The following is a 55,275-nucleotide window of genomic DNA, read 5'->3' as shown; positions in this document are numbered from 1 at the left end:
ACCGGTCGACCACCACCCCGAAAGAGGCTCCGCAAGGAGCCTTTTTTGTTTGTCGGGCGCATCGCTTGCAACGCTGCACAATCCCACAAGTCCTTCTGTCTGGTTTTCTCATGAACAACACGCACGATCTTCACGACAAACGCCTGGCCGACGCCTGGGCCACGCTCCGCGCACATTCCGACAAGGGCCTCCCGCTCGACCCCGATCCGTCGCGCATCGCCTTCGCCGACCCTGAGTTCTTGCTGCGCCGCGAAACACGCGGCATCCGCATGCAGCTCGAGCTGATGAAGCCCGACCTCGAACAGCGTGAGCACGGCATCGAGAACACGGTGGTGGTCTTCGGCAGCGCCCGCTTTCGCAGCGAGGAAGATGCTGCCGCGCTGATCGTGCAGGCTGAAGCCAAGGGCGACACGGTGGCCGCCGAGCGCTGGCGCCGCCTGGCGCGCAGCTCGCACTACTACGAGAAGGCCCGCGCCTTCGGCAAGCTGGTCGCACAGTACAGCAACGGCAAGGAGCCGCAAGACAAGCTCTTCGTCTGCACCGGCGGCGGCCCCGGCATCATGCAGGCGGCCAATCGCGGCGCACATGAAGGCGGTGGCATTTCGGTCGGCCTTGCGATCGCACTGCCGATGGAAGAAGAAGCCAACCCGTACGTCACGCCGGCGCTGAGCTTCAAGTTCCACTACTTCGCGATTCGCAAGATGCATTTCATGATGCGTGCGAAAGCGCTGGTGGCGTTCCCGGGTGGCTTCGGCACGCTCGACGAACTGTTCGAGGTGATCACGCTGGTGCAGACAAAGAAGTCGAAGCCCGTGCCGATCGTGCTGTTCGGCTCGGACTACTGGAAGAAGCTGATCGACTTCGACTTCCTGGTCGACGAAGGCGTGATCTCGCCCGGCGATGTGAAGCTGTTCGAGTACGTCGATGCGCCGGAAGACGCCTGGAGCGCAATCAAGCGTTTCTACAAGCTCTGAGCCGGATCAGTCGTCGCCGTCGTCCACGTCGGGACGCAGCGCCTGCTCGAAGAATCGCGTGAGCGCGCGGGCACGGCGGCGGCGATCGGCCACCGGGTCCGCAGCCGGCCCCATGGCCACCGCATCGTCGGCCACGCCATGCAGCGCATTGAAGAGGATCACGGCCGTCAGGGTTGCGTCTTCCACTTCCCAGATGCCTGCGGCGTCGCCCTGCTTGAGCAGCCCGACGAGCTGCGTGATGACCGCGTTGTCGTTGCGCATGCGCCGGTCTTCGGGCCGGTACTCGTGGAAGACCACGTCGTGCAAGGCGACGTTGTCGAGGTAGGTTTCCAGCCCCGTCTCGACCCAGGCCTTCAGCCGCGCGCGGTATTTGTCGGCGCGGTGCTTGTCCATCGCGTCCTGCAGGCGGGTGCAGAAGGTGTCGACAAAGCGCTGCTGCAGCGCGCCGAGCATGGCTTCCTTCGAGGGGAAGTACAGATAGAAGGTGCCCTTGGCCACCTGCGCACCGGCGGCGATGTCGTCGATGCTGGTGGTGGCGATGCCCTTCGCGATAAAGAGCCGTTCGGCTGCATCCATCAGCGCGGCCGCGCGTGTCTCGGGGGCCTTGGTGCGGCGGCGCGGCACGGCCTCGCCATCGGGGGAAACAGGGACCATGACCGTGCCGCTCTTCGCCATGGACAACCTCAGGCTGCAGCAGTAGCCGCGCGAGCGGCGCCGATGGCCGAACGCACGGACGCCAGATCGAACGGCAGGCCGCGCGGGACCATCACGCGTTCGCCAAGCCACGCCAACGCATCATCGGAATCGGCGAAGGTGCTGGCGGGCACACCGAAGAGTTTTTCAACATTCATCTTGCGGATTTTCTCGTACTGGTCGGCGGGCACCACGCTCGCCATGCCCATCATATGGCGACGAATGTCGGCGCCCCGCTCCTGCAGCCACTGTTTGGCGCTCTGGGCACTGCCTTCGGGATGGACCAGCGCATCGGCATCGGCGAACACGCGCAGGGACACGAAAGGCTCACCGCGGTCGAGCCAGCGGTTCCAGTCTTCGGTGAAGGCCTGCATGCTTTCGAGCGTCTGCAATCCGGCCGAGACGCTGATGACGAGGGGCCACTGACTGAGTTCGTGATGGATCATGGAAAGCTCCTTGGTAAAAATCGAACGAAGCCGCGCGCTGAAGCGCACCGGCACGGATGCGGCGGGCATGGGAAGACGGGGGGCTCAGGCGCGAACGGGCAAGACCGCAGCGCGTGGCCTGACGCTCAGGAGCAGCCCAGCTGCCAGCAAGCCCGCCAATCCGGCGCAGGCCATCGCAACGTGGAAGCCGCCGGCAAGCGCGCCGGTCACGAGCTCGTGTGCCGTGCCGGCATCGAGCGAAGCCAGCGCGCCCAGGTCATGCCGTGAAATGGCCGCCACTGCCGCCTGTTGTGCATCGCGCAGTCCGGCCTGTTCGAGCGCATCGGCGAGCAGGGAAGTGGCGCGCGTGCTCATCAGTGTGCCGAGCAGCGCAATGCCGATCAGCATGCCGGCCTGGCGCAGCGCATTCATGGTGGCCGAGGCCATGCCCGAGCGCTGCGCGGGCACGGACGCCATCACGGCCGTGCTCGTGGCCGGCACCGCAAGGCCCGCGCCGGCGCCGAGAAACACGAACAGGATCGCCAGCAGCACATAAGGCGTGTCAGCCGAGAACAGGGTCAGCAGCAGCATCGAGGTGCCGATGAGCCCATAGCCCGCCACCATCAGCGTGTGCACTTCATACCGCCGCGCCAGGCGGCCGAATTGCGACGCCACGATGCCGGTTGCGACGAACTGCGGCACCAGCCGCCAGCCCGTGTCGCTGGCCGACCAGCCCTGCACCTGCTGCAGGAACAGCGAGAAGAAGAACAGGCTCGCGTACGTCGAGAACCCGAGCACGAACGACGCGAAGTTGGTGACCGAGAAGCGGGCATCGCGGAACAACGCGAGCGGCAGCAAGGGGCGCTCCACGCGCGCTTCCACCATCAGGAACAGCGCGAGTCCAATGACGGCGGCGACCAGCGCGCTCGCGGCGGGTGTCGAGCCCCAACCGTATTCACCTGCAGCAATCAGGCCATAGGTCAAGGCGCCGAGCCACAGCACGCTGAGCACTTGCCCCACCGGATCGAGCGCCGCGTGTTCGGGGTGCGAGCTTTCCTGGATGCCCCAGAGCCCGAGACCCACGGTCAGCAAGCCGATCGGCAGGTTGATGAGGAAGATGCTCTGCCAGCCGGCGTGGTCCACCAGCAGCCCGCCCAGCATGGGCCCGAGGATCAGCGACAGCGCGGTGAACGACGACCAGCCGCCGATCACCCGTGCCCGGCCCGCGGGCTCCGGAAACGCATGCGCCAGCAGCGACAGCGCGCCCGGAATCATCAAGGCGCCGGCCACGCCCTGTACGGCACGCCCGATCAGCAAGGTGAAAAGGCTGCCAGCCATCGCGCACATCGCGGACCCGATGGTGAACACGACCACGCCCGTCAGCCAGGCGCGCTTGCGGCCATAGCGGTCACCGAGCGGTCCCGCCGAGAGCATGAAGGCCGAGAGACACAGCGCGTAGATGTCGATCACCCACTGCAGCCCGGCCAGGTCGGTGGACAGCGCGCGCTGCAACGTCGGCAGCGCGACGTTGACGATGCTCACATCGAGCGTGGCGATGAAGCTGCCGAGATACACCGCCGCCACGAGCGCGAGGCGACGGCGCGGGTCGACCGCCGCCTGAATGTGGGAGTCCATGGACGCCTTCAAGGTCATTGAGGAAGGCGTCGATACTGACTTCGGGTCAGTTAATTGTCAATCAAATGCGAATTGATCTTGTTTGTCGCATGGATTTCACGCGCTCGTCATGTCAGACCTTCAAACCCCAGGTAGCGCGCGCCCCCAGCGCGAGCACGCCACCCACCACCCAGAACACGCCGGCAATGCCGATCAGCGCGCCGAGCGAGCCGAACAGCATCGGCATCGCGACGCTCGATGCGTTGATGGTCATGAGCCGCAGGCCCAGCGCCTCGCCATGTCGCGTGTGCGGCGTGATCTGGTGAAGCATGCTCATCACCATCGGCTGCACCGCGCCGAGTGCGAAGCCGAGCATCACCGAGCACATGCCCATGGTCCAGGCCGAATCGAGCAGCGGATAGATCGCAAACATCAGCGCGGTGACGATCGTCGAGGTCAGGATCACGCTGCGCTCCGACGCACGCGACGCGATCAAGGGCAGCACCACGCGAATAACCGCCGCCGCGACGGCGAAGGCGCCAAGGATCGAGCCGATCACCGATGCGCTGATGCCCCGCTCGTGCCCCAGCACGGGCAGCACGAAGGCGTGCACGTCCCAGCTCGACGACTGCAGCCAGTTCACGAACAGCAGGCGCCGGAACATCGGCTCGCGCAGCAGGTCCCAGGCACGCGTCTGCACGGCCCCCGCGACGGGCGGAGCGCGCGGCGGCTCATGGGCACCCCGTGCAAGCATCCAGCAGACGAGCGGCAGCGCCGCCATCACCACGAAGCAGATGCGAAAGGCCAGCATGTCCGCCGGCCCACGGCCCGCATGGTCGATCAGCATGCCGGCCAGGAAAGGCCCCACGAAGTTGGCCGCGGCAGGCGCGATGGCGAGCCAGCTGAACACGCGCTTGAGCTGCGTCGGATCATGGGCGGACCGGCCCACATGCCGCTGCAGCGCGATGACGGTCGCGCCCGTGGCGCCACCGGTCAGCAAGGCCGAAAGGCACATCACCGGAAACACGGGGAACGCCGCCACCAGCCCCGCGCCGACCACCGCCGCAATCACCGACAGCCACAGCGGCCGCTTGAATCCGTGCCGGTCGGCGAAGCGCCCCGCGGGCAACGCCAGGAACACCTGGGTCAGCGCGAACAGCGAGATCAACACCCCGACCGCTGCCGCGCTGTAGCCTTGTTGCAGCGCCAGCAGTGGCGTTGCGAGTCGCATGCCCGCCATGGTGGCATGCAGGCAAACCTGGGCGCCGATGACGCGCAGCAGTTCGGAACCTTTCACGGGATATCGTCGCCCTCGCTGTCGGCGGTAGGAGGTAGCAGCACCTGCGCCTGCGCTTCGGGCAATGCTTCGACCTTGCGCAACGCCAGACGCATCTGCTTGGCGCGCGTGTCGGCCTTGTCCAGCGTGTCGGAGGCCTTGGCCACCTGCTCCTTGATGCGCGCAACCCATTCGCCATAGCGCTCGAACTCGGTCTTGACCGCGCCCAGCACCTTCCACACCTCGGAAGCCTGCTGCTCCAGCGCCAGCGTGCGAAAGCCCATGTGCAGGCTGTTGAGCATGGCGAGCAAGGTGGTCGGGCCGGCCAGCGTCACGCGGTGCTGCCGCTGGATCGCCTCCATCAGGCCGGGCCGGCGCAGCACCTCGGCGTAGAGGCTTTCGACGGGCAGGAACAGGATCGCGAAGTCGGTGGTGTGCGGCGCCGCGAGGTAGTTGTCGGCGATGGACTTGGCTTCGGTGCGGATGCGTGCCTCGAGCGCCTTGGCTGCCAGTTCGGCACCCGCGGCATCGGCGCGCTCGTGGGCATCGATCAGGCGCTCGTAGTCGTCGCGCGGAAACTTGGCGTCGATGGGCAGCCACACGGGCGCCCCTTCTTCGCCGCGCCCCGGAAAGCGGATCGCAAAGTCGACACGCTGGCCGCTGCGCGGCTTGGTCTCGATCTGCTTGGCGTACTGGTCGGGCGTGAGCACCTGTTCGAGCAGCGCTTCGAGCTGCACTTCGCCGAACACGCCGCGCGTCTTCACGTTGGTCAGCACGCGCTGCAGGCTGCCGACACCGACAGCCAGCGTCTGCATCTCGCCCAGGCCCTTGTGCACCTGCTCGAGCCGGTCGGCCACCTGCTTGAAGCTCTCGCCAAGGCGCGTCTCCAGCGTGCTCTGCAGCTTCTCGTCGACGGTCTTGCGCATCTCGTCGAGCTTGGCGGCATTGGTCTGCTGCAACTGCGCGAGCTGGGTTTCCATGGTCGCGCGCACTTCGGACAGGCGACGCGCGTTCGACTCACTCAGGCCTTGCAGTTGGGTGTTGAGCGTGTCGGCCAGTGTTTTCTGCAGGGAAGCGAGTTGCAGCGCGAAGGCATCGAGCTGTGCGTTCTGGGTGCGCGTGGCCTCTGCGCCCTGCTGCACCAGCGACTGCTGGAAGGTGGCGAAAGCCTGTGCGGTTTCCTGTCGCGCGCCACGCGAGTTGTCCCCGATTTCGCGGCGCAGTTCGCGCTCGGTGCGCTCGTTGGCCGAGCCCATGGCGGCCAGCACGCGCAGCATGTCGCTGTGGTCGGGCGGGGGCTGTCGGCGTGCGAGCAGCCAGATCACCAGCACGAGCTGGACGGCTGCGAGTGCAGCCAGCAAGAGAAGAATCAGGGAAGAGTCCAAGGTCGCGGTATCGGTGCCTGTTTTACTTGTGAGCTGGCGGCACGGGTGTGACAGGCGTCAGCGGGCCCTTGCCGCCAAAGTACGCAATGAGGTTGTCGGCCGCGAGGTCGGCCATGGCGCGGCGCGTGGGCACGGTGGCACTGGCGATGTGCGGCGTCAGCACGACGTTCGGCACGGTCAGCAGGTCGGGATGGACCTTGGGCTCGCCCTCGAACACGTCGAGGCCCGCTGCGGCAATGCGCTTCTCGCGCAATGCAACAGCCAGTGCCGCGTCGTCGACGATGCCGCCGCGTGCGATGTTGATCAGCGTGGCGGTCGGCTTCATCAGCGCGATCTCGGCCGCGCCGATGGTGTGGTGCGAAGCCGGCGAGTAAGGCACCACCAGAACCACATGGTCGGCCGTCTTGAGCAGCTCGTCCTTGCTCACGTAGCTGGCCTTGCATTCGACCTCCAGCGTCGCATCGAGCCGCGAGCGGTTGTGATAGACCACCTTCATGCCAAAGCCATGCGCACCGCGCTTGGCAATGCCCTGCCCGATGCGGCCCATGCCGATGATGCCGAGCGTCGATCCGTGGATGTCGGAGCCCGCGAACATGTCGAAGCTCCACTTCTGCCACTTGCCCGCGCGCAGGAAATGTTCGCTTTCGGTGATGCGGCGCGCCGTGGCCATCAAGAGCGCGAAGCCGAAGTCGGCCGTGGTCTCGGTCAGCACGTCGGGCGCATTGGTGCCGAGCACGCCATGGGCGGCCATGGCATCGACGTCGAAGTTGTTGTAGCCCACCGCCATGTTGGCGCAGATCTTCAGGTCGGGGCAGGCGTCGAGCACCGCGGCGTCGATGCGCTCGCTGCCGGTGGTGAAGGCGCCCTGCTTGCCTTTCAGCTTGGCGATCAGCTGCTCCTTGCTCCAGCTTTCGTCGGCCTGGTTCGACTCGATCTCGAAGTACTGCGAAAGGCGCTCGATGGTTTCAGGAAAGATCGCGCGTGCGACCAGGATCTTTGGCTTGCTCATGATGTTGTCTGCGCTCAACGGAAGAAGATGAAGGTAGAGATGACGAACAGCGGAACCAGAATGGCCACCGACCACGCCATGTAGCCGAAGAAGCTGGGCATGCGAACGCCGCGGCTTTCCGCAATGGCCTTGACCATGAGGTTGGGCGCGTTGCCGATGTAGGTGTTCGCGCCCATGAACACGGCGCCCGCCGAAATGGCGGCCAGCGTGCTGGCGTAGGTGGTCATCAGCGCGACCGGGTCGCCGCCCGCCGTGTTGAAGAACACCAGGTAGGTCGGCGCGTTGTCGAGGAACGAACTGAGCACGCCGGTGGCCCAGAAGTACATCGCCGGATCGGGCTGGCCGTCGGCACGCGTCACGGCCGAGACGATGGCACCGAACGGCCCCTGCGTGCCGGCCTTGAGCATCGCGATCACCGGGATGATGGTCAGGAAGATACCTGCGAACAGCTTGGCCACCTCGGCCATCGGGCCCCACTCGAACTTGTTGTCCGCGTGCACCTTGGGCGAGGTGAGCTTGAAGGAAATCACCGCGATCAGCGCCAGCCCCACGTCGCGCACCAGCCCCGGCAGGCCGACCTCGGTGCCGAACACGTCGAACTGCACCGGAGACTTCCAGAAACCGCTGAGCAGCACCAGCGCCACCACCGCGCCCAGCAGCCAGAAATTGGCGGCGCCGTCGAAGCCGATACCCGGCGTGTCCGGCGTCGGGTCGACCGGCAGCACGCCGTCCTTGCGGTAGTAGTGGCGGTCGATCGCATAGAACAGCGCCAGCAGCACGGCAAGGATGAAGATCGTTTCGGGCAGGATGTTCTGCACGGTCCAGAAAAAGCTGACGCCCTTCAGGAAGCCGAGGAACAGTGGCGGATCGCCCAACGGGGTGAGAGAGCCGCCGGCATTCGACACGATGAAGATGAAGAACACGATCACGTGCACTTTGTGCGTGCGGTTGTCGTTGGCGCGAATCAGCGGCCGTATCAGCAGCATCGAGGCGCCCGTGGTGCCCATGAAGCTTGCGAGCACCGCACCGATTGCCAGGATCGCCGTATTGAGGCCGGGCGCTCCGTGCAGGTTGCCGCGGATATGGATGCCCCCCGCCACCGTGAACAGCGCCGTCAACAGGATGATGAACGGGATGTACTCGGCCACCAGCGCATGCACGAGCTGCGCACCCGTCAGCCCGAAACCATAGGTTGCCGCAAAAGGAAGCAGGAACGCCAGCGTCCAGGCCGCGGATATCTTGCCGTAGTGGTGATGCCAGAAGGAAGGCGTGAGCAGCGGCAGCAACGCGATCGACAGCAGGATGCCGGCAAAGGGAACACCCCAGAGCGGCGAGAGCTGGGCACCGTCGAAGTCGGCGGCCGAGGCCAGGGCGGGAAAGAGCATGGGCAGCACCGCGGCTGCTGTGAGTCGGAGGGTTTTGTTCATGGGTGCCGTACCGTACCAGACCGAGGTCAGGCGGCCGGCTGCTCGATCTCGAACACCTGGCGCAGGTAGGCCAGGTATTTTTCGTCGTCGCACATGTTCTTGGACGGCGTGTCCGACAGCTTGGCCACCGGCTGGTCGTTGCAGTGGATCATCTTGATGACGATCTGCAGCGGCTCGTAACCCAGGTCATTGGTGAGGTTGGTGCCGATGCCGAAGGCCAGCTGGCAACGGCCACGGAACTGCTGGTACAGCTCGATGGTGCGCGGCACTGTCAGGCCGTCGCTGAAGATCAGTGTCTTGGTGAGCGGATCGACCCGGTTGGCGATGTAGTGCGCCAGCATGCGTTCGCCCCACTGGAAAGGGTCGCCGCTGTCGTGGCGGGCACCGTCGAAGAGCTTGCAGAAGTACAGGTCGAAGTCGCGCAGGAAAGCATTCATGCCGTACACGTCGGACAGCGCGATGCCCAGGTCGCCGCGGTACTCGCGCGCCCAGCTCTCGAAGCCGAAGATCTGGCTGTCGCGCAGCCGCGGGCCCAGCGCCTGGCAAGCCTGCAGGTATTCGTGCGCCATGGTGCCCAGCGGGATCAGGCCCAGCTTCATGGCGTACAGCACGTTGCTGGTGCCAGCGAGCTGCGGCAGCCGCGCGCCGGGCACGGCATGCGCAGGCGGCGAGGTCACGGCGCCCAACCGGGCATTCAGGGTGCGCAGGACCTCTTCATGCCAGTCCTTGGAGAAGCGGCGGCGCGTGCCGTAGTCGGCGATCTTCAGGTCGGACAGGCCGGAGTCCTGCAACTGCGCGATCTTGGTTTCGAGACGGCGACGGCCTTCCTCGACATCGGGCTTCTTCTGCGTATTGCGGAAGTACACCTCGTTGACGATCGCCAGCACCGGGATCTCGAACAGGATGGTGTGCAGCCACGGCCCCTTGATGCGGATTTCAAGTTCGCCCGAGGGCTGGGGAATGACGTTGATGTACTTCTCGTTGAGCCGGAAGAGCCCGAGGAAGTCGACGAAGTCGCTCTTGATGAAGCGCATGGACCGCAGGTAGGCCAGCTCGGCATCGCGGAACTGCAGCGAACACAGGCTGCGGAGCTCGTCGCGGATCTGGCCCGCGAACTGCGCCAGGTCGACGCCGGGGTTGCGGCACTTGAAGCGGTACTCGACCCGGGCGCCCGGGAAGTGATGCAGAACGACCTGCATCATCGTGAACTTGTAGAGGTCGGTGTCGAGCAGGCTGTGAATGATCATGGTGCTGTACGCGATGCGGTGCGGTGTCTCAAACTTTCGGCGTCGCATCGATTATCACGGGGCGCGTCGGCCTGTGCCTACGGGGCCTGCCCAGCACGTCCTACCGTGAGGGTGAATTCATGCGGCGACATTGATTTCACGGCGGCACACACAGCCCGCCGAATCAACTTCTCAAAGGAGATTCGCATGAACAAGGACACCATTGAAGGCAACTGGAAGCAGCTCAAGGGCAAGGTCAAGGAGCAATGGGGCAAGCTGACGGATGACGACTTCGACGTCATCGCCGGCAAGCGCGACCAGCTGCTCGGCCGCATCCAGGAACGCCACGGCATCAGCCGCGACGAAGCCGAAAAGCAGGTCAAGGACTGGGAAGGCCGCGACGGCCGCACGCCCGACGCACTCTGGTTCGAAAAGTCCTGATTCAGGCCGGTCACCTCGACCGCCTCGTACCCCCAATTTCAATCACCTCGAAGGAAAAACTCCAATGAAAAAACATCTGCTCATGCTCGCCCTCGCCTCCACCTGTTTCGTTGCCACGCAAGCCAGCGCGATGACCAAGGACGAATACAAGGTCGCCAAGGAAAAGATCGAAGCCGACTACAAGGTCGCGAAGGCGCAGTGCGACACGCTGAAAGACAACGCCAAGGACGTCTGCCAGAAGGACGCCAAGGGCAAGGAAGACGTCGCCAAGGCAGAGCTGGAGCAGCAATACCAGCCGAGCGACAGCCACGCCCGCAAGGTGGCTGAAGAAAAAGTGAAGGCCACTTATGAAGTCGCGAAGGAAAAGTGCGACGACCAGACCGGCGCTGCCAAGGACGCTTGCGTGAAGCAGGCCAAGGCCGATGAAGCGCAAGGCAAGGCCGACATCAAGGCCATGAAGAAGTAATCCTCTCGGCTTGGCCGATGACAAAAGACAGCGGCGCCCTCGGGCGCCGTTTTTATTGGGTCAGACCTTCAAGGAGTCGATGACTTGCTGCAAGGCCTCGGGCAGTTGCACCGGCCGCTGCGTGACGCGGTCCACATAGACATGCACGAAGTGGCCCTGTGCGGCCGCAGTTTCGGCGCCCTCTGCAAATAGCGCGATTTCATAGCGCACGCTCGACCGGCCAGCCTGGGCCACCCGGATGCCCGCTTCCACCGTCTGCGGGAACGTGATCGGCGCGAAGTAGTTGCACTGCGTCTCGACCACGAAGCCGATGGCCTGGCCTTGGTGGATGTCGAGCGCGCCGCGCTCGATCAGCAGCGCATTCACCGCCGTGTCGAACCAGCTGTAGTAGACGACGTTGTTGACGTGGCCGTACATGTCGTTGTCGGCCCAGCGCGTCGGGATGCTGCGGAACGCGCGGTAGCTGTTTCGGTGGTGCGGCGTGGGTTTGGTGGCGGTGCTCATCGCGCGGCATTTTGCCAGCGGCGCCAATACTCGAAGGCCACCTTGAAGGTGCCGACCTGTACTTGCACGGTCTCGGCGATGTCGCTGGCGTAGCCGCCGGCCATGGCAAAGGCGAGCGGCAGGCGGCGCTGCCAGGCCCAGTCGAACACGCGACGGTCGCGCGCCTCCAGGCCGTCGAAGCTCAGCTTGAGGCGGCCCAGGCGGTCGCGCTCGAAGGGGTCGGCGCCTGCGAGGTAGATCACGAGGCCGGGGGAAAAGCGGCGATCCAGTTCGTCGAGGGCGTGTTCCAGCGCGCAGAGGTAGTCGGCGTCACCGCAGCCGTCGGGCAACTCGACATCGAGGTCGCTCGCCTCCTTGCGGAAGGGGAAGTTCTTCTGTCCGTGCATCGACAGCGTGAACACGCTGGGGTCATCGCGAAAGATGCTGGCCGTGCCGTTGCCCTGGTGTACGTCGAGGTCGATCACGGCGACCTTGAGCTGCTGGCCCATGCGGCCGTGCTCCGCCTGCATCAGGCGCGCGGCCACCGCGGCGTCGTTGAAGACGCAGAATCCGCTGCCCTTGTCGGCGTAGGCGTGATGGGTGCCGCCCGCCATGTTGGCGGACACGCCGCCAGAGAAGGCGGCCCTGCAGGCCGCGATGGTGGCGCCGGTGGAGCGGCGCGAGCGCTCGACCATCGCCTCGCTCCAGGGAAAGCCTATTTCACGCATCGCCTGCGGGCTCACGCTGCCGTCGCTGATAGCCGCGATCCATTGGGACGTGTGCACCAGTGCGAGTTCGCCATCGGTGGCTCGCGGCGCCTGGTCCATATCGACGGCCGGCAGCTGTTCGAGCAGGCGATCGCGCAGCAAGGCGTAGCGCGACATGGGAAAGCGGTGCCCGGGTGGCAGGGGCAACACGAACTGGCCGGAATAGAAGGCACGCATGCCCGCATTCTGCGATGCGGGTCCGATTTAGAAGGCGGCCTCTAGATTGCTGCAGGGCAGCAAAAACCCCTTGATCGCAAAACTGAGCTGCCTATACTTGAGGCCATGCTGCACCGCAACATGAACGACGAGGCAGCGCAACGTGAACCGACCGCTCAATCATCCCTTCTGGAGATCTCACATGGCCCTGACCGCTGACCAAATCCTCGCCGCTCAAAAAGCAAACCTCGAAACCCTGTTCGGCCTGACCACCAAGGCTTTCGAAGGCGTCGAGAAGCTTGTCGAACTGAACGTGACCGCTTCCAAGGCCGCTCTGTCTGAAGCCGCCGGCACCGCCCAGGCAGCCCTGAGCGTCAAGGACGCACAAGAACTGCTGACGCTGCAAGCCAGCCTGTTCCAGCCCCTGGCCGAAAAGACCGCTGCCTACAGCCGTCACCTGTACGACATCGCCCAAGGCACCAGCGCCGAGTTCTCCAAGGCCTTCGAAGCCAAGGCCGCTGAAGCCCAACAAGCCTTCGTCGGCCTCGTCGACAGCGCTTCCAAGAACGCACCCGCCGGTTCGGAAACCGCCGTTGCCGTTCTGAAGAGCGCCGTGGCTGCCGCCAACAACGCTTTCGAATCGGTTCAAAAGGCCGTCAAGCAAGCGTCGGATGTCGCCGAAGCCAACTTCAATGCCGTGTCGACGCAAGCCGTTGCCGCCGCAAAGACCGCGACCGCTTCGCGCAAGCGCTAAGCTGCCGACCACCACCAGTTGTCTCCTTGGGTCCTCACGGATCCAATTCAGGGCCTCGTCTTCGGACGAGGCCTTTTTTTGTCCAAAATCCGTCTTCGATAATGCGTGTCTCATCTCAGGAGACTTTCAATGCAGATCGACGGCAAGGTTTTTATCGTGACCGGTGGCGCTTCGGGCCTCGGCGAAGGCGCGGCGCGCATGCTGGCTGCGAACGGCGGCAAGGTGGTGATCGCCGACATGCAGGCTGAAAAGGGCGAAGCCGTCGCACGCGACATTGGCGGCGTGTTCGTCAAGTGCGACGTGAGCCAGGAGGCCGACGGCCAAGCGGCTGTTGCCGCCGCGCAAAAGCTCGGCAAGCTGGCCGGCCTGATCAACTGCGCCGGCATCGCCCCGGCCGAAAAGACCGTGGGCAAGAACGGCCCGCACGCACTGGCCGTGTTCAGCAAGACCGTCACGGTCAACCTGATCGGCAGCTTCAACATGATCCGTCTGGCGGCCGACGCGATGAGCAAGAACGAGCCTGAAGCCACCGGCGAACGCGGCGTGCTGATCTCGACCGCCTCGGTCGCGGCCTACGACGGCCAGATCGGCCAGGCCGCCTACAGCGCCTCAAAGGGCGGCGTGGTCGGCATGACGCTGCCCATTGCCCGCGACCTCGCGCGCAACGGCATCCGCAACATGACCATCGCGCCCGGCATCTTCGGCACGCCCATGCTGTTCGGCATGCCGCAGGAAGTGCAGGACGCGCTGGCCGCCAGCGTGCCCTTCCCGTCGCGCCTGGGCACGCCCGAGGACTACGCCAAGCTCGCCAAGCACATCATCGAGAACGACATGCTCAACGGCGAAGTCATCCGCCTTGACGGAGCGATCCGACTGCCTCCCCGTTGACAGCGGGTTGCTGCGGCGGCTTCGTGCTGCCGGTGCGGTCCAGGCGCTCGTACTGTGCGATCACCTGGGCCCCCAGCAGCACGAGCGTGGCCGCGATTTCCAGGCTCAGCAGCACCACAATGGCCGTGGTGAGCGAGCCATAGACCACGTTGACCTGCGACAGCGTCGAGAAATACCAGATCAGCACGCGCCGCGTGGCCTCCCACAGCAGCGCGGCCGTGATGCCACCCAACAGCGCGTGGCGCAGCGACATCCGGCCGGCGGGCATCACGAGGTAGAGCGAGGTCAGCATGAAAATCTCGCCGCCCAGCCCCAGCAGGTAGAGCAGCAGGCCCGAAACGCCCGACAGCGACCAGCTGCGGCCCAGCAGGTCGACACTCTCCCGCCCCACCAGTTGCAGCGCGCCCGACACCAGCGTGACCAGCAACAGCCCCACGCACAGGCACAGGATGTAGATGTAGGGCATGGCCACCGACACCAGGAAGTGGCGCTTGTGATCGGCCTTGCGGTGATGAAAGATCACCGCCATCGCGCTTTCGAGCACGCTGAAGGCCAGCGAGCTGAAAAAGATCATCGTCACCAGCAGCACCGGCCCCAGCACGTCGCGGTGGTCCAGAAAGCTCGACAACTCGGCCACGATGGCCTTCGACTGCCCCGGCAGCAGCCACTCGAGATACCGGCCAATGGTGCGCAGCAGCTCGGCCTGTTCGATGACGTGCGACAGCGCGATCACACTCACGATCAGCAGCGGCACGATGGACAGCAAGGCGTAGTACGCCACCGCGCCCGCGAGCAGCAGCCCCTGGTTGGCGCGAAATTCCTTGAGCGCATCCCAGACAAATCGGAGCGGGTGGCGCAGCATCGGCGCGGCGTGTTGCAGGGGTTTGGGCGTCTTCATTCGTGGATTCCGGTCGCGGTCAGTATGCCGTCGGCCCGCAGGCGTTCAGCAGCATGCGTATGATTTGCCGCTCTTCGCCTACATGACCATCCCCGCTTCATTCATCCAGGAACTCATCGCGCGCGCCGATGTGGTCGAAATCGTCGGCCGCTATGTGCAGCTCAAGAAGGCCGGCGCCAACTTCATGGGCCTGTGCCCGTTCCACGGCGAGAAATCGCCCTCCTTCTCCGTCAGCCCGACGAAACAGTTCTATCACTGCTTCGGGTGCGGGGTGCATGGCAACGCCATCGGCTTTCTGATGGAACACGCGGGCATGGGCTTCGTCGAGGCGGTGCACGACCTTGCCGGCCAGTACGGTCTTCAAGTGCCAGAAGATGACGCTTCGCCCGCCGAGCGCGCCCGCGCCGCCAGCCAGCGCCAGAAGCAAGCCACGCTGAGCGACGTGCTCGAAAAGGCGGGCGACGCCTATCGCAAGCATCTGCGGCAGGCGCCCGGTGCCATCGAATACCTGAAGGGCCGAGGTGTTTCGGGCGAAGTGGCCAAGCAGTTCGGCATCGGCTATGCGCCGGCCGGCTGGCGCGCGCTGGCCAGCGTGTTCCCCGACTACGACGATCCGCTGCTCGCCGAAAGCGGGCTGGTGATCGTCAACAACGAGGAAGGCCAGCTCAGCGAGAGCGAGGCCAAGCGCTACGACCGCTTCCGCGACCGCGTGATGTTCCCCATCCGCAACGTCAAGGGCGAATGCATCGGCTTCGGCGGACGCGTGCTCGGCGACGAGAAGCCCAAATACCTGAATTCGCCCGAAACGCCCGTGTTCAGCAAGGGGCGGGAGCTCTACGGCCTGTACGAAGCCCGTTCTGCTTTCCGCGACCGCGGCTATGCACTGGTGACCGAGGGCTACATGGACGTGGTCGCCCTCGCCCAGCTCGGCTTTCCGAACGCGGTGGCCACGCTCGGCACGGCCTGCACGACGGAGCACGTGCAAAAGCTCTTCCGCTTCACCGAATCGGTGGTGTTCAGCTTCGACGGCGATGCCGCCGGCCGGCGTGCCGCGCGCAAGGCGCTCGATGGCGCCCTGCCCTATGCCACCGACGTGCGCAGCATCAAGTTTCTGTTCCTGCCGGCCGAGCACGACCCCGACAGCTTCATCCGCGAACACGGTGCAGAGGCCTTCGCACGCTTCGTGACCGAGGCCACGCCGCTGTCGCGCTTCATGCTCGAAGCCGCCCGCGAAGGCTGCGACCTGACCTCCGCCGAGGGCCGCGCGCACATGACCAGCAACGTGCGCCCGCTCTGGGGCGCCATGCCCGACGGCGCGCTCAAGCGCCAGTTGCTGAGCGAGATCGCGACCATGGTGCAACTCGATGCGCCGGCGCTGTCGGAGCTATGGGCCTCCACGCCCGGTCCGCGCAAGGCGGCCGCACCTGCACAACAGCAGCCGCGCCACAGCGAACCCGGCCATGGTGGGGGCGACGACTACTACCCGGACATGCCGCCGCCGCAAGATTACGAGCCGCAGCGCTATGAAAGTAATAGCGCACCACGCAAGTTCGTCAAAGGCAAGGGCAAGCGCTGGGGCGGAAAGTTCGAAGAACCCATCGAACCGCTGCGCGGCCGTGGCAAGCCGCCGAGCCGGCCCGACGTGGCGGTGCGGCTGCTGCTGTCGAACATGGCGCAGTGGGACGCGCTGTCGCACGAACTCCATCTGATGTTGTGCGACCTGCCCGGGTCGCACGGCGCACTGTTCACGTGGCTCGACAGCCAGTTGCACGAGCATGGCGTCCAGCCTTGGGCGGCGCTGCGCGAAGGCATGCGCGGGCTGGATTTCGAGGCATTGGCCGAGCGGCTGATGAACATCTCCGAAGCTGGCCCCGTTCCCGAAGGCGAGGAAGAGCAGCACTTGGCCGACGCCGCCAAGGAACTCACCAGCGTGCTCGACTTCATGCTGGACGACCGCCTCAAGGCCCAGCAAAGCGAGGCCATCGCCGCCGTCGGCAAGGACCCCAAGGCCCTGGAACGCTACAAGGCGCTCGAGGCGCGGCGGCTCGAATTGCGCAACCGCCTGCGGCCGTCCGGTACAGAAACTGCTTGAAATTTCCGCAACACGCTATAATGTAGGGCTTTGCAACTGGCGAAATCCAGGCAAGAGCGACAGCAGCACCTCCGGGCCGACCCCTAGCGCAACGCACTCCAACGGTAAATTCCTGCGGAAAGGGTCAATAACCGCAAGGACTGCATACCAAATGTTCGCCCGACATCTTGCCTGTTGAGGAATTACTTCCTCTTTCCCAATTGTTTTGTCCGTGCCTGTGCACGGGCTGTGGTGGCGTTGTCCAAAGGATGACGCGCCTGTGATCCCGCTTGTTCTTTCTTGCCGTAACGAGGTCGTATGCCCAGTTCAAAGAAGCCTGCCATTTCACTTGCCAAAAGCGTCGCCACCAAGCCCGCAACAGAAAAACCGTTGAAAGCCGGCGCGAAGCCAGCAAATAAGACGGGTGCCGCCGCGTCCAAACCGGCAGCCGTAACGAAAGTGAAAACCGTGCCCACGAAATCGACCTCTCTCGACGATCCCAAAAAAGCTGCCGCCAAGACGGTTGCTGCCGTCCCCGCCGCCAAGAAAGTCGGCCGCCCGCCCAAGGCCGCCGGCGCAGCCGCGCCCGCCACCGGTGCCAAGCGCGGCCGCAAGCCCAAGGCCGGCAATGACGCTCCCGAGAGCGACGTCGATCTGTCGGACATCGAAGAAGACCTGGCCGGCGACGAGCCGGCGGTCGCCACGACCACCGAAGAGAAGGTCAAGCCGCTGCGCATGAAGATCAGCAAGGCGAAGGAACGCGCCTTGATGAAGGAGTTCGGCCTCGACGAGACCGTGCTCTCCGAAGAAGACCTGGCCAAGCGCCGCTCGCGCCTGAAGACGCTGATCACGCTGGGCAAGACCCGTGGCTACCTCACGCACGGCGAAATTTCCGACCACTTGCCCGACAAGCTGGTCGACGCCGAGACCATGGAAGTCGTGGTCACCATGCTCAACGACATGGGCGTGGCGGTGTACGAGCAGACGCCCGACGCCGAAACCCTGTTGCTGAACAACACCGCGCCCACCGCCACCACGGTGGAAGAAGCCGAGGAAGAAGCCGAAGCGGCCCTGTCCACGGTGGACAGCGAATTCGGCCGCACCACCGACCCGGTCCGCATGTACATGCGCGAAATGGGCACGGTCGAGCTGCTGACGCGCGAAGGCGAAATTGAAATCGCCAAGCGCATCGAAGGCGGCCTGATGGCCATGATGGAAGCCATCTCGGCTTCCCCCGCCACCATCGCCGCGATCCTCGAAATGGCCGCAACGATTCGTGAAGGCAAGGTTGTCATCTCGACCATCGTCGACGGCTTCTCGAACCCCAACGAGGCCGACGACTACGTGGCCGAAGAAGACTTCGACGAATTCGACGAAGAAGACGACGACGACGGCAAGGGCGGCTCCAAGGCGCTCACCAAGAAGCTCGAAGAACTCAAGCGCGAAGCGCTCGATCGTTTCGACCGCATCGCCGGCATGTTCGAGAAGATCCACAAGATCTACGAGAAGGAAGGCTACGGCACACCGGCGTACGCCAAGGCCCAGCAGGCCGTGTCCGACGAGCTGATGACCATCCGCTTCACGGCCAAGACCATCGAGAAGCTGTGCGACCTGGTGCGCACGCAGGTCGACGACGTGCGCAAGAAGGAACGCGAACTGCGCCGCATCATCGTGGACAAGTGCGGCTTCCCGCAGGACGAGTTCATCCGCGACTTCAGCGGCTACGACAAGAACGGCAACCGTATCGCGTCGAACCTGCTGAACCTGAAGTGGGTCGAGAAGCAGGCCGCCGCCGGCAAGCCCTGGAGCGCCGTGCTCGCCCGCAACATTCCGCCGGTGCAGGAACTGCAGCAACGCCTGACCGACATCCAGTCGCGCGTGGTGGTGCCGCTCACGCAGCTCAAGGACATCAACAAGCGCATGAACGAAGGCGAATCGTCTTCGCGTGACGCCAAGAAGGAAATGATCGAGGCCAACCTGCGCCTCGTGATCTCCATCGCCAAGAAGTACACCAACCGCGGCCTGCAGTTCCTGGACTTGATCCAGGAAGGCAACATCGGCCTGATGAAGGCGGTCGACAAGTTCGAATACCGCCGCGGCTACAAGTTCTCGACCTACGCCACGTGGTGGATCCGCCAGGCCATCACCCGCTCGATCGCCGACCAGGCCCGCACCATCCGTATCCCGGTGCACATGATCGAGACGATCAACAAGATGAACCGCATTTCGCGCCAGCATCTGCAGGAGTTCGGCTTCGAGCCCGACGCCGGCATCCTGGCCGCGAAGATGGAGATTCCTGAAGACAAGATCCGCAAGATCATGAAGATCGCGAAAGAGCCGATCTCCATGGAAACGCCGATCGGCGACGACGACGATTCGCACCTGGGCGACTTCATCGAGGACAGCAGCAACACGGCGCCTATCGAAGCCGCGATGCAGGCTGGCCTGCGCGACGTGGTCAAGGACATCCTGGACTCGCTCACGCCGCGCGAAGCCAAGGTGCTGCGCATGCGCTTCGGCATCGAAATGTCGACCGACCACACGCTGGAAGAAGTCGGCAAGCAGTTCGACGTGACCCGCGAACGCATCCGCCAGATCGAAGCGAAGGCACTGCGCAAACTCAAGCATCCGTCGCGTTCGGACAAACTGCGCAGCTTTATTGATACGCTCTAAGCCGGTCTCCCGGTATTTCTCTGACGAGGAGGCGCCCGCAAGGGCGCTTTCTTTTTGGGCCTCGACGATAAAAACAATGGAGCACACGACCTCATGAATCCCGATGCAGACAAGCTCTGGCAAGCCCCGCGCTGGGCCCTTGCCGTGTTGCTGGCGGTGCTGGGCATGCTCGGGCCCTTCTCCATCGACACCTACATCCCGGCGTTCTCGGGCATCGCGCGCTCCATCGGCGCGACGCCGGCCGAGATGCAGCAGACGCTCTCGGCCTACCTGTTCGGCTTCGCGTTCATGAACCTGTTCCACGGTGCGCTGTCGGACAGCTTCGGCCGCCGGCCGGTGGTGCTGTGGGGGCTGGCGGTGTTCACGCTGGCCTCGCTGGGCTGCGCGCTGTCGCAGAACATCACGCAACTGGTGTTGTTCCGTGGCCTGCAGGGCCTGTCGACCGGCGCCGGCATCGTGGTTTCGCGCGCGGTCATCCGCGACATGTTCCCGCCGGCCGAAGCGCAACGCGTGATGAGCCAGGTCACGATCTACTTCGGGGTGGCGCCTGCCATCGCGCCCATCGTGGGCGGCTTCCTGTTCGTGCATGCGGGCTGGCATGCGATTTTCTGGTTCCTGGTGGCGGTGGGCGTGGTGCTGTTCGTTGCCAACTACAAGCTGCTGCCCGAAACGCTGCACAAGGACCATCGCCAGCCGTTCCAGGTGCGCCACCTGATGCGCGGCTACCGTGAGCTGTGCTCCGACCCGCGTTTCCTGCTGCTGGCTTTCGCCAGCGGCGTGCCCTTCAACGGCATGTTCCTCTACGTGCTGGCGGCACCGGCCTTCCTGGGCGACCACCTCGCGCTGCAGCCGCAGCAGTTCTTCTGGTTCTTCCTGCTGACCATCGGCGGCATCATGCTCGGCGCGCGCGCCAGCGGGCGCATGGCCGGCAAGGTGGCGCCGAAGCGGCAGATACGCGACGGTTTTCTCATCATGCTGGTGACCTCGGTGGTCAACGTGGTGGCCAACACCTTCTTCCAGGCGCATGTGGCGTGGGCGCTGTGGCCGCTCGCGGTGTTCGCCTTCGGCTGGGCACTGATGGTGCCGGTGGTCACGCTGCTGGTGCTCGACCTGCACCCCGAGCGGCGCGGCATGGCCTCGTCGCTGCAGGCCGTGATCGGCTCCACCGCCAACGGCGTGGTGGCCGGCGCGATCGCGCCGCTGGTGATGCACTCGACGCTCGCGCTCGCGCTCACTTCCACGCTGATGCTGGTCATCGGCCTGGTCGCCTGGGTCTGGCTGCATGACCGCTGGCCCGACATCGGGCGCGGGGTGGCCACCGAAGGCTGAGGCACCGAAAGACAAAGGGTCGTTCGATGCGCCTGGCTTCTTCGCTCCTGACCTATGCGCGCGCCTGGCTGCCGGGCCGCACGACCGTCGATGCCCGCGAGCGCCTGCGTGCCGTGGGTGGCGCAGCACTCGGACTGCTGGTCACCGCGCTGCTGTGCCGCTGGATGGCCGGCGCGCTGGGCCACAACGCCATCTGGCTGATCGCACCGCTGGGCGCCAGCGCTGTGCTGGTGTTCGCGGTGCCTGCCAGCCCGCTGGCCCAGCCCTGGTCGGTCATCGGTGGCAACACGCTGTCGGCGCTGGTCGGCATTGCCTGCGCGAACTGGATTCCCGATCCGGCCTGGGCTGCCGCCGTTGCGGTCGGCGGCGCCATCGGCCTGATGTTCGCGGCGCGCTGCCTGCACCCGCCCGGCGGCGCGGCCGCGTTGCTCGCGGTGCTGACGCACACGACACACTTCTCGTCGGCGCTGTTCCCCTTCCTCACGAACTCGGTGTTGCTGGTGCTCGTGGGCGTGGCCTACAACTCGCTCACCGGCCGGCGCTATCCGCATGTGCAAGTGGCGCGCCCACCGGCCGCCGACGCCCGCTTCAGCCAGGCCGACATCGACGCGGTGCTGAGCCGCTACAACCAGGTGCTGGACATCAGCCGCGACGACCTCGAATCGCTGATCCAGCAGACCGAGCTGGAGTCGTACAAGCGGCGCCTGGGCACGCTGCATTGCGCCGACATCATGTCGGGCCAGCCCGTTTCGGTGGAGTTCGGCACGCCGCTGCAGGAAGCGTGGGCGCTGATGCACGCGCGCCGCATCAAGGCCCTGCCGGTGACCGACTGCACGCGCCGCGTGGTCGGCATCGTCACGCAGGCCGACTTCTTCCGCCAGCTCGACCTGCAGCACCACGAAGGCATTGCGGGCCGACTGCGCGATCTGATTCGCGCCACCCGCACCGTGGTCTCGAACAAGCCCGAGGTGGTCGGCCAGATCATGACGCGCCAGGTGCGCGTGGCCAGCGCCGACCGACCTGTGGTCGAGCTGGTGCCGCTGTTCTCCGAAGGCGGCCATCACCATATCCCCATCATCGACAGTGAGAAGCGGCTCACCGGCATGATCACGCAGTCGGATTTCGTGCGCGCCCTCTACCGTGCCGTGCGGCCGGAGATGTGAAACTTTTCAAGGAGCGCTCATGGCGTGGGTTGTCTTGTTCTTCGCGGGCCTGCTCGAAATCGGCTGGGCCATCGGCCTCAAGTACACCGAAGGGTTCACCAAACTCTGGCCATCGGTCGGCACCGCCATCTCGATGGTGCTCAGCGTGATCCTGCTGGGCTGGGCGATGCGCTCGCTGCCCGTGGGCACGGCCTACGCGGTGTGGACCGGCATCGGTGCCGTGGGCACGGTGATCCTGGGCATCGTGCTGTTTCACGAGCCGGCCAACGCGGCGCGGCTGGTCTGCGTGGGACTCATCGTCGCGGGCATCCTGGGACTCAAGCTCACGAGCCAGGGCTGAGCCCTCGCATCACTCCAGGACCACGTTCGCCTTCTTCACCAGCGCCGCATAGCGTGCTGCCTCGCTGCGAAAGTAGCTGACCGCCTGCCCGGGTGACGTGGGCTTGATGATGTTGCCCTGCTTGTCCATGGCCTCGCGCACGTCGGCACTGGTGAAGGCCGCGACCACCGCGTCGTGGACGCGCTGCACATCGGCCGCCTGCATCTTCGGCGGCCCGATCACCGCGAACCAGCCTTCGATGCTGTAGTTCGGCAAGCCTTGCTCGGCGATGGTCGGAATGTCGGGTGCCGCAGGCGAGCGCGCCGGCCCGCACAGGCCGATGGCGCGCAGCGCACCGCTCCTGATGTGCTGCTGCACGGCCGGCAGCGCGACCACGCCGATCTCGACCTGCCCCGCGATCATGTCGGTCACCATCGGACCGGTGCCCTTGTAGGGAATGTGCCGCGCCTTCACACCGGCTTCGTCCATGAACATCTCGCCCGCCAGGTGGATGATCGTGCCGTTGCCCGACGAGGCGTAGTTGTAGCCCTCGGGCTTCGCGCGCAGCAACGCGACCAGCTCCTTCACATTCTTCGCGGGCAGCTTCGGGTTCACCACCAGCACCAGCGGCGTCGCGCCCACCACGCTGATCGGCGTGACGTCGTTGATCGCGTCGAAGGGCATCTTCTTGAACACTGCCGGGTTGATGACGTGGTTGTTCGACACCATGCCCAGCGTGAGCCCGTCGGGCGCGGCCTTGACGATGGCCGCGGCGCCGGTGATGCCGCCCGCGCCCGGCAGGTTCTCGATCACCACTGGCTGGCCGAAGGCCTTGCCGAGCGCGACCGATGCGGCGCGCACAATGGTATCGACGCCCGAGCCGGCGCTGATCGGCAGGATGAATCGGATGGGTTTGTCGGAGCCCTGCGCGAGCGCGGGACATGCCGCCAGCGCGGCGGCGGCGGCGCCGAAGCCCAGGGCGGTGCGGCGGTTCATCGTGGGAAGAATCCGGGTCATTGTGTTGTCTCTCTTTATGGTTTTGAAGAATCTCTGCGCTCAGCCCACGGCCGCATCGGCGTGCAGCGCGTTCACCTGCTCGTCGGCATAGCCAAGCTCGGCCAGCAGTTCGCGGGTGTGCTCACCCAGCGTCGGTGGATTCAGGCGCACGCCCAGGCGCTGCCCGTCGAGCGTGATCGGGAACAGGGTTGTCTGCGCCATCTGGCCGGCGCGCTCGCCGTCCGGCAGGCGGATGTCCGCCAGCCCGCCGGTGGCCTTCAGGTGTGGATCGTCGTAGAGGTCTTCGGGCCGGGTGATCGGCGCGAAGGGCAAGCCGTGCGCCTCGAAGATGGCGGACAGCTCCGCCGCCGAGCGGTCGGCGAGCCGCAGCCGCAGGTCCGCCAGCAGCGTGGGCCGCAGGCGCACCCGGTCGTTGTTGGTGCCCAGGGCGGCATCGGTCTTCAGGTCGTTGAAACCCATTGCGTCGCAGAACACCTTCCACTGCGCGTCGCTCACCGCGGCCAGGAAGATCTGCTCGCCGTCTTTCACGGTGAACACGTCGTACAGCGCCCAGGCCGAGATGCGTTCGGGCATCGGTGCCGCCGCCTGCCCGGTGATGGCGTACTGCATCATGTGCTGGCCGACCAGGAACACGTTGTTCTCGAACAGCGCCGACTGAACCTCCTGCCCCTTGCCCGTCTCGCCGCGCTGCATCAGCGCGGCGATGGCACCGATGGCGCCGAACATGCCGCCCATGATGTCGTTCACGCTCGTGCCCGCGCGCAGCGGATCGCCTGGGCGGCCGGTCATGTAGGCGAGCCCGCCCATCATCTGCACCACCTCGTCGAGCGCGGTGCGGTGCTCATAGGGGCCGGGCAGGAAGCCCGTATGGTTCACGTACACCAGGCGCGGGTTGAGCCTGCCGAGTGCGGCGTAGCCCAGGCCGTACTTGTCCATGGTCCCGGGTCGGAAGTTCTGCGCCACCACATCGGCGGTGGCGCACAGGCGCAGTGCCGCTTCGAGCCCCCGCGGGTTGCGCAGGTCGAGCGCAATGCTCTTCTTGTTGCGGTTGAACATCGGAAAGAAACCCGCGCCCGCGCCCAGCAGGTGCCGCGTGCGGTCGCCCTCGATCGGCTCGACCTTGATGACTTCAGCCCCCAGGTCCGCGAGCACCATGCCGCAGGTCGGGCCCATGACCATGTGAGTGAACTCGATGACACGGATGCCGGCGAGCGGCAGGCGCCTTTCTTCGGTGGACGCCGCGCTCATGCCACCACTCCAGTCGTGGGCACGAAGGTCTTCGGGAAGCCCGCTCGCCACACGGTGCCCTGCAGGGTCTCGCCGTCCAGCCAACCGGCCACGCGCTGGCGCAGTTCGAGCAGCCCGGGCAAATCGACGCCGGTCGCGACGCCCATGCTTTCGAGCATGAAGACCAGGTCTTCCGTGTCGACATTGCCGCTGGCTCCGGGGGCATGCGGGCAGCCGCCGATGCCCGCCAGGCAGGCGTCGAAGCGCGCGATGCCGACCTCCAGCGCGGCATAGACATTGGCGAGGCCCAGCCCGCGCGTGTCGTGGAAGTGGCCGCACCAGAGGCGGTCGCCCGCGATGCGCAACGCGCGCTCGAACAGGCTGCGAACCATCGCGGGATCTGCATAGCCGACGGTGTCGGCAAGGCTGACGCGATCGGCCCCCGCATCGAGCAAGGCCTGCATCAGCCGCAACGCCTCGCCCGGCGCGACATGGCCCTGGATCGTGCAGCCGAAGGCAGTGCCGACACCGCCTTCGATCAGCGTCTTCGAGCCGGCCGCGTCGCGCGCAGCCCGGATGCGGCCGACCTCGGCCACCACCTCGTCGGGCGTCTTGCGCAGGTTGGCAAGGCTGTGCGCGTGGCTGGCCGACAGGGGCACGACCATCAAGTCGGCCTCGCCGTCGATCGCCCGCAGCGCGCCCTTCAGGTTGGGCACCAGCACCGACGCGAAAAGACCTGGCAGCGTCTTCGCATACGCCAGCAGTTCGGCGGTGTCCGCCAGTTGCGGCAGCAGGCGCGCCGGCACGAAGGAGCCGACCTCGATCTCGCGCTGGCCCGCCGCGTGCGCGTCGCGGATCCATTCGAGCTTGTGCGCTGTGGGCAGGGTCCGCGCGATGCTCTGGAGGCCATCGCGCAGCCCCACTTCGCGGACGACCGCGCGGAGCGGCAGGAAGGCGTGAATCAAGACTTTGTCTCCGTCGTGAGGGGTACGGCGCCGATATTAGAAGTTCCGATTCGACCTAGAAGGTACATTTCGGAAGCCATTTGCTTCCCAAACGGAACATCATGCGAGACCTCGACCTGACCACCCTGCGCCTGTTCGTCTCCGTCTGCGAAACCCGCAGCATCGCGCGGGCCGGCGAACAGGCCAGCATCGTGGGCTCGGCGATCAGCAAGCGCCTCGCCCAGCTCGAAGACACCGTCGGCACGCCGCTCCTGCTGCGCAAGCGCCGCGGCGTGATGCCGACGCCAGCCGGCGAGACGCTGCTGGAACACGCACGCGCGATGCTCGGCAGCGCGAACCGCATCGAGCGCGACATGGCCTCCTATGCCGGCGGCGCGCGCGGGCATGTGCGCATCCTGGCTTCGGCCTCCGTCATGGCCGAATCGCTGGCCGAGGACGTGGCCGACTTCCTGAAGAACCCTGCGCACCGCGACATCCGCGTCGACATGGAAGAGCGCGTCAGCCCCGAGATCGTGCGCGGCATCCGCGAGGGCAGCGCCTCCATCGGCCTGTGCTGGGACGCCGCCGACCTGGAAGGGCTGGAGCGGCGCGACTACCGCTCGGACCACCTGGCCATCGTCTCGCACCCGACGCACCCCGTGGCCCGCCACGCGCAGGTGCGCTTCGAGGAAGTGCTCGGCCACGAGTTCGTCGGCATGCCCGCGCTGAGCGCCGTGCAGCTGATGCTGGCACGCGAGGCGGCCGTCGCGGGCAAGCCGCTGGTGTACCGCGTGCTGGTGTCCAACTTCGACGCGGCGCTGCGCGTGGTGCGCGCCGGGCTCGCGATCAGCGTGGTGCCTGCGGAAGTTGCACGGCCCTTTACCGATGCCTTCGGGCTGCGATTGATGCCATTGACCGACGCCTGGGCGCGCCGGCGATTTGCGATCTGCTTTCGCGGCGAAGCGACGCTGTCGCCGTCGGCGCAGTTGCTGGTGGCACACCTCGAGCGCTGCGCCACGGACCGGCTTGCAGAGGGGCCGCATCGCACGTGATTCGACCGAAAACAGAAACGATCCATTGCATCAGAGGTGGTTTTTGTTTCGTTTCAGGAAATCTAACATTCGGTCTGTTCGTGCTGTCACGCATTCCATCCTTCAACGAAAGCCCGCCATGTTCCGCAGAGCCCTGATTTCCGCCGCCGCCCTCGCCACCACGCTGAGCCTCGCCCCCTTGGCCGTTCAGGCTGCCCAGGCCACCGAACCGCTCAAGCTCGACGTGTACAACCCTGGCGCCAAGTCGATGTTCCCGGTGTCGTCCGAGCTGGTCACCGGCCAGACCGACGCGGTGCTGATCGACGCGCAGTTCCAGCGCAACGACGCCGAGGCGCTGGTGCAGAAGATCAAGGCCAGCGGCAAGAAGCTGACCACGGTCTACATCAGCCACAGCGACCCTGATTACTACTTCGGCCTCGACGTGATCCAGGCCGCCTTCCCCGACGCGAAGATCGTCGCCACGCCGCAAACCGTGGCCGCCATCCAGGCCTCGAAAGACGGCAAGCTCGCACACTGGGGCCCGATCCTCAAGGACAACGCGCCCAAGGCGCTGGTCGTGCCGCAGCCGCTGGCCGGCGACAGCCTGACGCTCGAAGGCCGCAAGATCCAGATCGTCGGACTCGACAGCCCCACGCCCGAGCGCACCTTCGCGTGGATTCCGTCGATCAAGGCCGTGGTCGGCGGCATCCCCGTGTCGGCCAACATCCATGTGTGGGTGGCCGACACGCAAACGCCCGAATCGCGCCGCGACTGGATCAAGACGCTGGGCCGCATCGAAGCCCTGCACCCCAAGACCGTGGTGCCCGGCCACTATCTGCCGAACGCCAACGGCTCGGCGCCGTACACGGTCGCATCGGTGAAGTTCACGCGCGACTACCTGAAGGCCTTCGAGGTGGAAGCGCACAAGGCCAAGGACTCGGCCGCGCTCATCGCCGCGATGAAGAAGCGCTACCCGAAGCTGGAAGACGCCTCGTCGCTCGAGTTGGGCGCCAAGGTCATCAAGGGAGAAATGAAGTGGCCGCAGTGAACGACACCGCGAACGCGGTCACGCTGCACTACATCTTCGATCCGCTGTGCGGCTGGTGCTATGCGGCCGCGCCGCTGGTCGAAGCGGCACGCGGCGTGCCGGGCCTGAAGGTCGCGTTCCACGGCGGCGGCATGATGACCGGCGCCAACCGCCGCGCGATCACGCCGCAGTGGCGCGAATACGTGATGCCGCACGACCGCCGCATCGCCGAAATGACGGGCCAGCCCTTCGGCGAAGGCTACTTCGAGGGGCTGCTGCGCGACACGGGCGCGGTGATGGACTCCGAACCGCCGACCACCGCCATCCTCGCGGCGGAGACGCTGCGTGCGGGCGGTGGCCTGGACATGGCGCATCGCCTGCAGCGCGCGCACTATGTCGAAGGTCGCCGCATCGCCGATGCGGATGTGATCGTGGCACTGGCCGTCGAACTCGGCTTCGATGCCGAGGCCTTCGCTGCTTCGTTCAAGCAACTATCGGGCGAAGCGACCACAAAGCACATCGCCGAAAGCCGCCAGTTCCTGCAACGCGCGGGCGGCCAGGGCTTCCCGACCTTCGTGCTGACGCAGGCCGACGGCAATGCGGGGCGCGTCGACATCGGCCCCTGGCTGGGCCGGGCGGAGGAATGGAAGGCGAAGTTGGCCGAGTTCGTCGGGCCATCGCAGGCGGTGGCCACGGCAAGCGCCGATGCAACGCCGCCGATGTGCGGCCCCGACGGCTGCGCGATCTGAAGGCTTCTTCCTAGCGCGCCACGCCCAGCAGTCGGTCGAGCACCTCGGGCTGCGTGCGCAGCACCGCCGCCTTGTCGGTGTGCACGATGGTCCCGTGGTCCAGCACCACCGCTTCGTCGGAGATCGCAAGAATCGCCTGCGGGTGCTGCTCCACGATGATCGCGGCCAGCCCTTCGTCCTGCGTGATGCGGCGGATGGCGCGCAGCAGCTCTTCCACGATGATCGGCGCCAGCCCTTCGAGCGGTTCGTCGAGCAGCAGCAGCTTCGGATTCAGCACCAGCGCGCGGCCCACGGCCAGCATCTGCTGTTCGCCGCCCGAGAGCTGCGTGCCCAGGTTGGTCTTGCGTTCGGCCAGGCGCGGGAACATCTCGTAGACGCGCTGCGGATTCCACTTTCCTGGCCGCTCCACCGCCGTCAGGTTCTCGTGCACCGTGAGCGACTTGAAGATGTTGCGCTCCTGCGGCACCCAGCCGATGCCGGCCGTGGCGCGCTGGTGCGGCGCCAGCTTGTGCAAGGCCTGCCCACCGAGCGAGATGGTTCCGCCGTGCTGGCGCGTGGCGCCCGCCAGCGTGTTGATCAACGTGGTCTTGCCGGTGCCGTTGCGGCCCAGCAGCGCCAGCGTCTGGCCTTCGCCGAGCGTGAAGGCCACGTCGTGCAGCACCACGGCTTCGCCGTAGCCGGCGCTCAGGTTCTCGATGCGCAGCAGTTCAGACATGGGCGTTTTCTCCGTGGCCCAGATAGACCTCTTTGACCTTCGGATCGTTGGCGATGGTTTCGGGGTCGCCCTCGGTCAGCAGCGTGCCGTTGACCAGCACCGTCATTCGCGTGGCGAAACTGAATACCAGGTCCATGTCGTGTTCGATCAGCAGCACCGACACGTCGGCCGGCAATGCGGCCACGGTCTGCAGCAGCTCTTCGCGCTCGCCGGCCGGCACACCCGCAACAGGTTCGTCGAGCAGCAGCACGCGCGGCTCGCAGGCCAATGCAATCGCGATCTCGAGCAGCCGACGCTTGCCGTAGGCCAGATGCTTGACCTGCTGCTTCGCCACATCGCTCAGATGGAACTGTTCGAGCAGCTGCGTCGCACGCTCGGCCACTGCCGTGCTGGCGCCGAGCGGCCGCCACCATTGCGCACCGATGCCCTGGTGTTGCGACACCACGAGCGCCAGCGTTTCCAGCGGCGTCATCGAGTCGAACAACTGGTTGATCTGGAAGGTGCGCACCAGCCCGCGCGCCACACGCTTGTGCGGCGCCAGGTTCGTGATGTCCTCGCCGAGCAGCGTGATGCGGCCTTCGCTCGGCGTGAGCACGCCGGTCAGCTGGTTGATGAGCGTGGTCTTGCCCGCGCCGTTGGGACCGATCAGCGCATGGCGTGCGCCGCGCTTGAGGTCCATCGTCACGTTGTTGGTGGCCGTGATGCCGCCGAAGCGCATCACCAGCCCGTGGGTCGAGAGAACGGTGTCGGTCATGCCGCACCGCCCTTCTTCTTGCCGGCACCGAACCATGTCCAGGGCTTGAACAGCCGTTCGCGCCCCACGAGCACCAGCAGCACCAGGATCAGGCCGATCCAGAACATCCAGTACTGTGGCGTCACGGCCGACAGCCAGGTCTGCAGCAGCTTGAACACGATGGCACCGGCCACGCCGCCATAGAGCCAGCCCACGCCACCGATCACCAGCATCAGCAGCACGTCGGCCGAGCGGTCGAAGGCCAGCACGTCGAGCGAGGCGAAGCCGGTGGTCTGCGCCAGCAGCGCACCCGCGGCACCGGCCACGCCGGCCGCGATGGTGTAGACCGTCGCGAGCCGCGACACCACCGGAATGCCGATGGCCATGGCGCGCAGGCGGTTGTCGCGAATCGCCTTGAGCGTGGCACCGAACGGCGAATGCACCAGCCGGCGCATCAGCAGGAACAGCACCAGCATCACGGCCAGCGAATACCAGGCGGCCGTGCGGCCGTAGAGGTCGAAGTCGAACAGGCCGAGCACCGGCCCCATCACCACGCCCTGCAGGCCATCGGCACCGCCGGTGAGCCAGTCGAGCTTGTTGGCGAGTTCAAGCAGCAGCAGTGCGGTGCCGAGCGTGACCATCAGCCGCGTGAGGTCGCTGCCGCGCAGGATCGTCACGCTGGCAATCAGGCCCAGCACAGCCGAGAGCACCGTCGCCACCACCAGGCCCACGGTCGGGTCGGGCATGACGAGCTTGGCGAACAGCGCCGCCGCGTACGCGCCGAAACCGAAGAAGGCGGCGTGGCCCAGCGACACGATGCCGGTGTAGCCAAGGATCAGGTCGAGCGACATCGCGAACAGCGCGACGATGGCGATTTCATTGACCAGCAGCGAATGCGAAGGCATGACGAGCGGCAGCGCGAAGGCTGCGGCCCAGACCACGAATTCGAGCGGGCGCCAGCGCGCCTTGCGCAGGAGGGCCGACTGGAAGTCGGCAGCGGAAGGTGCGCTCATCAGCGGCCTCCTTTGCGCGTGAACAGACCTTGCGGCCGCCACATCAGGATCAGGATCATCAGCAGGTAAACCGTGAAGGCGCCCATCTTCGGAATGAAATACTTGCCCGCCACGTCGGCAATGCCGAGCAGCAGCGCGGCCGCGAGCGGCCCGGTGATCGACGAAGTGCCGCCGACCGAGACCACGATCAGGAAATAGATCATGTACTTGAGCGGGAAGGTCGGGTCGAGCCCGAGAATTTCCGCGCCCAGCGCACCGCCCAGGCCCGCGAGGCCCGAGCCCACGGCGAAGGTCAGCAGGAAAACGATGTTGACGTTGATGCCCAGGCCTGCCGCCACGCGCGGATCGTCGACCGCAGCGCGCAGCCTGCTGCCAAAGCGGGTCTTCGACAGGATGAGCTGCAACACCACCGTGAGCACCGCGCACACGCCGATGATGAACAGGCGGTAGTGCCCCATGCCCAGCATGAAAGCGCCGTCGCCGAACTCGCTGCGCCCACGCAGCCATTCAGGCAACTGCACGTTCTGCTGCGACGAACCCACGAAGTAGTCGATGGCGGCCACCGCCATGAAAGCAAGGCCGATGGAAAAGAGCACCTGGTCCAGATGCGACTTGCCGTACATCGGCCGGTAGAGCGTGCGTTCGAGCAGCGCCCCGGCCAATCCGACGACGATGAACGCGAGTGGCAGGCAGGCCAGGAACGGCAGGCCCAGCTTCTGCATCGCGAACACCGTGAGATAGCCGCCAGCCATGGCGAAGGCGCCGTGTGCGAGGTTGATGAAGTTCATCAACCCGAGCGTCACGGCGAGCCCCACGGCGAGCACGAAGAGCAGCATGCCGTAGGCGATGCCGTCGAAAAGAATGGTCAACATATCAGTGGTTCGTCAGGCTGCTGCATGGGTCGTTTGGAGTGCTGCTGTTCGGGGCGAGTGCGAATGACACCAGGAGCTCCCCTCCGCGAATGTCCCCCGCTTCGCTCCTCCTTTATTTCGCTGCGGGGAGCACCTGGTGTCATTCGCACATGGACGCGCCGCTGGTGTATCGCCGATCAACCACCGCTCTGTCCAACGCTCGCGCTGATACGGGGCTCTTTTTCGCGAAATAAAGGAGGAGCGAAGCGGGGGACATTCGCGAAAAAGAGCACCGTGTCGGCGGGAGCGTCGCCCTGAACAACAGCGCCCTGAACAAGAGCCCCTCAGAAACAAAGAGCGCAGCCTTACTTCGTCTTGCCCGGGTCCTTCACGCTCTTGATCACATCGAACTCGACGTTGTAGAGCTGCCCGTCCTTCTTCTCCACCTTGCGCAGGTACACGTCCTGCACGATGTCGCGCGTCTGCGCATCGATCAGCACCTGGCCGCGCGGGCTCTCGAAGACCTGGCCCTTCATGGCCGCCAGCAGCGCATCGCCGCCGCCCTGGCCCTTGGTGGTCTTGAGCGCTTCGTAGATCACGCGCATGCCGTCATAGCCACCCACGGCCATGAAGTTGGGGCGCATCTTCGGGTTGGCCTTCTGGAAGGCCTCGACGAATTTCTTGTTCATCGCCGACGGATGTGCGGCCGAGTAGTGATGCGAGGTCACCACACCCAGCGCGCCGTCACCCATGTCGTTGAGTTGATCGTCATCGGTTACGTCGCCGGTGGCGATCAGCTTGATGCCGGCCTTGTCCATGCCGCGCTCCAGAAACTGCTTCATCACGGCCGCACCCGCGCCCGAAGGCACGAAGACGAACAGCGCGTCGGGCTTGGCGTCGCGCACCTTCTGCAGGAACGGCGCGAAGTCGGGGTTGCGCAGCGGCACGCGCAGCTTCTCGATCACCTTGCCGCCGTTCAGGATGAAGCGCTCGCTGAAGAACTTCTCGGCGTCGTTGCCGGGGCCGTAGTCGGCCACCAGCGTCACCACCGTCTTCACGCCGTTCTTGGGTGCCCAGTCGCCCATGGCAACCGACACCTGCGGCAGCGTGAAGCTCGAACGGATGATGTAGGGCGATGCCTCGGTGATGCTCGACGTGGCGGCAGCCATCACGACTTCGGGCGTCTTCGATTGGGTGGCGATGGGCGCCACGGCGAGCGCCAGGGGCGTCAGACCGAAGCCGGCCAGCACGTTGACCTTGTCGTTCACCACCAACTCTTGCGCCAGTCGCTTGGTCACGTCGGGCAGGCCGGTGTCGTCCTTGACGATCAGCTCGACCTTCTTGCCGGCGACGGTGTCGCCGTTCTGGGCCATGTACAGGCGCGCGGCGGCTTCGATCTGGCGGCCGGTGGAGGCCGACTGCCCCGTCATCGGCAGGATCAGGCCGATCTTGAACTTGTTGTCCTGGGCATGGGCCAGGGACATGGAAAGCGCAAGCGCCGAGAGGGCTGCGGTCTGGATGAGATGGCGCCTTTGCATGGAAATCTCCTTATTGGGGCGGGAAACGGAACCGGGGCTATTTTCAACACTTTGCAACATTCGGCGGAGCAGGCAATCACCTACCCAGCCCCTGCCGCGAGGCTTTGTTGCGCGATCAACAAATGAACTGCGCGATCATCGCGCAACGCTGTCTTTGTCTTGAAAGAATCAGCTGTCGGCGCGGTACGCGGAGTCCAGCGTGAGCGTACCCACTGCGCGTGACACACAGGCGCAGATGCGGGTGGTCGCCTCTTTTTCGTGCGCGCTGAGGAACACGTCGCGGTGGTCGATCTCGCCGTCGACCGCGATCACGTCCATGGCGCACAGGCCGCATTCGCCGCGCTTGCAGTCCCACAGCGTCTGCACACCGGCCGCGTCGAGCGCTTCGAGCAGGGTGCAGTCGGCCGGCACGGTGATCGACAGGTCGTGCCGGGGAATGCGCACCTGGAACGCTTGCGTCGCCAGGCGACCGCTGCTGCCGAAGGTCTCGAAGCGCAGGTCCGCAATGGGCCGGCCCGCGGCATGCCAGGCGCGCTTGACGGCTTCGAGCATGGGCACCGGGCCGCAGGTGTAGAGCTGGCCGCCGGGCGGCAGCGCGGCGATGGCGGCGGCAAAGTCGATGGGGGCTGAGCCCTCATGCGCCGCCACGCCCTCGCCCAGTGCTTCGCGCAGGTGATCGAGATAGCCGAACTCGCCGGCATGGCGCGCGCCGTAGAGCATCCGCACCGGCACGCCGCTGCGCCGCGCATGGGCACCGAGGCGCTGCGCCATCAGCACCAGCGGTGTGATGCCGATGCCGCCCGCCACCAGCAGGTAGCCGGGGGCCGACAGGTCGAGCGCGAAGTGGTTCTGCGGTGCGCTCACCTGCAGGCGGTCGCCCACGGCCAGCCGCCACATGGCGAGCGAACCGCCACGGCCGTCGTCGAGCCGCTTGACGGCGATGCGCCAGCACTGACCGTCGCCCTCGCCGACCAGCGAATACGAGCGGGTCTGCACGCGGCCCTGCGCCGTCATCACCTGCACCTGCAGGTGGGCGCCGGGCTCGTAGGTCGAGGCAAAGCCCGCATCGGGCCGCAGCTCGAACTCGCGCACGGTGGGCGTGACATCGCGCAGCGCAACGACCTGCGCCTGCATCCATTGAAGATCGCTTTTCATCGGGGGAACACCCACAAACAGGGAAAGGAAGACGGTCGATCAGCCGCGCCGGCGGATCAGTTGCACGCCGGGCAGCGGGCGCTGCTCGGCGGTGGGCGTGCCATGCAGCGCTTCGCGCAGGTTGCGCCGCGCGATGCGGCTGTGCTCGCGCATCAGCGCCTCGGCGCGCGAGCCTTCGCCGGACTCGATGGCGTCGAGCACCTGCACGTGCTGGTCTTGCGCGATCACGAGCATGTCGCGCGCGGCCGGCGAATTGGCCTGCACGATCACGAAGCCCGAGGGCGAGGCGAACGGCAGGTTGATCACGCGATCCAACTGCTGCGCGATGACGGGGCTGCCTGCCATTTCGCAGAGCAGCGCATGAAAGCGCTCGTTGTGCGTCACGTAGCGCGAGAAGGCCGCGTCGTCGAGCGCGGGCTCGCGCAGCAACTCGTCGATGCGCGTGAGGCAGGCGCGCGCTTCGCGCAACACCACGGGCGCCGCGCCGCGCTCTGCCGCGAGCCGTGCGACCAGGCCTTCGAGCGTGCCGCGCAGCTCGATGGCGTCGGCCACGTCGCGCTCGGAAAAAGTGCGAACGGCATAGCCGCCGTTGGGCAGCGCTTCGAGCAGGCCTTCCTGTTCGAGCCGCATCAGCGCGGTGCGCACCGGCGTGCGCGACACGCCGAGTTGCTCGGAGATGGCGACCTCGGCAATGCGCGCGCCACCGGGCAGGTCGCCCGCAAGGATCATTTCGCGCAACCGCAGCTGGGCCTTCACGGCCTGCGAGCTGCCGCTGTCGCCGGGCTCGACGGGGGAGACGGCGGCGGCCTTCATGCCGTTTGCGACTCGACAGGACGAATCGGAATCGTGGCGCGCTCGGGCTTTTCCTTCTCGACCATGCGGTCGATCAGCCGGCGCGCCCACATCGAACCGGCGTCGATGTTGAGGTTGTAGAACTGGTGGTCGGGATGCTCGTCCATCGCCTTCTGCTGGGCTTCGAGCACGATTTCGTCCTCGCGAAAGATGCCGGCCACGCCCTCGCGCAGCTCGTGCGTGAGGCGCTGCTCTCCGATGCAGTAGTTGCGCGCGAAGGCCCAGAAGTAGAGGCAGGTCTTGTCGGTCTCCGGCGTGATGGTGTTGAGCACATAGCCGTTGACGCCCTTGCTGCGGTCGCCCGGATCGCCGTCCTTCGGCACCGCACCGCTGCCCGCCTCGGCCACGCCGACATCGATGTTCACGGTGCACGGGCCTTCGAAGCGAATGATCTGCCAGCGGTCGACCTTGCCGGTGTAGCCGCGCGCATGGCGGATCTGTCCGCCCCAAAACGGCGGTGCATCGATGCTCTCCATCCAGCGCGTGACAGTGGCCGAACGGTCGCCGTGCGTCGCGACGAAAGGCGCCTCGGCCACTTCGCGATTGCCGATCGACGAGCCGTGCACGAAGGTCTCGTGCGTCAGGTCCATGAGGTTGTCGACCACGAGGCGGTAGTCGCAGTTGACGCGGATCATCTTGCCGTCGCCGGCCCAGGCGGGGTCGTCGTTCCAGTGCATGTCGGGCACCAGCGCCGGGTCGGCCTTGGCTGGGTCGCCGGGCCAGATCCAGACGAAGCGGTGCTTTTCGACCACGGGAAAGCTGCGCACGCAGGCCGAGGGGTTGAGCGTTTCCTGGCTCGGCATGTGGATGCAGCGCCCCTGGCTGTTGTAGACGAGGCCGTGGTAGCCGCAGACCAGCTCGTCGCCTTCGAGGCGGCCCAGCGACAACGGCATCAGCCGGTGCCAGCAGGCGTCTTCGAGCACGGCGACTTGCCCGTCGGTGCGGCGGAACAGCACCACTTTCTGGTTGCAGATCGTGCGTGGCAGCAGGGCATGACGCACTTCGACGTCGTAGGCGGCGGCGTACCAGGCGTTCAGTGGAAAGGCGGTCGTGGGCGTTTTCATGAATACCCAATGTATACAGAAAATAGAAAAATTCCAGCTTAAATCGCCAATTCAAGGGTAAATACCCAGATCACTGTATACAAACAAGTCAACTCCGAAGGCTTTACGATTTGCCGTTCGTTCCCCAGCCACGACGGAGTTCATCCATGTCCCAGCACGCCGCCCTGCCCGCCCGTTACGACCACGTGGGCAGTTTCCTGCGCCCCAAATACCTGCTCGAAGCGCGCGAGCAGAAGGCCAAGGGCGAGATCACGCCCGAGCAACTGCGCAAGGTCGAAGACCAGGCCATCACCGAGATCGTCAAGTTCCAGGAAGACATCGGCCTCAAGAGCATCACCGACGGCGAATTCCGCCGCACCTACTTCCACATCGATTTCCTCGACCAGCTCGGCGGCGTGAAAACCGACATTCCGGTCACCATCCGCCGGCCCGACGGCACCGAGGAACTCGCACCGCCCGCGATGCGCGTGATCGACAAGGTGCGCCACGTCAAGGACATCCAGCTCGCCGACTTCCAGTACCTCAAGAGCCAGGTCTCGGCCGGCCGCACGCCGAAGGTGACGATTCCCTCGCCGACGATGCTGCACTTCCGTGGTGGCCGCGCCGGCATCAGCAAGGACGCGTATCCCGAGCTCGACCCGGTGTTCTACGACGACGTGGCCAAGGCCTACGGCGACGAACTGCGCTCGCTGGCCGCCGCCGGTTGCACCTACGTGCAGATGGACGACACCAACCTTGCCTACCTGTGCGACGAGCACATGCGCGAAGCCGCCCGCAAGCGCGGCGACGATCCGAACGAACTGCCGCACCGCTACGCCGCCTTCATCAACAAGGTGGTGGCGCAGAAGCCGCCGGGCATGCTGCTGGCCATGCACCTGTGCCGTGGCAACTTCAAGAGCACGCACGCCGCTGCCGGCAACTACGAGCCCGTGGCCGAGGCGCTGCTGAAAGAGATGGACCTCGACGCCTACTTCATGGAATACGACGACGCCCGCTCGGGCGACTTCAAGCCGTTGCGCTTCCTGCCCAAGGGCAAGACCGTGGTGCTGGGCCTCGTGACCACCAAGTTCGGCCAGATGGAAGACAAGGACGAACTCAAGCGCCGCATCGAGGACGCCGCCAAGTACGTGCCGCTCGAACAGCTCGCGCTGTCGCCGCAGTGCGGCTTCTCGAGCACCGTGCACGGCAACAACATCGCTGTGGAAGCGCAGCGCAACAAGCTGCGGCTGGTGGTCGAGACCGCACAGGAGGTCTGGGGCTCGACCTGAGGCGCCGTTTCTGGTGAAGTCGGGGGCATGACGACTCACATCTATTCCGGCCCCCTCAGCATGTTCGGCGCCAAGGTCGAGATCGCGGCGCGCGAAAAGGGCGTGGCCTTCGAACTGGTCATGGTGCCCTTCATCAAGGACGACGCCTACGAGCCCAAGCACCCCGAGGTGCTTCGGGTCAACCCCGTCAAGCAGCAGGTGCCCGTGCTGGTCGACGACGAGGTGGCGCTGTTCGATTCGACCCAGATCTTCGAGTACCTCGAAGACCGCTACCCCAGCCCAGCGCTGTGGCCCGAAGGCATTGCCGAACGGGCACGCGCGCGGCAACTGGAGCAGAAGTCCGACGAAGTTTTCTTTCCGAACGTCATCAAGCTGTTCGACCTGCAGGAGGCCATGCAGAGCCCTCCCGCAATCGCGGCCTGCGCCGGCTGCGCGCGCTTCTACGAAGAGATGGAAAGCCTGCTGGCCACGCGCGATTACCTCGCGGGCCCCTACTCCTTCGCCGACATCGCGCTCTACATGGCCCACGTGTTCGCCGACCGCAAGGGCGCGGGCATGACCGACGCCACCCCGCGCCTCGTGGCCTGGCGCGACCGCGTGGGCGACCGGGCGGCAGTGCGCGCGGTGGTCGATCCGATGATGCAGTTCCTGGCCTCGCAAGGGCGAGGCGTGCCGGCCTTCCTGCAACGCTGACCAAGCATCGGCGCGGCACTGAGGCATCATGGGCCCCATGCCGAATACAAGGTTCGACTGGCTGCCCTCTCCGTCGCAGCACTTCCTCATCGTCACTTTTGCGCTGCTGGTCTACGTACTGACCACGCGCGCACGTCGCGAGCAGCGCGCCCCCACCACGGCCATTGCTTGGGTCATGGGGCTGGTGCTGCTGCCCTATTTCATCCTGCCGATGTACCTGCTGTTCGGCCAGCGCAAGCTGCGCCCGGCGGGCTCGCCACGGCCGCCGCGCTCGGTGCCGCCGGGGCACTGGGCGGCCGACCTGATCGAGAGCTTCGGCCTGGCGCCGCCGGGGCGCTGCGCGATCCGCATGCATGCCGACGGCGAGGCCGCGCGCGAGGCGCTGTGGCAGGTGATCGACGGCGCGCGCGAGCGCATCGACGTGTGCACTTTCATCATCGGCGACGATGAACTCGGCCATGCGGTGATCGCGCGGCTGGCGCAACGGGCGCGCGAAGGCATCAAGGTGCGCGTGCTGCTCGACGGCTTCGGTGCGCTGTCGCTGCCGCGCCATCACTTCGACCTGCTGCGCGCAGCGGGCGGCGAGGTGGCCGTGTTCCGCCCCTTCTTCAGCCTGCGCCGCATCGGCCCGCGCAACCTGCGCAACCACCGCAAGTTCACCATTGCAGACGATGCCTGGCTTTGGTCGGGCGGGCGCAACCTGGCGGGCGAATACTTCACCGGCAATACCAAGCACCCCGAAGCCTGGCGCGACCTGTCCTTCGACCTGCACGGCAGCGTGGCCGCCGCAGCCTCGCGTCAGTTCGACCATGACTGGACCTCCGTGCGCCCGCGCAAGGCCCGCGCGATCACGGCCGAAGACGTGCCCGAGGGCTCGGGCACCGCCATGGCCCAGTTCCTGCCGAGTGGCCCCGACCAGACCGAGGACACCGCGCATGCGCTGCTGATCGACGCCTGCTTTCGCGCCGAGCACCGCCTGCTGGCGATCACGCCCTATTTCGTGCCTGGCGACGGCCTGCGTGATGCGCTGCGGCTGGCCGCGCGGCGCGGTGTGCAGGTGACCATCGCAATGCCCGCACGATCGAACCACCGCCTGGCCGACTTCGTGCGCGCACGCGCCATGCGCGACCTGGCGCGCGCCGGTGTGAGCTTTCGCATGCTGCCCTACATGGCGCACGCCAAGGCCGTGGTGGTCGACGACGAGCTGGCCATGTGCGGATCGATCAACCTCGACCTGCGCAGCCTGCTGCTGAACCACGAGGCGAATGTGGTGTTCTACGGGCAGGCCGACATCGAATGGCTGGCCGAGTGGATAGAGACCACCGCCTCGGCCGGTGAGCCCTACCGCGCGCGGCGCCCGGGGCTGGTGCGCGATGTGGCCGAAGGGCTGCTGCTCACCGTCGCGTTCCAGCTCTAGGCGCTGCTGCTGCACGCTCCTTGCCCACCTGCAAGGGCATCCGATGCTCCTTGGCGTGACAAACTGCCCAAATAATAGGCAACCACTACAGCGGGGCAAGCCCCCTTCCTACGGGGCTCAAAATTAAAATTGAGGCCTTACTGGTTATCGCAACTTCGCGTTGAGGAATGAGCGGTCCGCCCTTCCTCCCATAGATTTGTAACCAGCCCCCGCACTTCGGAAGCATCGGCGCCCTTCAGGGCGTTTCGCCTTCGGCGACTTCGATGCGATGCAAAAGCGCGACCAGCAAAGGTGGTCTCGGGCGGGGTTGGCGTGCTTCCTGCAACCCGGGCTCATCGGGTCGCTTGAAGCAATTCCCCTTTGATTTTTGCCGAGTCCCCTTGAGGGGAAAAACCGATGCGATCCGTTTATTCGCTGCTGGCGCGTGCGCGCCGGCTGGGCGCAGCCATGTCTTTTCTGGCCTGCGCCATGTTGTTGCTTTCGCTGTGCGCCCCCGCCCGGGCCGCCATGGACGAGGTCGGCCGTGCAACGCCCAGCGTTCACCGCCTGAAGTTCTTCGTCGATCCGCAACTGGTGGCCGACATCGGCGCACCCGAAGCGGGACGCCGGCTTGCGCAGTACGTGGCCGATATCAACACTGTGTTCACGCGCGAGACCGTGCGCAGCTTCGTCTTCGACCCCGCGAAAGACCTTCGCATCGTCGCGCCGGCTTCGGCACCGCAGTGCGGCTTCAACGGCGTGGCCGAGCGCGAGATCGTGCTGTGCGTGTCGAAGTCGCAGCAAGGCTACAGCCATGGCGGCCTGACCACGAGCACGACCTTCCCGCCCAAGGGCGTGACCTGGAACCTCAACTGGACCACCATCCACGATCCGCTGCGCCTGTCGCGCGCGATCACCCCGAGCGCGCCCGAGTCCACCGAGAAGGACTACCTGGGCCGCCAGCTCAAGACCCTGCTGCATGAACTCGAACACGTCTTCGGCGCGGGCTCCGGCGAGTACTACAACGCCACCGCGGTGACCGACACCACCGGCATCGCGCCGACAACCAACCTGGAACTGGCGAACCCGACCGACCGCTACTGGTGGCCGCGCCAGCACTGGCGGCTCGACCCGCTGCTGGGCACCGTGTTCGAGCAACGCTTCGACCCCGCCGCCAACCGTGTCGCCACGCTGGAGATGATCCGCTTCACCGAAGGCACCAAGGCCAACATCAACACCGACTGGAGCGACTGGCCCCGGCTCGGCACCTCGAAGTACATGGCCGCGACCACCGCCACGCAGGTGCGCGTGACCGACAGCACGACCGGCGCCGCACTGGCCGGTGCGCAGGTCTCGGTCTGGCGCGAAGCCGGCGCGCACAAGCCGCTGGAACTGCTGGTGCAGGGCGCGACGGACGCCAACGGCCGCTTCGCCTTCGACTGGCACTGCGGCTTCAGTTGCTTCGCCGTCGGCAAGACGAATCTTCTGGTGAAGGCACAGTCACCCGACCGCGCGCCGGGCGCGACCTGGTTCACGATCTTCGACGCCTTCGAGCAGAAGGCGGTGCAGGGCCAGGCCACGTTCACCATCGACCTGCCGCTCGGCATTCCCGACACCTACAAGCCGACCGTGTCGCTGGCCGCCCCGGCCATGGCCACGGTGGGCCAGCCGACGACCATCGCGCCGGTGGCGGTAGACAACGTCGGCGTCTTCGGCGTCAAGGTGGTCGGCGCCGACAGCCTGCCGATCTGCACCTTCACCGCGCCGCCGTACACCTGCACCTGGACGCCGACGACAGCGGGCACGCAGACGATCCGCGTGATCGCGCTCGATGCGGCGGGCAATTCTTCCGTCGCCTCCGCCAACGTGATCGTCAATCCGCCGGCCGACACCGTGGCACCTGTCGTGACGCTCACCGTGCCGCAGTCCGTCGCAACCGGCATGGCGACACGGCTCTCTGCCAACGCAACCGACAACGTGAGCGTTGCCGAGCTGAAGTTCATCGTCGACGGGCAGGTCGTGTGCAAGCTGCAGGCCACGCCTTACGTCTGCGCCTGGACTCCCGCGAAGCCCGGCGCCGCAAACATCGAGGTGCGTGCGACCGATGCGGCAGGCAACGTTGCTGCCGCCTCTGTCACTTTGCGTGTTGAAGGTCTGAAGGCTGAAGACCTGTAGCGCGGCCTGCTCAGAAGCGCGTACGTTCGGGGCGCGTGCGAATGACACCGGGAGCTCCCCTGTGCGAATGTCCCCCGCTTCGCTCCTCCTTTATTTCGCTGCGGGGAGCACCCGGTGTCATTCGCACTGGGGCACGCTGCTGGTGATCCTGCGATCAACCACCGCTTTGTCCAACGCTCACGTCGATACGGGGCTGTTTTTAGCTAAATAAAGGAGGAGCGAAGCGGGGGACATTCGCGAAAAAGAGCACCGTGTCGGCGTGAGCGTCGCCCTGAACAGCAGCGCCCCGAGAAGCGCACCAACACGCTCAAAGCACGTTGGTGAAGCTCGCGTTGCCCAGCCCCGTGCCGATGGTCAGCACGCCCCAATGCTGCACGTCGCGCATGAAGGGCAGCTCGCTCAGGCCCTGCACCACCGCGTCGTTGTGCATCAGCACCAGCGTCGGGCCCGAGCCCATCATCGGCATGCGGCGCCACAGCGCGCTGGGCAAGTGGAAGGCATGGCTCTCCCAGTCACCCGGCAGGTTCTGCGCACCGCGCGCGATCGAGCCGTCCTGGCGAATCAGGCCCGGGCAACCGATGCCGATGAAGGGCGCGAGCCGGATTTTCTTGCGCTCGCTGTAGACCACCATGTCTTCGAGCATGTCTGCGATGTGCTCGACCATGTCGCTACGGTTCGGGCCCTCGTCGGCGTGGCGCCATTTCTCGCGGCGCACCACCTTGGCCAGCGAGAAGTCGGGCGCCTTGCGATGCCGTGTCTTGACGATGCCGCAGCGCACGTTGGTGCCGCCGATGTCCACCGCAAGGATCGCGTCGTGCTTCTTCAGCATGGCGGGCGGCGTGAGATGCACCCAGCCGATCAGGCCGCCGTCGTCCACGTTGTGCGAGAGCCGCCCGAGCTGCACGTGCACACCCATGTCTTCGAGGATCGCACCCGCCTGCAGGATCGCGCGCTCGCCCACGTCGCTCTCGGGAAAGCCACCGCCGACCACGATGCGCTGCACCTTCTGCCACGAAGGCTGGCGCATGAAGCGCTGGATCACGAAGGCCAGCTCCTCGGCGAACTCCTCGATGGCGCCGTGCATCACGTCGGCGGCTTCGGAGGCCTTCTTCTCCTGCAGCGCGCGGTCGAGTTCCTTCTTGCTGAGATCGCGCGAATGCGAGCGGCCCAACGGGTCCTTGCCGTTCTTGCGGCGGCGCTTGCGCCAGCGTTCAAGCAGTTCCCTGAAGGCCGTCTGGCTGGCCTGGTCGCCGACAAAGCCGTCCTTGTCCCGCAACTGCAGGCTGTAGCCGTCGACCAGCAGGCCTGGCAGTTCGCGCAGGCCGTGGACCTCGGGGCCTGGCAGATCGCTCTTTTGTGGTTTGGGTGATCGGGTCTTGGTCTTGGTGGGCTTGGACTTCATGGCAATCGACTATGGGCCGACGCGCGGTCCCGCCGCATCGGCTCCGCGCACCACGGCGTGTAGGAGGCGAACGGGTACTCCACGCGAAGAGATGTCTATACACTGGCCCGGATGCTCCTGCACCGCCGCCTCTGGCGCACAGCCCTGTTGCTCTCCATTGCCTGGCTTGCGGCCGTCTCGCCTGCGCAGGCCGCCGACGAGACGCTGCGTGTCGGCTCCAAGCGCTTCACCGAGTCGTACATCCTCGCCGAGCTGTTGGCACAGACCGCCGCGCCGCACACCGCATCACCGCCCGTGGTGCGGCAAGGGCTGGGCAACACGGCCATCGTCTACGAGGCACTGCGCTCGGGCGCCATCGACCTCTATGCCGAATACACCGGCACCATCGCGCTCGAAATTCTCAAAGGCTCGCCGGCAGAAACGCGCGAGGCGATGAATGCCGCACTCGCACCGATGGGCCTGGGCGTGGCCATTCCGCTCGGTTTCAACGACGGCTATGCGCTGGCGGTGCGGGCGGCCGATGCCGACCGGTTCGGCCTGCGCACGCTGAGCGACCTGGCGAAGCACCCCGAACTCAAGCTCGGCCTGTCGAACGAATTCCTCGGCCGCGCCGATGGCTGGAAAGGGCTGGCTTCGCGCTACGGCTTCACGCAGACACCGACAGGCCTCGACCACGGGCTGGCCTACGAGGCCGTGGCGGCGAAGCAGATCGATGCCATCGACATCTACACGACCGACGCCAAGATCGACCACCTCGGCCTGCGCGTGCTGGAAGACGACAGGAAGTACTTTCCGCGCTACGACGCCGTGGTGCTCTACAAGCTCGACCTGCCGACGCGACTGCCCAAGGCGTGGGCCGCACTGCAAACACTGGAAGGCAAGGTCGACGAGCACGCCATGATCGCGATGAATGCGCGCGCCGAACTGCAGAGCGTGCCCTTCGACGTGATTGCGCGCGACTTCATCGCAAGCGCCGGCAAGGACGGCAAGGTGCAGCCGCCGCAAGAGGCCAAGCGAGGTTTCACCGCCAAGCTGTTCGGCCCCGACCTCTGGCAGCTTGCGCGCCAGCACCTGTTGCTGGTGGCGGTATCGGTGGGCGTGGCCATCCTGATCGGCGTGCCGCTCGCGATCCTGGTGTTTCCGCATCTGCGGCTGCGCGCGCTGGTGCTGGGCTTTGCGGGGATTCTGCAGACCGTGCCGTCGCTGGCGCTGCTGGCCGTGCTGATCTCGATGCTCGGTGCCATCGGCGCGCTGCCGGCACTGATCGCGCTCACGCTCTATTCGCTGCTGCCGATCATGCGCAACACGGTGACGGGCCTGAGCGAAGTGCCGAACGGCCTGCGGCTGGCCGGCACCGCGCTCGGCATGACGCCGCCGCAGAGCTTGCAACTGGTGCTGCTGCCGCTGGCGCTGCCCACGCTGCTGGCGGGTGTGCGAACGGCCACGGCCATTGCCATCGGCACTGCGACCATCGCCGCCTTTATCGGTGCTGGCGGCTTCGGCGAGCGCATCGTGACGGGGCTGGCGCTCAACGACCGCGAGTTGCTGCTGGCCGGCGCGCTGCCGGCCGCTGCGATGGCGCTGATCAGCGAAGGCATCTTCGAGCTGATCGAACTCGTGATGCGCCGCCGCCGGCGCGCACCACCGAGTTCGCTGCCGCTGGTCTGAAGATCAGGCCAGCGTGTAGGCCGTCTTCACCGTGGTGAAGAACTCCTGCGCGTACTTGCCCTGCTCGCGCGGGCCGTAGCTGCTGCCCTTGCGGCCACCGAACGGCACGTGGTAGTCCACACCCGCCGTCGGCAGGTTGACCATCACCATGCCGGCCTGGCTGTGGCGCTTGAAGTGCGTGGCGTACTTCAGCGAGGTGGTGGCGATGCCGGCCGAGAGACCGAACTCGGTGTCGTTCGCCGTGGCCAGCGCTTCTTCGTAGTTCTTCACGCGGATCACGCTCGCGACCGGGCCGAAGATTTCTTCCTTGTTGATGCGCATGGCGGCGGCCGATTCGCTGAACAGCGCGGGCGACATGTAGTAGCCGTCGGTCTCCAGCTTCAGGCGTTCGCCGCCGGCCGCGAGCGTTGCGCCCTCGCCCTTGCCGATGGCGATGTACTCCATGTCCTGGTCAAGCTGCGACTTGGACGAGACCGGGCCCACATCGGTGCCTTGCGTGAGCGCATCGCCCACCTTGATCTTCGCCATGCGCACCTTCATCGCCTCGATGAACTTCGGGTAGATGCCTTCGGTCACGATGAGCCGGCTGGACGCGGTGCAACGCTGGCCGGTCGAATAGAAGGCGCTCTGTACGCTCAGCTCCACGGCTTGCGCGAGGTCGGCGTCGTCCAGGATCACCTGCGGGTTCTTGCCACCCATTTCGAGCTGCACCTTCTTGTGGTTGGTGACGCACTGGATCGCGATGTTGCGGCCCACGCCCACCGAACCGGTGAAGCTGATCGCATGGATGCCCGGGTGCTTGACCAGCGCTTCGCCGATCACGCTGCCACGGCCCATCACGAGGTTGAACACGCCCGCCGGAATGCCTGAGCGGCTGATGATCTCGCTCAGCGCCCAGGCGCTGCCCGGCACGAGGTCGGCGGGCTTGAGCACCACGCAGTTGCCGAAGGCCAGGGCGGGCGCGATCTTCCACGCGGGAATGGCAATGGGAAAGTTCCACGGCGTGATGAGACCGACCACGCCGACCGGCTCTCGCGTGATCTCGACGCCGATGTTGGGGCGCACCGAAGGCAGCAGCTCGCCCGACAGGCGCAGGCATTCGCCGGCGAAGAACTTGAAGATCTGGCCCGCGCGCGTGGCTTCGCCGATGCCTTCGGCCTTGGTCTTGCCTTCTTCGCGTGCCAGCAGCGTGCCCAGCTCTTCCTTGCGCGCAAGGATCTCGGTGCCGATCTTGTCGAGCGCGTCGGAGCGCGCCTGGATGCTGCCCGTGGCCCAGGCCGGGAAGGCTGCGGTGGCAGCTGCCACGGCGGCGTCGACGTGGGCTGCATCGCCCTGCGTGTACTGGCCCAGCACGTCGGCCAGGTTGCTGGGGTTGACGTTGGGACTGTAGCTTGCGCCGGCACGCCATTCGCCGGCGATGAGGTTGTCGAAGTTCTGCATTGCGTCGTTTCCTTCAGCGCACCATGCACGGGCGCTTGTTGTCGAAAGTCCAGTTGGGAATCAGATATTGCATCGCTTGCGCATCGTTGCGCGCACCGAGGCCATGTTTCAGGTAAAGCTGGTGCGCCTTCTCGACTTCGTCCATGTCGAGTTCGATGCCCAGGCCGCCGCGCGTCGGCACCTTCACGAAGCCGCCCTCGATCTGCAGTGGCGACTTGGTCAGGCGCTGGCCATCCTGCCAGATCCAGTGCGTGTCGATGGCCGTGACCTTGCCGGGTGCGGCAGCGGCCACGTGTGTGAACATCGCCAGCGACACATCGAAGTGGTTGTTGGAATGCGAGCCCCAGGTCAGGCCCCAGGCCTGGCACAACTGCGCCACACGCACGGAGCCCTGCATGGTCCAGAAGTGCGGGTCGGCCAGCGGAATGTCAACCGACTGCAGCGAGAGGCTGTGCACCATCTCGCGCCAGTCGGTGGCGACCATGTTGGTTGCCGTCGGCAAGCCGGTGGCACGGCGGAACTCCGCCATCACCTCGCGGCCGGAGAACACGCCTTCGGCGCCGCACGGGTCTTCGGCATAGGCCATCACGCCATGCAGGTCACGGCACAGGCGAATCGCGTCCTGCAGCAGCCAGCCGCCATTCGGATCGAGCGTGACGCGCGCTTGCGGAAAGCGTTCGTGCAACGCACGGATCGCCTCGACTTCTTCTTCGCCGCGCAGCACGCCGCCCTTGAGCTTGAAGTCGGTGAAGCCGTAGCGCGCGTGCGTGGCTTCGGCCAGGCGCACGATGGATTCGGGCGTCATCGCTTCTTCGTGGCGCAGGCGGAACCAGTCGTTGTCGGCGCCGGGGTCGGTCTGGTACGGCAGGTCGGTCTTCTTGCGATCACCCACATAGAACAGATAGCCGAGCATCTGCACCGCATCGCGCTGCTGGCCTTCGCCGAGCAATGCTGCCACGGGCACTTCGAGGAACTGGCCCAGCAGGTCGAGCAGCGCGGCCTCGACGGCTGTGACCGCGTGGATGGTCACGCGCAGGTCGAAGGTCTGCTGGCCGCGGCCGCCGCTGTCGCGGCCGGCGAAGGCGCTGCGCAGGCTGTTGAGCACCGCGTTGTGGCGGCCGATGGGCTGGCCCACGATGAGGTCGCGCGCATCCTCGAGCGTCTGGCGGATCTTCTCGCCGCCCGGCACCTCGCCGACGCCGGTGTGGCCGGCGCTGTCGGTCAGGATCAGCAGGTTGCGCGTGAAGAAGGGGCCATGGGCGCCGCTGAGGTTCATCAGCATGCTGTCGTGGCCCGCGACGGGCACGACGCGCATGCCGGTGACGACGGGCGCGCCCGACACGACGTTGGAAACGGATTCAGGACTTGTCATCTTCGGGCTCGGTGCTTCAGTCTGCAGTGATGTGACGGGTGTCGATGAGCGTCTTCCATCGCGTCCATTCGCGCAACTGGAAGGCAGTGAAATCTTCTGGCGTGCTGGCGACGATTTCAAGGCCCTGGTCGAGCATGCGCTTTTTCGTCTCGGGGTCCTGCATGGCGGCCATCGTCGCGTCGCTCAGCTTCTTCTTCAGTGCGGGCGGCAGTCCCTTGGGCGCGGCCATGCCTTGCCACGAGTAGACCTCGGCGCCCTTCACGCCGGCCTCGGCCAGCGTGGGCACGTCAGGCAGTACGGGCGAGCGCTTGTCGCCTGTGACCGCGATGGCGCGCAGCTTGCCCGCGCGGATGTGCGGCAGCACCGCATTCACGTTCTGGAACGAGAAATCGACCTGGTTGCCCAGCAGGTCGTTGACTGCCGGCGCGCCGCCCTTGTAGGGCACGTGCACGCCTTCGGTCTTGGTCTGCTGCCAGAAGAGTTCGGCCGAGAGATGGTCGGACGAGCCATTGCCCGAACTCGCGAACGAGACCTTGCCCGGCGCCTTGCGCAGCAGCGCGAGCACGTCGGCCACCGTGTGCTCGGGCCGCGCGACATTGGCAACGAGCACGTTGGGCGCCTGCACGGGCACGCTGATGTAGTCGAAGTCTTTCGTCGCGTCGTAGGGCACGCTCTTTTGCAGGTGTGGCGTGACGACGAAAGCGCCGAGCGACGACACGAGCAGCGTGTAGCCATCGGGCGCTGCGCGCTTGACGAAGCCGGTGCCGATGGTGCCGGTGGCACCCGGACGGTTGTCGACGACGAAGCTGCCGCCGAGCCTGGTCTGCAGTTGCAGCGCCAGTGCGCGCGCCACCATGTCGGTGGAGCCGCCGGCAGGAAACGGCACGATGATGGTCACCGGCTTTTGCTGCGGCCATGCATCGGCCTGCGCCGACGCATGCAGAGGCAGCAGCGCGGTGGCGGCGAGCACAAGGCCCGCCGCAAGCGTTTGTCTTCTGTTCATCATTCGCGTGTCCGCTCAGGACGCGACGCGGACGGCCTGGCGGGCCAGCAGCTTCCAGTCGCCGCCCTGCTTCTGCCAGACACCGAGGATCTTCAGGCTGACCTTGCCCGGCTTGCCCGAGTCGTTGGTGTCGGCCGTGAGCGTGTGCCGCACGATGGCCGTGCGGCTGTCGACCACCTTGATCGTCTGCTCGGTGATGGCGATGCTGACGAAGTCGGACTTGCCATCCATCAGGTCGCTGATGAAGCTGGTCTTGGTGTCGACCTTGCCGCCCGAATGACCGTAGCTCAGGTCGTCGGCCACCAGCGCGCCGAGCGCGGCGGCGGTCGGGTCGATCATTGCGACGCGCAGGCGCTCGGCGGCCGCGGCCACCTCGGGTTGCGCCGAAGCGGAACTGCCCGCAGGCATCATCGCGCAGCCCGAGAACATGGCGGCCGCAGCGGCGACCAGGAAGAACTTCTTGAAGGACATGACGTGTTGTCTCCGTCGTTTTTGTTGTGGTGGCGCAAGCGCGCTTACTGTGGGCCCAGTGCGTCGATCAGCGCCTTGAGCTGTTCCATCTCGGCGGGCTTCAGGTCGGTCAGCGGTGCGCGCACCGGGCCGGCGTCGTGGCCGACGATCTTCGCGCCCGCCTTGACGATGCTCACGGCATAGCCGGGCACGCGGTTGCGCAGTTCGAGGTAAGGCATGAAGAAGTTCTTCAGCAGGCGGTGCTGCGTGGGCAGGTCGTCGTTGGCGACCGCGTGATAGAAATCCATCGCCGTCTTAGGGATGAAGTTGAAGACAGCCGACGAATACACCGGCGTGCCCATGGCCTTGTAGGCCGCGGCATAGACCTCGGCCGTGGGCAGGCCGCCCAGGTAGGCGAATCGCTCGCCCATGCGCTGGTAGATCGCGACCATGGCTTCGATGTCGCCCACGCCGTCCTTGAAGCCGACGAGGTTCGGGTTGCGCTCGGCCAGGCCGGCGAGCGTGTCGGGCTTGAGGCGACTCGATGCGCGGTTGTAGACGATCACGCCGAACTTCACGCTCTTGCACACAGCCTCGACATGCGCAGCAAGGCCTTCCTGGCCGGCTTCGGTGAGGTAGTGCGGCAGCAGCAGGATGCCGTGCGCGCCGGCCTTTTCCGCCGCTTGCGCGCACTGGATGGCAAAGCGCGTCGGGCCACCGGCGCCGGCAATGATCGGCACCACGCCCCGGCAGGTGTCGACCGCCGTCTGGATGATGCCGGGGTACTCCTCGCCGGTCAGCGAGAAGAACTCGCCCGTGCCGCCAGCCGCGAACAGCGCACTTGCACCATAGGGAGCGAGCCATTCGAGCCGCTGCTGGTAGCCCTTCTTGTTGAAGTCGCCGTTGCTGTCGAAGTCGGTCAGCGGAAACGAGAGCAGGCCGGAGCCCATGATGGTCTTGAGTTCTTGCGGGTTCATCGGGAAGAGTCCAGTGAAGATTAGGAAAGGAAGAAAGGGTTGGCGGCCGGTCAGTCGAGCCTGACGTTGGCCTCTTTGATGACTTGCGCCCAGCGCGCGCGCTCCTTGGCGAAGAACTGGTCCTGCTCGGGCGCGGTCATGGTCACGACTTCGGCGCCCTGCCCCGCGAGGCGGGCCCGGATGTCGGGCGTGCGGATGATGCGGGTCAGCTCGCGGTTGAGCCGCGCAATCACCGCGTCGGGTGTGCCGCGCGCCGCGACCACGCCCTGCCAGGTGCCCGACTCGTAGCCGGGCACGCCTTGCTCTGCGATGGTCGGCACGTTGCCGATCAGCGGCATGCGCGTGGCCTTGGACACGGCGATCAGCTTGAGCTTGCCGGCCTGCACCTGCGGGTAGGTCGCGAGCATGCCGTTCATGAGCACCTGCGTCTGGCCCGAGACGGTGTCGAGCACGGCCTGCACGCCGCCCTTGTAGGGCACGTATTCCCACTTGGCGCCGACCTTGCGCTGCAGCTCGATGCCGGCGAGGTGCGCGGTGCTGCCGCTGGCCGTGACGGCAAAGTTCAGATCGCTCTTCTTCGACAGGTCGACGAGTTCCTTGAGCGTGCTCGCCTGCACCGAGGGGTGCACCACCAGCAGGTGCGGCGAGTAGGCCAGCATGGCCACGCTGCGCAGGTCCTTCGACGGATCGAAAGGCAGCTTCGGGTACAGCGACGGGCTGATGGCCAGCGCGCCGAGGTCGCACAGCATGACGGTGTAGCCGTCGGCCGGCGCCTTGGCCAGCAGGTCGGCGCCGAGGTTGCCGTTGGCGCCGGCGCGGTTGTCGATGATCACCGACTGGCCCAGCGCCTCCGACAAGGGCTGGCTGATGGAGCGCGCAATGATGTCGGACGATCCGCCCGGCGGGTACGGAACGATGAGCCTGAGCGGCTTGAACGGCCAAGTGCCGCCGCTGCCCTGCGCGAATGCACGCACGGGCAAGGTTGCGGCCAGCGTCGTGGCCAGTGCGGCGCCGAGTGCGCCGCGTCGGTTGATGGTCATGCTTGCTGCCTCCTGTTGTTCGATCTGCCTCATGGCTTCGCCCGGATGTCCGGACAAGAGATCAGTCATCGTACAACTAGAGAGACAAGTTGTCCAGCATGCCTGGACAAAAAACTCAGCGGGAGGGGGAGTTGTCGGACGAAGCAGTGCCTGCTGCTGCAGGCATGCCCACGGAAGCTTCGGCCTTCGCCTTTTGCTGCGCAGCCTCCTGTGCCATGCGCAGCCGTTCGCGGCTGTTGGTCAGGTGGATGCGCATGGCGGCACGGGCTGACTCGGGGTCGCGGCGCGCAATGGCCGCATAGATCTCTTCGTGCTCGCGGTTGACGCGGCTCAGGTACGGCGCGCCACCGCCCTCGTGGGTGCGAATGGCACTGATGCGCGTGCGCGGAATGATCGTGGTGCCCAGGTGCCGCATGATGTCCGCGAAGTACGGGTTGCCGGTCGACTGGGCGATCTGCAGGTGAAAGCGGAAGTCGGGCGCCACCGTGTCGCCGGCCACCGTCACGTTGTGCTCGAAGTCGTCGAGCGCCTGGCGCATGGCCACCAACTGCTCGTCGGTGCGCCGGCTGGCGGCGAGCCCGGCCGACTCGGTCTCCAGGCTGATGCGCAGCTCCAGCACCGCCAATACATCGACCGAAGCAGCGATTTCACCCGGATCGAGGCGAAACACCCCGCCCGGCCGCGGCTGCAGCACGAAGGTGCCCACGCCGTGCAGCGTCTCGACCAGCCCGCCGGCCTGCAGCTTCGACAGCGCCTCGCGCACCACGGTGCGGCTCACGCCATAGGCTTGCATGATGGCCGACTCGGTCGGCAGCTTGTCGCCGGGGCGCAGCGACTGGCTGCGGATCTTCTCGCCCAGGTCGTCCACCAGCCCGTGCGCCAGGCCGCGCGCACGCGGGCGCGGGCGCCCCACGAAGGCGGCGCCGGCCGCCGCCGGAGCGGCGGAAGCGGCCGTTTCTGCCGCTTCATCTGACATCAAGGGATTACCCGCAGTCGACTGAACCATGGCCACGATGATAATCTCCAATTAGTTGTACGACAACCGATAACTTATCACTCTGACCTCTTTCGAAGCCGTTTCGCACGCCTCGTCGGGGCTTTTGCGGTCTCTACGGCATTCACATGAAGTATTCGCTCGACTTCGCTCCGCTGGCATCGTACTGGCCCGTTTTCATCAACGGCGCCTGGCTGACGCTCAAGATGACCGCGCTTGCGGTTGTGGTTGGCGTTTGCATCGGCACGCTGGTCGCCTTTGCCAAGCGCAGCAAGATCAAGCCGCTCTCGCGTGCCTGCACCATCTACATCGAGATCGTGCGCAACACGCCTTTCCTGGTGCAGATCTTCCTCCTGTACTTCGGCTTGGCCAGTTTCGGCGTGCGCATGCCGACCTTCGCGACCGCCGTGCTGGCGATGGTGATCAACATCGCGGCCTATGCCGCGGAGATCATCCGCGCCGGACTTGAGGCGGTGCCGCGCGGGCAGATCGAGGCGGCCGAATGCCTGGGTCTTTCGAAGTGGCGCATCGGCTGGCACGTGATGCTGCAGCCGTCGATCGAGAAGGTGTACCCCGCCCTCACGAGCCAGTTCCTGCTGATGATGCAAGCCTCGGCCATGGCTTCGCAGATCTCGGCCGAAGAACTCACGGCCATTGCGAACACCGTGCAGTCGGACACCTTCCGCTCGCTGGAGACCTACATCGTGGTCGCGGCGCTGTACCTCGTGCTGTCGCTCTTCATCAAGCTCGTGACCTGGGCGCTGGGCGAGTACCTGTTCCGCCGCCGCCGCGTGGTGCGCCGCGCCGCCGCGCAGGCCGGCAAGGCACAGCCGGCAGCGCCAGCAGCAGCCGTCGCCATCCACGGAGGCGCTGCATGAGCCTCGGCCATTTCACCTTCACGCACCTGATTTACCTGGTGCAGGCTATCGGCTGGACGCTGGTGCTCTCGGCCATCGCCTTCGCGCTCGGTGCTGTCGGCGGCTTCGGCCTGATGCTCGCGCGCATCTCGCCGCGCGGCTGGCTGCGCTGGTTCGCGGTGGTCTACATCGAATGCATCCAGGGCATTCCGCTGCTGATCCTGCTGTTCATCGTGTACTTCGGCCTGTCGGTGTACGGGCTCTCGCTGCCCTCGCTGGTGGCGGCCGGCCTGGCGATGATGATTTACGTGAGCGCCTACCTCGGCGACATCTGGCGCGGCTGCATCGAAGCCATGCCCAAGCCGCAGTGGGAAGCCTCCGAATGCCTGGCCCTCTCGCGCTGGCAGACGCTGCGCCTCGTGATCATTCCGCAGGCGGTGCGCCTGTCGCTGCCGCCCACGGTCGGCTTCCTGGTGCAGATCATCAAGATGACTTCGCTGGCCTCGGTGATCGGCTTCGTCGAGCTCACGCGCGCCGGCCAGATCATCAACAACACCATCTTCCAGCCCTTCCTGGTTTTCTTCCTGGTCGGCGCTTTCTATTTCGCCCTGTGCTATCCGCTGTCGCGCTGGAGCGAAGCGATGGAGAAGAAACTCAATGTCGCCAATCGTTAAGCTGGACCACGTCTACAAGAGCTTCGGTTCAAACCAGGTCTTGAAGGGCGTTTCGTTCGAGGTCGCCAAGGGCGAGATGATCGCAATCATCGGCGCCAGCGGCTCGGGCAAGAGCACGGCGCTGCGCTGCATCGACCGGCTCGAAGTGATCGACAAGGGCACCATCGAGGTCTGCGGCATCCGCGTCGACAGCCCGAACGTCGACCTGAAGAAGCTGCGGCTCGAAGTGGGCATCGTGTTCCAGAGCTACAACCTGTTCCCTCACCTCACGGTGCAGGAAAACATCATGCTGGCGCTGCGCCACGTGAAGAAGCAGTCGCGCGGCGAAGCGCACGACGTCGCCCTGCGCGTGCTCGACCAGGTGGGCCTGAAGGAAAAGGCCGGCGCCTACCCCGAACAACTCTCCGGCGGCCAGCAGCAGCGCGTGGCCATCGCGCGCTCGCTCGCGATGTCGCCCAAGGTCATGCTGTTCGACGAGGTCACCTCCGCGCTCGACCCGCAACTCACCGGCGAAGTGCTGCGCGTGATGGAAGACCTTGCGGCCGGCGGCATGACCATGCTGCTCGTCACGCACGAGATGGCCTTCGCCAAGCGCCTGGCCGACCGGATCATCTACATGCACCAGGGCACCGTCTGGGAGACCGGCCCCGGCGACATGCTCGACGCGCCCAAGACGCAGGAGCTGCGCACCTTCCTGAACAACGGGCTGTAAGCAGGCAGCCCGGGCATTTCATTCACTCCCATACCAGAAACACCAGGAGATATTCATGAAACTCGGCACCACCTTCACCCGCACGTGCATTGCGCTGGCCCTCGTGGCCGGTGTCGCGCAGGCCGCCATGGCCGACCAGCTCGACGACATCAAGAAGGCCGGCAAGGTGCGCGTGGCCATCGCCATGGGCACGCCGCTGTTCAGCTTTGCCGATGCCAACCTGCAGCCCACCGGCTCCGACGTGGACACCGCCACGCAGCTCGCGAAAGACCTGGGCGTGAAGCTGGAGATCGTGTCGATCACCAACGCCGCGCGCGTGCCCACGCTGCAGGCCCAGCGCGCCGATCTCGTGATTGCCGACCTCTCGATCACGCCCGAGCGCGAGAAGGTGGTCGACTTCTCGACGCCCTACGCCGTCATCAGCATCATCGTGGGCGGCCCCAAGAGCATCAAGGTCACCGACTACGCCGACCTGAACGGCAAGCGCATCGGCCTGACGCGCGCCACGGTGAACGACACGCTCACCACGCAGCAGGCCAAGGGTGCCGAGATCGTGCGCTACGAAGACGACGCCACGCTCATCACCTCGATGGTCACCGGCCAGATCGACCTGTTCTCCAGCACGCCGTCGAACCTGAGCGAGATGGTCAAGCAGGCGCCCACCAAGAACCTGGAGCTGAAGTTCGCGCAGAAAGATTTCGACCTGGGCATCGCACTGAACAAGGAGCAGCCCAAGCTCAAGGAATGGGTCAACAACTGGGTCGTGACCAACCAGAAGAACGGCAAGCTCAACGCCATCTA

Annotated in this window: 52 protein-coding genes and 1 pseudogene (1 of these 53 only partly in view); 22 read left to right on the top strand and 31 right to left on the bottom strand. The window is 66.0% G+C overall.

Annotation, left to right across the window (positions count from 1 at the left end):
* The first annotated feature begins 110 nt into the window (after positions 1–110).
* On the top strand, positions 111–974 hold the full coding sequence (locus H7F35_RS22920) for a TIGR00730 family Rossman fold protein (RefSeq protein WP_187108871.1): 864 nt from the start codon (positions 111–113) through the stop codon (positions 972–974).
* A 6-nt stretch (positions 975–980) separates the two neighbouring features.
* Here H7F35_RS22920 and H7F35_RS22915 read toward each other — a convergent pair whose 3' ends face one another.
* The 8 genes from H7F35_RS22915 to pncB all read right to left on the bottom strand — a co-directional run bounded on the left by H7F35_RS22915 (position 981) and on the right by pncB (position 10,050).
* Positions 981–1,628, bottom strand: a complete 648-nt coding sequence (locus H7F35_RS22915; RefSeq protein WP_261803319.1) for a TetR/AcrR family transcriptional regulator — start codon at positions 1,626–1,628, stop codon at positions 981–983.
* 29 nt (positions 1,629–1,657) lie between these two features.
* Positions 1,658–2,182, bottom strand: coding sequence for a hypothetical protein (locus tag H7F35_RS22910; protein WP_261803318.1), 525 nt, complete (start codon positions 2,180–2,182; stop codon positions 1,658–1,660).
* Between the two features lie 15 nt (positions 2,183–2,197).
* Complete coding sequence (locus H7F35_RS22905) at positions 2,198–3,727, bottom strand: MFS transporter (RefSeq protein WP_187108869.1); 1,530 nt, start codon at positions 3,725–3,727, stop codon at positions 2,198–2,200.
* 112 nt (positions 3,728–3,839) lie between these two features.
* Entirely contained in the window at positions 3,840–5,003 is a 1,164-nt protein-coding gene (locus H7F35_RS22900) for an MFS transporter (protein ID WP_187108868.1), read from the bottom strand.
* A complete protein-coding gene (locus tag H7F35_RS22895) occupies positions 5,000–6,367 on the bottom strand; it encodes a DNA recombination protein RmuC (RefSeq protein ID WP_187108867.1) in 1,368 nt (455 codons plus the stop codon). Before H7F35_RS22895 ends, H7F35_RS22900 begins: the two co-directional genes overlap by 4 nt.
* Before the next feature lie 22 nt (positions 6,368–6,389).
* The gene (locus tag H7F35_RS22890; protein ID WP_187108866.1) at positions 6,390–7,376 is read right to left on the bottom strand and encodes a 2-hydroxyacid dehydrogenase; all 987 of its coding nucleotides are present in this window, start codon (positions 7,374–7,376) and stop codon (positions 6,390–6,392) included.
* A gap of 14 nt (positions 7,377–7,390) precedes the next feature.
* The gene (locus H7F35_RS22885) at positions 7,391–8,803 is read right to left on the bottom strand and encodes a sodium:proton antiporter (RefSeq protein ID WP_187108865.1); all 1,413 of its coding nucleotides are present in this window, start codon (positions 8,801–8,803) and stop codon (positions 7,391–7,393) included.
* A 26-nt stretch (positions 8,804–8,829) separates the two neighbouring features.
* Positions 8,830–10,050 (bottom strand): nicotinate phosphoribosyltransferase, encoded by a 1,221-nt coding sequence (pncB, locus tag H7F35_RS22880; protein ID WP_187108864.1) that lies wholly within the window; start codon positions 10,048–10,050, stop codon positions 8,830–8,832.
* A gap of 186 nt (positions 10,051–10,236) precedes the next feature.
* On the opposite strand from pncB, the gene H7F35_RS22875 reads away from it, so the two are divergent.
* On the top strand, positions 10,237–10,470 hold the full coding sequence (locus tag H7F35_RS22875) for a CsbD family protein (protein ID WP_187108863.1): 234 nt from the start codon (positions 10,237–10,239) through the stop codon (positions 10,468–10,470).
* A gap of 64 nt (positions 10,471–10,534) precedes the next feature.
* A complete protein-coding gene (locus H7F35_RS22870; RefSeq protein WP_187108862.1) occupies positions 10,535–10,936 on the top strand; it encodes a hypothetical protein in 402 nt (133 codons plus the stop codon).
* 60 nt (positions 10,937–10,996) lie between these two features.
* On the opposite strand, the gene H7F35_RS22865 is transcribed toward H7F35_RS22870, so the two are convergent.
* Together H7F35_RS22865 and H7F35_RS22860 are read right to left on the bottom strand one after the other, a co-directional pair.
* On the bottom strand, positions 10,997–11,440 hold the full coding sequence (locus tag H7F35_RS22865; protein WP_187108861.1) for an acyl-CoA thioesterase: 444 nt from the start codon (positions 11,438–11,440) through the stop codon (positions 10,997–10,999).
* Positions 11,437–12,363 (bottom strand): histone deacetylase, encoded by a 927-nt coding sequence (locus H7F35_RS22860; protein ID WP_187108860.1) that lies wholly within the window; start codon positions 12,361–12,363, stop codon positions 11,437–11,439. The genes H7F35_RS22865 and H7F35_RS22860 overlap by 4 nt, the downstream gene beginning before the upstream one ends.
* A gap of 181 nt (positions 12,364–12,544) precedes the next feature.
* On the opposite strand from H7F35_RS22860, the gene H7F35_RS22855 reads away from it, so the two are divergent.
* Positions 12,545–13,096 carry a phasin family protein gene (locus H7F35_RS22855; RefSeq protein ID WP_187114379.1) on the top strand — a complete coding sequence of 184 codons (552 nt, stop codon included), beginning with the start codon at positions 12,545–12,547 and terminating at the stop codon, positions 13,094–13,096.
* Between the two features lie 129 nt (positions 13,097–13,225).
* A complete protein-coding gene (locus H7F35_RS22850; RefSeq protein WP_187108859.1) occupies positions 13,226–13,984 on the top strand; it encodes a 3-hydroxyacyl-CoA dehydrogenase in 759 nt (252 codons plus the stop codon).
* Here the strand turns inward: H7F35_RS22850 and H7F35_RS22845 are convergent.
* Complete coding sequence (locus tag H7F35_RS22845) at positions 13,944–14,882, bottom strand: YihY/virulence factor BrkB family protein (protein ID WP_187108858.1); 939 nt, start codon at positions 14,880–14,882, stop codon at positions 13,944–13,946. The two genes, H7F35_RS22850 and H7F35_RS22845, sit on opposite strands and share 41 nt — an antisense overlap.
* Before the next feature lie 82 nt (positions 14,883–14,964).
* Here H7F35_RS22845 and dnaG point away from each other — a divergent pair, with 82 nt between their 5' ends.
* On the top strand, positions 14,965–16,974 hold the full coding sequence (gene dnaG, locus H7F35_RS22840; RefSeq protein ID WP_187108857.1) for a DNA primase: 2,010 nt from the start codon (positions 14,965–14,967) through the stop codon (positions 16,972–16,974).
* 182 nt (positions 16,975–17,156) lie between these two features.
* Here dnaG and H7F35_RS34855 read toward each other — a convergent pair whose 3' ends face one another.
* The gene (locus tag H7F35_RS34855; protein ID WP_261803317.1) at positions 17,157–17,429 is read right to left on the bottom strand and encodes a hypothetical protein; all 273 of its coding nucleotides are present in this window, start codon (positions 17,427–17,429) and stop codon (positions 17,157–17,159) included.
* On the opposite strand from H7F35_RS34855, the gene rpoD reads away from it, so the two are divergent.
* The 4 genes from rpoD (at position 17,422) to sugE (ending at position 22,458) form a co-directional block, all read left to right on the top strand.
* Positions 17,422–19,626, top strand: a complete 2,205-nt coding sequence (rpoD, locus tag H7F35_RS22835) for an RNA polymerase sigma factor RpoD (protein ID WP_261803316.1) — start codon at positions 17,422–17,424, stop codon at positions 19,624–19,626. The two genes, H7F35_RS34855 and rpoD, sit on opposite strands and share 8 nt — an antisense overlap.
* A 93-nt stretch (positions 19,627–19,719) precedes the next feature.
* Positions 19,720–20,955, top strand: a complete 1,236-nt coding sequence (locus H7F35_RS22830; RefSeq protein ID WP_187108855.1) for a multidrug effflux MFS transporter — start codon at positions 19,720–19,722, stop codon at positions 20,953–20,955.
* Between the two features lie 26 nt (positions 20,956–20,981).
* The gene (locus tag H7F35_RS22825; protein WP_187108854.1) at positions 20,982–22,118 is read left to right on the top strand and encodes an HPP family protein; all 1,137 of its coding nucleotides are present in this window, start codon (positions 20,982–20,984) and stop codon (positions 22,116–22,118) included.
* 19 nt (positions 22,119–22,137) lie between these two features.
* Complete coding sequence (gene sugE / locus H7F35_RS22820; protein ID WP_187108853.1) at positions 22,138–22,458, top strand: quaternary ammonium compound efflux SMR transporter SugE; 321 nt, start codon at positions 22,138–22,140, stop codon at positions 22,456–22,458.
* Between the two features lie 9 nt (positions 22,459–22,467).
* Here the strand turns inward: sugE and H7F35_RS22815 are convergent, their stop codons facing one another.
* The 3 genes from H7F35_RS22815 to H7F35_RS22805 are packed head-to-tail and all read right to left on the bottom strand — an operon-like array spanning position 22,468 to position 25,646.
* On the bottom strand, positions 22,468–23,454 hold the full coding sequence (locus H7F35_RS22815) for a tripartite tricarboxylate transporter substrate binding protein (protein WP_187108852.1): 987 nt from the start codon (positions 23,452–23,454) through the stop codon (positions 22,468–22,470).
* Positions 23,455–23,493: 39 nt separating this feature from the next.
* Entirely contained in the window at positions 23,494–24,702 is a 1,209-nt protein-coding gene (locus H7F35_RS22810; RefSeq protein WP_187108851.1) for a CaiB/BaiF CoA transferase family protein, read from the bottom strand.
* Entirely contained in the window at positions 24,699–25,646 is a 948-nt protein-coding gene (locus H7F35_RS22805; RefSeq protein ID WP_187108850.1) for a hydroxymethylglutaryl-CoA lyase, read from the bottom strand. Before H7F35_RS22805 ends, H7F35_RS22810 begins: the two co-directional genes overlap by 4 nt.
* Before the next feature lie 101 nt (positions 25,647–25,747).
* Between H7F35_RS22805 and H7F35_RS22800 the strand changes: the two genes are divergently transcribed.
* The 3 genes and pseudogenes from H7F35_RS22800 to H7F35_RS22790 all read left to right on the top strand — a co-directional run bounded on the left by H7F35_RS22800 (position 25,748) and on the right by H7F35_RS22790 (position 28,432).
* The gene (locus H7F35_RS22800; RefSeq protein WP_187108849.1) at positions 25,748–26,677 is read left to right on the top strand and encodes a LysR family transcriptional regulator; all 930 of its coding nucleotides are present in this window, start codon (positions 25,748–25,750) and stop codon (positions 26,675–26,677) included.
* Between the two features lie 118 nt (positions 26,678–26,795).
* Positions 26,796–27,698, top strand: a pseudogene (locus tag H7F35_RS22795) (MBL fold metallo-hydrolase); the annotation flags it as partial.
* Positions 27,692–28,432 (top strand): DsbA family protein, encoded by a 741-nt coding sequence (locus H7F35_RS22790; RefSeq protein WP_187108847.1) that lies wholly within the window; start codon positions 27,692–27,694, stop codon positions 28,430–28,432. The pseudogene H7F35_RS22795 and the gene H7F35_RS22790, both read left to right, overlap by 7 nt.
* A gap of 10 nt (positions 28,433–28,442) precedes the next feature.
* On the opposite strand, the gene H7F35_RS22785 is transcribed toward H7F35_RS22790, so the two are convergent.
* The 8 genes from H7F35_RS22785 to H7F35_RS22750 all read right to left on the bottom strand — a co-directional run bounded on the left by H7F35_RS22785 (position 28,443) and on the right by H7F35_RS22750 (position 36,353).
* A complete protein-coding gene (locus H7F35_RS22785; RefSeq protein WP_187108846.1) occupies positions 28,443–29,147 on the bottom strand; it encodes an ABC transporter ATP-binding protein in 705 nt (234 codons plus the stop codon).
* Entirely contained in the window at positions 29,140–29,901 is a 762-nt protein-coding gene (locus H7F35_RS22780) for an ABC transporter ATP-binding protein (RefSeq protein ID WP_187108845.1), read from the bottom strand. The genes H7F35_RS22785 and H7F35_RS22780 overlap by 8 nt, the downstream gene beginning before the upstream one ends.
* Entirely contained in the window at positions 29,898–30,893 is a 996-nt protein-coding gene (locus tag H7F35_RS22775) for a branched-chain amino acid ABC transporter permease (protein WP_187108844.1), read from the bottom strand. Before H7F35_RS22775 ends, H7F35_RS22780 begins: the two co-directional genes overlap by 4 nt.
* The gene (locus tag H7F35_RS22770; RefSeq protein ID WP_187108843.1) at positions 30,893–31,765 is read right to left on the bottom strand and encodes a branched-chain amino acid ABC transporter permease; all 873 of its coding nucleotides are present in this window, start codon (positions 31,763–31,765) and stop codon (positions 30,893–30,895) included. Before H7F35_RS22770 ends, H7F35_RS22775 begins: the two co-directional genes overlap by 1 nt.
* 344 nt (positions 31,766–32,109) lie before the next feature.
* Entirely contained in the window at positions 32,110–33,282 is a 1,173-nt protein-coding gene (locus tag H7F35_RS22765; protein WP_187108842.1) for an ABC transporter substrate-binding protein, read from the bottom strand.
* A 168-nt stretch (positions 33,283–33,450) separates the two neighbouring features.
* A complete protein-coding gene (locus H7F35_RS22760; protein WP_187108841.1) occupies positions 33,451–34,437 on the bottom strand; it encodes a PDR/VanB family oxidoreductase in 987 nt (328 codons plus the stop codon).
* 39 nt (positions 34,438–34,476) lie between these two features.
* Positions 34,477–35,250 carry a GntR family transcriptional regulator gene (locus H7F35_RS22755; protein WP_187108840.1) on the bottom strand — a complete coding sequence of 258 codons (774 nt, stop codon included), beginning with the start codon at positions 35,248–35,250 and terminating at the stop codon, positions 34,477–34,479.
* The gene (locus H7F35_RS22750; protein ID WP_187108839.1) at positions 35,247–36,353 is read right to left on the bottom strand and encodes an aromatic ring-hydroxylating dioxygenase subunit alpha; all 1,107 of its coding nucleotides are present in this window, start codon (positions 36,351–36,353) and stop codon (positions 35,247–35,249) included. Before H7F35_RS22750 ends, H7F35_RS22755 begins: the two co-directional genes overlap by 4 nt.
* Positions 36,354–36,499: 146 nt before the next feature.
* On the opposite strand from H7F35_RS22750, the gene H7F35_RS22745 reads away from it, so the two are divergent.
* From H7F35_RS22745 to H7F35_RS22730, 4 genes are all read left to right on the top strand, one after another.
* Positions 36,500–37,621 carry a 5-methyltetrahydropteroyltriglutamate--homocysteine S-methyltransferase gene (locus tag H7F35_RS22745; RefSeq protein ID WP_187108838.1) on the top strand — a complete coding sequence of 374 codons (1,122 nt, stop codon included), beginning with the start codon at positions 36,500–36,502 and terminating at the stop codon, positions 37,619–37,621.
* Positions 37,622–37,648: 27 nt separating this feature from the next.
* Positions 37,649–38,314, top strand: coding sequence for a glutathione S-transferase family protein (locus tag H7F35_RS22740; protein WP_187108837.1), 666 nt, complete (start codon positions 37,649–37,651; stop codon positions 38,312–38,314).
* A gap of 37 nt (positions 38,315–38,351) precedes the next feature.
* Positions 38,352–39,731, top strand: coding sequence for a phospholipase D-like domain-containing protein (locus H7F35_RS22735; RefSeq protein ID WP_187108836.1), 1,380 nt, complete (start codon positions 38,352–38,354; stop codon positions 39,729–39,731).
* Positions 39,732–40,127: 396 nt separating this feature from the next.
* Positions 40,128–41,885 (top strand): Ig-like domain-containing protein, encoded by a 1,758-nt coding sequence (locus tag H7F35_RS22730; protein WP_187108835.1) that lies wholly within the window; start codon positions 40,128–40,130, stop codon positions 41,883–41,885.
* Between the two features lie 307 nt (positions 41,886–42,192).
* Here the strand turns inward: H7F35_RS22730 and H7F35_RS22725 are convergent, their stop codons facing one another.
* On the bottom strand, positions 42,193–43,287 hold the full coding sequence (locus H7F35_RS22725) for an ROK family protein (RefSeq protein ID WP_187108834.1): 1,095 nt from the start codon (positions 43,285–43,287) through the stop codon (positions 42,193–42,195).
* A gap of 111 nt (positions 43,288–43,398) precedes the next feature.
* Here H7F35_RS22725 and H7F35_RS22720 point away from each other — a divergent pair, with 111 nt between their 5' ends.
* Entirely contained in the window at positions 43,399–44,955 is a 1,557-nt protein-coding gene (locus H7F35_RS22720; RefSeq protein WP_187108833.1) for a glycine betaine ABC transporter substrate-binding protein, read from the top strand.
* Positions 44,956–44,958: 3 nt separating this feature from the next.
* Here H7F35_RS22720 and H7F35_RS22715 read toward each other — a convergent pair whose 3' ends face one another.
* The 7 genes from H7F35_RS22715 to H7F35_RS22685 form a co-directional block, all read right to left on the bottom strand.
* Complete coding sequence (locus H7F35_RS22715; RefSeq protein ID WP_187108832.1) at positions 44,959–46,395, bottom strand: aldehyde dehydrogenase family protein; 1,437 nt, start codon at positions 46,393–46,395, stop codon at positions 44,959–44,961.
* A gap of 13 nt (positions 46,396–46,408) precedes the next feature.
* Positions 46,409–47,767 (bottom strand): glucarate dehydratase, encoded by a 1,359-nt coding sequence (gene gudD / locus H7F35_RS22710; RefSeq protein ID WP_187108831.1) that lies wholly within the window; start codon positions 47,765–47,767, stop codon positions 46,409–46,411.
* A gap of 16 nt (positions 47,768–47,783) precedes the next feature.
* Entirely contained in the window at positions 47,784–48,770 is a 987-nt protein-coding gene (locus tag H7F35_RS22705) for a Bug family tripartite tricarboxylate transporter substrate binding protein (protein WP_187114378.1), read from the bottom strand.
* Positions 48,771–48,785: 15 nt separating this feature from the next.
* A complete protein-coding gene (locus H7F35_RS22700; protein ID WP_187108830.1) occupies positions 48,786–49,241 on the bottom strand; it encodes a nuclear transport factor 2 family protein in 456 nt (151 codons plus the stop codon).
* Between the two features lie 44 nt (positions 49,242–49,285).
* Entirely contained in the window at positions 49,286–50,197 is a 912-nt protein-coding gene (kdgD, locus tag H7F35_RS22695; RefSeq protein ID WP_187108829.1) for a 5-dehydro-4-deoxyglucarate dehydratase, read from the bottom strand.
* Between the two features lie 50 nt (positions 50,198–50,247).
* Complete coding sequence (locus tag H7F35_RS22690) at positions 50,248–51,237, bottom strand: Bug family tripartite tricarboxylate transporter substrate binding protein (protein ID WP_187108828.1); 990 nt, start codon at positions 51,235–51,237, stop codon at positions 50,248–50,250.
* Positions 51,238–51,352: 115 nt separating this feature from the next.
* Positions 51,353–52,243 (bottom strand): FadR/GntR family transcriptional regulator, encoded by an 891-nt coding sequence (locus H7F35_RS22685; RefSeq protein WP_187108827.1) that lies wholly within the window; start codon positions 52,241–52,243, stop codon positions 51,353–51,355.
* A gap of 116 nt (positions 52,244–52,359) precedes the next feature.
* Between H7F35_RS22685 and H7F35_RS22680 the strand changes: the two genes are divergently transcribed.
* The 4 genes in view from H7F35_RS22680 to H7F35_RS22665 are tightly spaced (at most 55 nt apart) and all read left to right on the top strand, a layout consistent with a single transcriptional unit that may run on beyond the window.
* Positions 52,360–53,109, top strand: a complete 750-nt coding sequence (locus H7F35_RS22680) for an amino acid ABC transporter permease (RefSeq protein ID WP_187108826.1) — start codon at positions 52,360–52,362, stop codon at positions 53,107–53,109.
* Positions 53,106–53,762, top strand: a complete 657-nt coding sequence (locus H7F35_RS22675; protein ID WP_187108825.1) for an amino acid ABC transporter permease — start codon at positions 53,106–53,108, stop codon at positions 53,760–53,762. Before H7F35_RS22680 ends, H7F35_RS22675 begins: the two co-directional genes overlap by 4 nt.
* Entirely contained in the window at positions 53,746–54,474 is a 729-nt protein-coding gene (locus tag H7F35_RS22670; protein WP_187108824.1) for an amino acid ABC transporter ATP-binding protein, read from the top strand. Before H7F35_RS22675 ends, H7F35_RS22670 begins: the two co-directional genes overlap by 17 nt.
* A gap of 55 nt (positions 54,475–54,529) precedes the next feature.
* Positions 54,530–55,275: the 5' portion of a transporter substrate-binding domain-containing protein gene (locus H7F35_RS22665; RefSeq protein WP_187108823.1), read on the top strand. Its footprint extends 49 nt past the window's final position; 746 of the gene's 795 nt are visible here — the first part of the coding sequence; its start codon is at positions 54,530–54,532; its stop codon lies off the right edge, out of view.

Origin of the sequence: Variovorax sp. PAMC26660 (assembly GCF_014302995.1) — a bacterium.
Classification (GTDB): Bacteria; Pseudomonadota; Gammaproteobacteria; order Burkholderiales; family Burkholderiaceae_C; genus Variovorax.
Note: the sequence above shows the minus strand (reverse complement) of the source record. Positions and strands in the feature narration are given on the sequence as shown.

What these genes read in the sequence shown, in the direction of transcription:
- H7F35_RS22920 (WP_187108871.1), top strand. Translation starts at nt 111, where the DNA reads ATGAACAACACGCACGATCTTCACGACAAACGCCTGGCCGACGCCTGG.
- H7F35_RS22915 (WP_261803319.1), bottom strand. Translation starts at nt 1,628, where the DNA reads ATGGTCCCTGTTTCCCCCGATGGCGAGGCCGTGCCGCGCCGCCGCACC.
- H7F35_RS22910 (WP_261803318.1), bottom strand. Translation starts at nt 2,182, where the DNA reads ATGCCCGCCGCATCCGTGCCGGTGCGCTTCAGCGCGCGGCTTCGTTCG.
- H7F35_RS22905 (WP_187108869.1), bottom strand. Translation starts at nt 3,727, where the DNA reads ATGGACTCCCACATTCAGGCGGCGGTCGACCCGCGCCGTCGCCTCGCG.
- H7F35_RS22890 (WP_187108866.1), bottom strand. Translation starts at nt 7,376, where the DNA reads ATGAGCAAGCCAAAGATCCTGGTCGCACGCGCGATCTTTCCTGAAACC.
- H7F35_RS22885 (WP_187108865.1), bottom strand. Translation starts at nt 8,803, where the DNA reads ATGAACAAAACCCTCCGACTCACAGCAGCCGCGGTGCTGCCCATGCTC.
- pncB (WP_187108864.1), bottom strand. Translation starts at nt 10,050, where the DNA reads ATGATCATTCACAGCCTGCTCGACACCGACCTCTACAAGTTCACGATG.
- H7F35_RS22875 (WP_187108863.1), top strand. Translation starts at nt 10,237, where the DNA reads ATGAACAAGGACACCATTGAAGGCAACTGGAAGCAGCTCAAGGGCAAG.
- H7F35_RS22870 (WP_187108862.1), top strand. Translation starts at nt 10,535, where the DNA reads ATGAAAAAACATCTGCTCATGCTCGCCCTCGCCTCCACCTGTTTCGTT.
- H7F35_RS22865 (WP_187108861.1), bottom strand. Translation starts at nt 11,440, where the DNA reads ATGAGCACCGCCACCAAACCCACGCCGCACCACCGAAACAGCTACCGC.
- H7F35_RS22860 (WP_187108860.1), bottom strand. Translation starts at nt 12,363, where the DNA reads ATGCGTGCCTTCTATTCCGGCCAGTTCGTGTTGCCCCTGCCACCCGGG.
- H7F35_RS22855 (WP_187114379.1), top strand. Translation starts at nt 12,545, where the DNA reads ATGGCCCTGACCGCTGACCAAATCCTCGCCGCTCAAAAAGCAAACCTC.
- H7F35_RS22850 (WP_187108859.1), top strand. Translation starts at nt 13,226, where the DNA reads ATGCAGATCGACGGCAAGGTTTTTATCGTGACCGGTGGCGCTTCGGGC.
- H7F35_RS22845 (WP_187108858.1), bottom strand. Translation starts at nt 14,882, where the DNA reads ATGAAGACGCCCAAACCCCTGCAACACGCCGCGCCGATGCTGCGCCAC.
- dnaG (WP_187108857.1), top strand. Translation starts at nt 14,965, where the DNA reads ATGACCATCCCCGCTTCATTCATCCAGGAACTCATCGCGCGCGCCGAT.
- H7F35_RS22830 (WP_187108855.1), top strand. Translation starts at nt 19,720, where the DNA reads ATGAATCCCGATGCAGACAAGCTCTGGCAAGCCCCGCGCTGGGCCCTT.
- H7F35_RS22825 (WP_187108854.1), top strand. Translation starts at nt 20,982, where the DNA reads ATGCGCCTGGCTTCTTCGCTCCTGACCTATGCGCGCGCCTGGCTGCCG.
- sugE (WP_187108853.1), top strand. Translation starts at nt 22,138, where the DNA reads ATGGCGTGGGTTGTCTTGTTCTTCGCGGGCCTGCTCGAAATCGGCTGG.
- H7F35_RS22815 (WP_187108852.1), bottom strand. Translation starts at nt 23,454, where the DNA reads ATGACCCGGATTCTTCCCACGATGAACCGCCGCACCGCCCTGGGCTTC.
- H7F35_RS22810 (WP_187108851.1), bottom strand. Translation starts at nt 24,702, where the DNA reads ATGAGCGCGGCGTCCACCGAAGAAAGGCGCCTGCCGCTCGCCGGCATC.
- H7F35_RS22800 (WP_187108849.1), top strand. Translation starts at nt 25,748, where the DNA reads ATGCGAGACCTCGACCTGACCACCCTGCGCCTGTTCGTCTCCGTCTGC.
- H7F35_RS22785 (WP_187108846.1), bottom strand. Translation starts at nt 29,147, where the DNA reads ATGTCTGAACTGCTGCGCATCGAGAACCTGAGCGCCGGCTACGGCGAA.
- H7F35_RS22780 (WP_187108845.1), bottom strand. Translation starts at nt 29,901, where the DNA reads ATGACCGACACCGTTCTCTCGACCCACGGGCTGGTGATGCGCTTCGGC.
- H7F35_RS22775 (WP_187108844.1), bottom strand. Translation starts at nt 30,893, where the DNA reads ATGAGCGCACCTTCCGCTGCCGACTTCCAGTCGGCCCTCCTGCGCAAG.
- H7F35_RS22770 (WP_187108843.1), bottom strand. Translation starts at nt 31,765, where the DNA reads ATGTTGACCATTCTTTTCGACGGCATCGCCTACGGCATGCTGCTCTTC.
- H7F35_RS22765 (WP_187108842.1), bottom strand. Translation starts at nt 33,282, where the DNA reads ATGCAAAGGCGCCATCTCATCCAGACCGCAGCCCTCTCGGCGCTTGCG.
- H7F35_RS22760 (WP_187108841.1), bottom strand. Translation starts at nt 34,437, where the DNA reads ATGAAAAGCGATCTTCAATGGATGCAGGCGCAGGTCGTTGCGCTGCGC.
- H7F35_RS22755 (WP_187108840.1), bottom strand. Translation starts at nt 35,250, where the DNA reads ATGAAGGCCGCCGCCGTCTCCCCCGTCGAGCCCGGCGACAGCGGCAGC.
- H7F35_RS22750 (WP_187108839.1), bottom strand. Translation starts at nt 36,353, where the DNA reads ATGAAAACGCCCACGACCGCCTTTCCACTGAACGCCTGGTACGCCGCC.
- H7F35_RS22745 (WP_187108838.1), top strand. Translation starts at nt 36,500, where the DNA reads ATGTCCCAGCACGCCGCCCTGCCCGCCCGTTACGACCACGTGGGCAGT.
- H7F35_RS22740 (WP_187108837.1), top strand. Translation starts at nt 37,649, where the DNA reads ATGACGACTCACATCTATTCCGGCCCCCTCAGCATGTTCGGCGCCAAG.
- H7F35_RS22735 (WP_187108836.1), top strand. Translation starts at nt 38,352, where the DNA reads ATGCCGAATACAAGGTTCGACTGGCTGCCCTCTCCGTCGCAGCACTTC.
- H7F35_RS22730 (WP_187108835.1), top strand. Translation starts at nt 40,128, where the DNA reads ATGCGATCCGTTTATTCGCTGCTGGCGCGTGCGCGCCGGCTGGGCGCA.
- H7F35_RS22725 (WP_187108834.1), bottom strand. Translation starts at nt 43,287, where the DNA reads ATGAAGTCCAAGCCCACCAAGACCAAGACCCGATCACCCAAACCACAA.
- H7F35_RS22720 (WP_187108833.1), top strand. Translation starts at nt 43,399, where the DNA reads ATGCTCCTGCACCGCCGCCTCTGGCGCACAGCCCTGTTGCTCTCCATT.
- H7F35_RS22715 (WP_187108832.1), bottom strand. Translation starts at nt 46,395, where the DNA reads ATGCAGAACTTCGACAACCTCATCGCCGGCGAATGGCGTGCCGGCGCA.
- gudD (WP_187108831.1), bottom strand. Translation starts at nt 47,767, where the DNA reads ATGACAAGTCCTGAATCCGTTTCCAACGTCGTGTCGGGCGCGCCCGTC.
- H7F35_RS22705 (WP_187114378.1), bottom strand. Translation starts at nt 48,770, where the DNA reads ATGAACAGAAGACAAACGCTTGCGGCGGGCCTTGTGCTCGCCGCCACC.
- H7F35_RS22700 (WP_187108830.1), bottom strand. Translation starts at nt 49,241, where the DNA reads ATGTCCTTCAAGAAGTTCTTCCTGGTCGCCGCTGCGGCCGCCATGTTC.
- kdgD (WP_187108829.1), bottom strand. Translation starts at nt 50,197, where the DNA reads ATGAACCCGCAAGAACTCAAGACCATCATGGGCTCCGGCCTGCTCTCG.
- H7F35_RS22690 (WP_187108828.1), bottom strand. Translation starts at nt 51,237, where the DNA reads ATGACCATCAACCGACGCGGCGCACTCGGCGCCGCACTGGCCACGACG.
- H7F35_RS22685 (WP_187108827.1), bottom strand. Translation starts at nt 52,243, where the DNA reads ATGGTTCAGTCGACTGCGGGTAATCCCTTGATGTCAGATGAAGCGGCA.
- H7F35_RS22680 (WP_187108826.1), top strand. Translation starts at nt 52,360, where the DNA reads ATGAAGTATTCGCTCGACTTCGCTCCGCTGGCATCGTACTGGCCCGTT.
- H7F35_RS22675 (WP_187108825.1), top strand. Translation starts at nt 53,106, where the DNA reads ATGAGCCTCGGCCATTTCACCTTCACGCACCTGATTTACCTGGTGCAG.
- H7F35_RS22670 (WP_187108824.1), top strand. Translation starts at nt 53,746, where the DNA reads ATGTCGCCAATCGTTAAGCTGGACCACGTCTACAAGAGCTTCGGTTCA.